Below are 55,221 nucleotides of genomic sequence, written 5' to 3'. Positions count from 1 at the left end.
ACGGCGCATCTCGAGCGCATGGGGGACTTCGCCCTCGGCACCGGCGTCTTCGAGGACGGCCCGGGCGGGCGCGTCGACTACTACAACCCGTTCGCCTTCCACACGTACGCGCTCCTGCACTACAAGCTCACCGGCGACGACCGGTACGTGCCGAACGCCTCCGCGTTCGCCCGCAAGTTCCGCTCCTGGTTCGCCGCCGACGGCGCGGCCGTCCCGTACGGGCGCAGCCTCGGGTACCGGTTCGCGCAAGGGTGCCTGTGGGGCGCGCTGGCGGCCGCGGACGTGGAGGCGGTGCCGTGGGCGGAGGCGGCCGGGTTCAGCCGCCGCCACCTCGAATGGTGGTGGGACAAGCCGATCCTCGACCCCGAGGGGCGGTTGACGGTGGGGTACGCGTACCCGAACAACGCCGTCGCCGAGCAGTACCTGACCGCCGGTTCCCCGTGGTGGGCGACGAAGGTCTTCGCGGGCCTGCTGGCGCCGGCCGACCACCCCTTCTGGACGGTGGAGGCGGCCGTGCCGGGCCCGGGCGTGGAGCCGCACAAGGCCGCGCGGGCGGTGCACGTCCGGGACCGCGCCGGCAACGTGACGCGGCTGAACGGCCAGGCGTGGGTGCCGTGGGCGCGCACGGGCGAGGCGGCGTACGGGAAGCTCGCGTACTCGACGCTGGCGGGGTTCTCGCACGCGACGGGCGGTCCGGGCCTGGAGTCGGCGGTGCCCGACGGGGCGCTGCTGCTCTCCGAGGACGGGCGGCACTGGCGCGGCCGCGAGGACTCCGACGAGGGCGCGATCGACGAGAGCGGCGTGCTCACCGTGAACTGGCAGCCGTGGGAGGACGTGACGATCACGACCTCGCTCGAGGCGGCCGTGGACGGGTGGCACGCCCGGGTGCACGTGATCGAGACGGGGCGGGTGCTGCACACGGGGGAGGGCGGCTGGTGCGTCCCGAAGGACGGCCACGTCTCGGAGGTGGACGGCGCGCGGGCGGTGGTCTCGAGCCAGGGTCTGCGCTCGGAGCTGATCGACAGCACGGGGGACCGGGAGGCGGCGGTGATCGAGCCGATGCCGGGCACGCACTTGTACTGGCCCGCAACGGCACTCCCGGTGCTCAGAGGCGTCCTCGAACCGGGCAAGCATGTCCTGAAATCTCTGATATATATCGGCTCCGAGGTTTAGAACCTCTCTTAGAAAAACAGACAAAAAGACTGAAACGTGCGCGGCTTCGCCGCGCTCTCATCAAGAGAACGACTGCGAGCCCGGTCACGATCGCGATCCGGGTGTCACATTCGGCGGCCCTGTTCGGCTCTTGGAGTGCGACCGAGAAACGAGGAGGGCCGCCGTGAACGCAGTACCCGCTCCGCCCGCCGTGGTGTTCGCCGAGCACCGCGAGCTGCTGTTCGGCATCGTCTACGGGATGCTGGGCACCGTCGCCGACACCGAGGACGTGCTCCAGGACGTCTGGCTCGCCTGGGAGCGCCGTTCGCACGGCGCGCCGATCGAGCATGCCCGCGCCTATCTGGTGCGGGTGGCGATCAACGCCGCGATCGCGCGGCAGGAGGCGGTGAAGCGCCGCCGCGAGACGTACATCGGGCCTTGGCTGCCCGAGCCGGTGATGCGGGAGACCGCGCCGGACGCGGCCGAGCCCGCGCTGCGGGCCGAGTCGGTGTCGTTGGCGCTCATGGTGGTCCTGGAGTCGCTGACGCCGGCCGAGCGGGCGGTGTTCGTGCTCGCTGACGTCTTCGGCTACGCGCACACGGAGATCGCCGAGCTGCTGGGCCGCTCGCCGGCGTCGGTGCGGCAGCTCGCGCACCGCGCCCGGTCCCATGTGCACGCGCGGCGGCCGCGGTTCGCGGTGGATCCGGCGGTGCACCGGCAGGTCACCGAGCGGTTCATGGCGGCGGTGTCGGGCGGCGACCTCGATGCGCTGCTGGGCCTCATGGCGCCTGACGTGGTGCTCACCTGCGACGGCGGGGGCCTGGCGCCCGCGGCCGGGCCGCGGCCGCTGCGCGACCCCGAGCGGATCGCCGAGCTGCTGGTGAGCCGCAGGTTCCGCCGCTCGGAAGGGCTCGAGATCGAGTTCCGTCCCGTGAACGGCTCGCCGGCGGCGCTGATGCTCCGCGAGGGCCGCGTCGTCGGCGTCCTCATGCTCGACCTCACCCCGGCTCTCGACCGGGTCGCCGCGGTCTACGCGGTCACGAACCCAGAGAAGCTCACCACGCTGCACTGATTCCCGCGCAAGGGAACGCGCCGATGCCGCCGTCGCGGCATGGGTCGGCCGTGCCCTGCCTTCGCAAGCCACCACACCCACCACAACAAAGGAGTCCTCCCATGTCCACCCTGTATCTCGTCCTCGCGATCACGTTCGGCGTCCTCAACCTCGGTTCGGGGATCGGCGCGATGGTCCGGCTGAAGGTGATCCTGCCGTTGATGGACGGCGCGCACGTGTCGCATTCGATGCTGGTCTTCCCGATCGGGGTCCTCAAGGTCCTCGGCGGGCTCGGGCTGCTCGCCGGCCTGGCGTACCCGCCGGTCGGCACGGCCGCCGCGGCGGGACTCGTGCTGTTCTGGACGTGCGCGGTCCACACGCACGTCCTGGCGAACTTCTGGCCGAAGGAGACGGTCGGGACCTTCACGTTCCTCGCCTCGTCGATCGCGCTCCTGGCCCTCGGTCTCGCCATGTGAGCGAGGCGTTCACCGCCCGGCGGGGCGCGGTTCTCCCGGCAGTCTTGAACATTTCGCATTATTCGGGCAATCTGATTGCGCCATAACCGAAGCCGAGCCCACTCTCGGCCGCGAGACCTCTGGAGCCACATGCACCTCCCGCCCCGCCTGGCGGCGCTCACCGCGCTGACCTCGCTCGCCGCCCTCGCCTTCACGGCCTCGCCCGACCCGGCCGAGGCCCAGGAGGCCGCGCAGAGCGGCGACCTCTCCGTCCTCTCCTACAACGTCGCGGGCCTGCCGCTCGGGCTCGGCGACGGCGACCCCGAGACGAACACGCCGATCATCGGCTCCCGCCTCGGCTCGTACGACATCGTGCACGTCCAGGAGGACTTCAACTACCACGCGGCGCTGTACGCGGCGGACGACCACCCGCACCGGACGGCCACCAGCGGCGGCGTGCCCTTCGGCGACGGCCTCAACACCTTGTCGGACATGCCGTTCGAGGACTTCGAGCGCGTCAAGTGGGACGACTGCGCCTCGGGCTCGGGCGACTGCCTGACCCCCAAGGGGTTCACGTTCATGCGCGCCCGCCTCGCCGAGGGCGTGTGGGTCGACCTGTACAACCTCCACACCGACGCCGGGAGCGACGCGGCCGACATCGCGGCGCGGGCGAAGAACCTCGCGCAGGTATCGGCGTTCATGGCCGAGCGCTCGGCCGGGAACGCGGTGATCGTGTACGGCGACACCAACACCCGCTACACGCGCACCGGTGACGGCATCGCCGCGTTCGCGGCGGGCAACGGCCTCACGGACGCGTGGGTGGAGCTCGTGCGCGGCGGCGATGCCCCGGACGAGGGCGACGAGGCGCTCGTGTGCGAGGACGCGACGGTCGACGCGACCTGCGAGGTCGTCGACAAGGTCCTGTACCGCTCCGGCGACCACGTGAAGCTCGACGCCGGCCAGTACCGCAACGACCACGCCGCCTTCCGGGACGGCAGCGGCAAGAACCTCTCCGACCACTACCCGATCGCGGTCGACTTCTCCTGGTCGACGGGCGGGGACTTCACGTTGAGCGACCAGTTCGGCGGCCCGCACGGCGACTTCTTCACCGATGTGGACGACCTCGACGCCGGCGACGCGGCCCGTGTGCTGCGCCTGCGCTCCGGCGAGCGGATCGACCGGATCGGCGTCACCCTCGCGGACGGCACCGTCCTCGACCACGGCGGCAGCGGCGGCTCCCTGCGCGAGCTCACGCTGGCGGCGGGGGAGTACCCGACGGCCCTGCGCGTCTGCCAGGCCCAGCACGACGGCCACACGCGGATCTTCTACGCCCGCTTCACCACCAGCACCGGCCGCACGCTCGAAGGCGGGACCGCGACGGGCGACTGCGCGACGTTCACCGCCCCGTCGGGCTGGCAGATCGCGGGCTTCCACGGCCGCGCCGCCGCTGCGGTCGACAAGATCGGCGTCGTCTATACCCGCCGCTGACGCGTCAGGGCCCCGCTCAGCCGTACTCGTCGTGGACGAAGTAGCCGAGCGGGGCGCTGATGACGGTGAGCGCGATGAACCAGCCGAGGTAGCCGGGGTCGGCGCCGTGGAGCAGGAAGCCCATGGCGACGACCACGCCCAGGAGGATCACCGCGAGCGCCCATTGGAAGAACGCCAGGACAATGTAGATCCAGTACTGGGCGGCGGCGATGAGCGCGCCCGCCGCCCCGGCAAGGAGCATCGAGACGCCGAACGCGACGATCCCCCACAGCAGGTTGTCGAACGTCCGCTCGGACCAGGCGCTGACGCTCGCCCATGCTGACGCGACTCCGTCGGCCTCCTGGGTCCCGGTGTCGACGGGTTCCGGTTCGGCCGCTTCGGTCTCCTCGGCTTCAGTGGTTTCGGTGGTGGCGTCCGGGGTCGGGTCGGTGGCCTGCTCGGTGACGCTGGTATCCGGGGCGGTGCTCGGGGCGAGGGTCCAGCCCTGCTGCTCGAGCCACTGCTGGCCGCCGAACAGCGCGAAGATGGTCGCCACTCCGGAGAGGAACGCGACGGTCCAGGCGAGGCCCTTCACGAACGTCGACACAGGGCTCCGAACCTCCAAAAGCGGGACGCGCGACCGTCCCTCGCGGGCACAAGGTGGGTGGGGAAGACCGACGCCGATCCTATTGCCACGACGCCACTCGCGCGGTACACGCCCGGCGCGCTCCCTTTGGGGTTGGGGCCGTCTCAGCAGAGTCGCTGCTCGCCTGCAATCGAGTATCGAAGGGGGCGAATAGGATCGGTGCCTGGCGCAACCGGGTGGTGAGGGTGGCGCGTGGAGTAGCCGTACGCGAAGGCAGTGGGCCCGTGAGGTTGGCGGGAATCGACGAGAACGCGGAAGGACCATGCGATGGGCGCTTCAAGACAGACCACCGATGAGCGGTTCCAGAAGGTCGACAACTACCGGAGCGACGACGGCCTCGCGGCCCGGCAGCGGCTCTTCCAGTACAAGACCCCCGACCACGATCTCCCCGGTGTGGTCATCGGCGCGGTCTCCGGGCGGCCGCAGCGGGTCCTCGATGTCGGCTGCGGCAACGGCCGGTATACGAGTCGTCTTCGTGAGGCCTTTCCTGACGCCGAGGTGATCGGGGTCGACCTGGCCTCGGGTGTCCTCGAGAGCGTTCCGGAGCCGACGGTGGTCGCTGACGTGGCCGATCTGCCGTTCGAGGACGGTTCGGCGGATGTGGTGCTCGCGATGCACATGCTCTACCACGTGCCGGACATTCCGGCGGCGCTCGATGAGTTGCGGCGGGTGCTGGCGCCGGGCGGGGTCCTGTTCGTGTCGACACTCGGTGCCGATGACAAGCAGGAGTACCTGCCGATCTGGCGAGACGCCTCGACGTCCGCGCTGGGGACCGAGGTGCGGCAGGCTCTCTCAGTGGTGATCGAGCGGTTCTCGCTGGAGGCGGCCGAGTCGATGCTGGCCGAGCGGTTCGCGTCGGTGGTGCTGCACGATCTGCCGGGTGTGATCGCGCTGCCTGAGCCGGGGCCGCTGGTGGCTGCGTTCCGGTCTGAACAGGACTTCACGGCCCTGCCCCCGGAGGACTTCGAGCGGTTGATGGTCGCGATCGAGCGGCAGCTCGACGAGCATTTCGTCGAGCACGACCTCCTGCGCATCACCACCCATTCGGGCATCCTCGAATGCCGGGACGCCAAGGGTTAGCGTCGGCGACGCCCGTGGTGGGGCTCGGGGACGATACGGCGTCGGAGGTTCGGGCGTTCTGGGCGCTTCGAGGGCGCGACATCGGGGTTTGAAGTCGATACGATCGCAGGTGGCCTGGCGGTTTGACGGCTCTTGGAGGCAGTGATGCGCAATGCCGAGATGGCGAAGCTCAGTGGGCTCGTGGGGACGTGGCGGTTGACGATTGCCGATGCGTGGTTCCTGGAGCCGGCGGGGACGACGGTGCCGGGGGAGGCGGTCGTCGAGTGGGTCGGGGAGTCGCTGCTGATGATGCGGTTGAGTTTCGATGAGGGGCATGCGCATTCGCGGGGGGCGTACGTGTTCGGGCGCAGTGACGCGAACGATCGGTTCGTGGCGCTCTATGAGGACGATCGCGGGGTGTGCCGGGAGTTCGCGATGACGTTCGGGGCGGGGGAGTGGACCTTGCTGCGGGAGGATCCCGATTTCCATCAGCGGTTCATCGGTGAGGTCGGGGACGACGTGATCCGGGGGCGCTGGGAGGCGTCGGAGGATGCGGGTCTGCACTGGCGCAAGGATTTCGACTTGGTCTTCGAGCGCGTCTAGGCGGGTGCGTTCGGTTCGGCGGTGTGAGCCTCGCTTCAGATCGTTCGTGGGACTAACGAATATGTTATCGTTAGTGTCATGAACGTTAGTCGCTCGAACAATTGAGCGGCGCATGCGAACCCCGGGAGAGAACCCATGAGCACCAACGGCACCGCCATCACGCCCTTCCGCATCGACGTCCCGCAAGCCGACCTCGACGACCTGAACGACCGGCTCGCGCGCACGCGCTGGCCCAACGAAGTCGCCGACGCCGGGACCGACTACGGGTTCCCGCTCGCGCGGCTCAAGGCGCTCGCCGAGTACTGGCGCACCGGCTACGACTGGCGCGAGCACGAGGCGAAGCTCAACGAGCTGCCGCACTTCACCACCGAGATCGAAGGCCAGAACATCCACTTCGTCCACGTCAGGTCCGCGAACCCCGAGGCGGTCGCGCTCGTCCTCACGCACGGGTGGCCCGGTTCGTTCCTGGAGTTCCTCGACGTGATCGAGCCGCTCTCGCGCGACTTCCACCTCGTGATCCCCTCGATCCCCGGCTACGGGTTCTCCGGGCCGACCCACGAGCGCGACTGGGGCGTCCCGCGTGTCGCCCGGGCCTGGGCCGAGCTCATGCGCCGCCTCGGGTACGAACGCTATGGGGCGCAAGGCGGCGACTTCGGCGCCGGCGTCTCGACCGCGCTCGGCGCCTGCGCGCCGGAGCACGTGATCGGCGTGCACGTCAACTACCTGCCGACCCGCCCCGACCCCGACGCCGGGGTCGAATTGTCCGCATCGGACGAGGCCCGGCTCGACACCGTCCGGAGCCTCGTGGCCAACCGCCCGCCCTACCAGGCCCTGCAGGCCCTCACCCCGCAGACCATCGGGTACGCGCTCACCGACTCTCCCGTGGGCCAGCTCGCGTGGATCGCCGAGCGGTTCGCGCAGTGGACGGACCCGGCCACGCCGGTCAGCGATGACCGGATGCTCACCGACATCTCCCTGTACTGGCTCACCGCGACCGCCGCCTCCTCGGCGCGCCTGCACCGCGACACGCCGCGCGGCGCCCCCGGGGATCCGTGCCGGGTGCCGCTCGGGGTGGCGGTGTTCGCGCACGACATCACGCTGGCCGTGCGGCCCCTCGCCGAGCGGCTCTACGACATCCGGCACTGGTCGGAGTTCGAGCGCGGCGGCCACTTCGCCGCGATGGAGGTCCCCGAACTGCTGGCCGAGGACGTGCGAGAGTTCTTCCTCGCACGACTCAAAAACTAAGGGGCGCTAGGCGAGTCGGGGGGGGGGGGGGGGGGGGCGGCCCCCCCCCCCCGCCCCCCCCCCCGCCCCCCCCCCCCCCCCCCCCGCCGCCCGGCCCCCCCCCCCCCGCCCCCCCCCCCCCCCGCGGCGGGGGCGCACGGCTTGCGGCCCAAGGCTGAACAACCGGTGGGAGGCCCCGGCCGCAGGGGTGCTGGGGCCTCGTCATCGGGCTAGCCGCAGGCGACGGTCGGCCAGTTCCAGTTGCCGTTGGCCTGGATGGTGAGGCCGAAGGTGTTGCCGCTGCCGTTCGGGGTGGCGACGAGCTGCTGCGCGGTCGGGTAGGAGGCGTTGCAGTTCCAGGTCGCGATGACCTTCGCGGGCGAGGGGATGTTCAGCGTGGTGCGCCAGTCGCTCTTCCCCGAGACGGTCACGTTGAGGTTGTAGCGGTCGCTCCAGCGCTGGCCGGCCGAGAGCGTCGCGGTGCAGGTGCCGCCGCCCCCGCCGCCGCCGCCGGTGGTGCCGATCGTGATGTTGGAGCTGCCGCTGGACTGGTAGCCCTCGGTCGCCAGGACCATGTAGTAGTTGAAGGACCCGAGGTTCAGGCCCGCGCGCGCCCACGCGTCGAAGTGGGTGCCGGTGTTGATGGTGCCGCCGGTGCGCTTGGACTGGCGGACGCTCCAGTACTGGTCGAAGGTCTTGGTGCCCTCCACGGACGGCTGGTTGTAGCGGGTGGTCTTGTAGATGTCGTACGTGCCGCCGTCGTCCGTGACGGTGCCGCGGCGGTCGTTCCCGCCGGGGCGGTAGGTGCCGTAGTTCTCGACGATGTAGTACTCGACGAGGGGGTTCGCGGTCCAGCCGTAGAGGGCGAGGTAGCCGTTGCCGGGGGAGTTGAAGCTGCCGGAGTACTGGACGGCGCGGCGGCCGCCGTTGGCCCAGCCCTTGCCGCCGACCCAGTTGTTGACGCCGTTCCAGGAACTGCTGTAGTTCCCGCCCGCGCCGAGGGTCATCGAGGCCGCGCCCTGGGTGTCGGTCCAGAACGAGTAGTAGTACCCGTCGTGCGTGCCGGTCTGGTTGGTGTTGACGACCTGCTGGGCCTGGGCCGTGCCGGGCAGGAACAGGCCGGTGGCGCCGATCGCGAGCGCGCTCGTGCCGCCGAGCAGGAGGTTGCGGCGGCTGAAGAGGCTGGGGGGCGGGTTGTGCTCGGACATCCGTACTCCTCGGAAGGGTTTGTCCGGCCTGCGGGAAGGACAGGTCGGATCGAGAGGCTTCTATCTCTCGATAGGGACCATCGTGGACCGCGCCCTGGAACGTGTCAATAAGTTTCGGAGAAGTATCGGAATATTTCGATCTTGAGAGCGGGCAATCGATCGCCATTTGCACTGCTGGGGAGCGATCTTCAACGAGAACCCTCGGAATCGGTCACCTGATCACCGTGAGTCGATTGAGGAGTGACTCCGAAACTTCCGGAAATTATCAAACGCGAATGTTCGCGTACAGCAGCATGTCCCGACGGACGCCGCCGATCGCCTGACGGCTCCGCAGCAGCCCCTCACGGGCGTAGCCGGCGCGCTCGGCGGTCCGGATCGACCCGGCGTTCCACGGCTCGATGTACAGCTCGATCCGGTGCAGGCCGGGCACGGTCCAGCCGAACGCCGTGAGCGCCACGAGCGCGTCCGCCGCGTACCCCCGCCCGCGCGCGGACGGCGCGACCGAGTACCCCGCCGAGGCCCGGCCCTCGCCGAGCTCGCGCAGCCACAGCCCGCACTGCCCCACGGCCGCATCCGTTTCCGCGTCCGCGATCGCGAACGAGAAGCCCGTACCCTCCTCGTAGCGGGCGTGCTGCCGGTGGATCCACGCCAGCGCCTCCGCCTCGTCCGCATGCGGCGGCAGCGTCCCGATCGTGGGCACGTACGGGTCGGTCGCGAGCTCCCGCGCCATCGCGAGGTCGCCCTCGCGGGCCTCGCGGAGCACGACGCCGCCGTGCGCGGGCGGCGAGAGCGGCCAAGGGGGCAGCGGCGGGTTCGAGGACATCGCGCCATTATCCACACCGCGCCCCGGCCCGCGCCGGACGCTCATTGGCCACATGGCCGAAGCGCCCGCGGGTCCACCGAGGACACGATGAATCCATGGAAACCTCCCTGCTCCGCCCCGAACCCCGACCCCGCCGCGAATGGCCGATCGCGGCCGGGCTCCTCCTCCTCGCCTTCGTGCCCGCCCTCGCCGGCGCCTTCCGCGTCACCGAGATCGCCTCCGGCGCAACACCAACCGCCGAGAACGCCCGGTTCATGCAGATGCCGCTGCCCGTGGTCGTGCACATCGTCGCCGCCCTCGTCTACGCCACGATCGGCGCGTTCCAGTTCCTGCCGCGTCTGCGCCGCAGGCACAACGCCTGGCACCGCTTCGCGGGCCGCTACCTCCTCGTCCCCGCCGGGCTCCTCGTCGCCGCCTCGGGCCTCTGGATGACCGCGTTCTACGACACCCCCGCCATCGACGACCGCGCGGTCGCCGCCTCCCGTTACCTCGTCGGCGGGCTCATGCTCGCGTTCCTCGTCCTCGGCGCGGCCGCGATCCGCCGCCGCGATTACGCCGCCCACGGCGCCTGGATGATGCGGGCCTACGCGCTGGCGCTCGGTGCGGGCACGCAGGTCCTCACCTCGGGCCCGCCCATGCTCCTCTTCGGCGAACCCAGCGAGCTCGCGCGGCTCCTCCAGATGGACGCGGCGTGGCTCATCAACGCGCTCGTGGCCGAACTGGTGATCGCCCGCAGGCGCGCCGCCTCGCGCAAGCCTGCGACGATGACCGCGTGATCGACATGGACGTGTCCCGTACGCTCCGCGGCGCGTGGGCCCGACCCCGCGCCGCCGGAGCCGACGGACCGAGACCGCGCGACCTGGTGCTCATCGCCGCCGTCGCGGCGGTGTGCGCCTTCGAAGGGGCCGTACGCCCCGACCTCGAATGGCGGGCCGCCACGGTCCTCGTCACGGTCGCGATCCTCGCCGTCCTGCCCTGGCGGCGCACCCGACCGCTCGCGACCGCGATCGCCCTCGCTGCCGCCACCTCGGCCTTCGCCCTCGCCCACACCCTCGCGGGCCTGGAACCGAACGCGCTCGTCGCCACCTTCGTGTTCCTCACCGTGCCCTACGCCCTGTTCCGCTGGGGCTCAGGCGGCGACCGCGTCATCGGCGGCACCGTGACCGCCGCCGGCCTGATCGTCTCGAGCGCGCTCGGCAGCGATCCGCTCGCGGATCTCGCCGCCGGGGTCGCGTTCATGGGCGGCGCGTGCCTCATCGGCGCGCTGCGCCGCGAGCGCCTGGAATCACGGGCGCGGCAGTTGGAATCGGTCCGGCTGCGCGAGCGCGAGGCGCTGGCCCGCGACCTCCACGACACCGTCGCGCACCACGTGTCGGCGATCGTGATCCGCGCCCAGGTGGCGGGCGCCGACCCCGCCCGAGTCGCCGAGTCCCTCACGGTGATCGAGCGCGAGGCGCAGGCGGTGCTGGGGGAGATGCGCTCGCTGGTGCGCACCTTGCGTGCGCCCGCCGATTTCGCGCCGACCGCGGGCCTGCCCGAGCTCGCCCGGCTCGCCGATCCGGGCCCGCCGCGGGTGGCCGTGCGTATCGAAGCCCCACAAGCACTCCCGGTCGTGGTCGCGTCGACCCTGTTCCGGATCGCGCAGGAGGGCGTCACGAACGCCCGCCGCCACGCCCGCGGCGCGTCCACTGTCGACATCGAGGTCGTCGCGGACCCGGACGCCGCGCGCATCGTCGTCCGCGACGACGGCGCCCCCGCCCGCTCAGATGCGAACGGCGGCCACGGCCTGCAGGGAATGGCCGAACGCGCGGCGCTCCTCGGCGGCGAGATGACCGCCGGCCCGGACCCGTCCGGCGGCTGGACCCTGCGGGCCGCACTTCCGTTGGGGGACCGGCGATGATCCGGGTGATCGTGGCCGACGACCAGGAGCCGGTCCGCACCGGCCTGCGCCTCCTCCTCGCCGCCCAGCCGGGCATCGAGGTCGTGGGCGAGGCCGCCGACGGCGTCGAAGCCGCCCGGCTCGCGCAGCGGGTCCGGCCCGATGTGGCGCTCGTGGACATCCGCATGCCGGGCCTCAACGGCATCGAGGTCACCTCGCTGCTCGCGGGGGACCGGGTCGCCGACCCGATCGCGGTCGTGGTCATCACGACCTTCGACCTCGACGAGTACGTGCACGGCGCGCTCCGCGCCGGCGCGAAGGGCTTCCTGCTCAAGGAGTCCGGCCCGCACCTGATCGCCGAAGCCGTGCGCGCGGCCGCCCACGGCGACGCGCTCATCGCCCCGCAGGTCACCCTCCGCCTCCTCGGCGAGTTCTCGCGCCCGAGCCGGAAGGTGCGCGAGCCGTCCGCGCCGCTCACCGCCCGCGAGGAGGACGTGCTCGCGCTCCTCGCCCTGGGCTTCACCAACACCGAGATCGGCGCGCGGCTCTTCCTCTCCCTCGGCACGGTCAAGGTCCACATCGCCGGGGTCCTCGCCAAGCTCGGCGTCCGCAACCGCGTGGAGGCCGCGATGTGGGCGTACGAGTCCGGCCGAGCCGGCGGGGACGTCAGTCGCGATCGCTGACCTGTTGGGGCGCAACGGGCCGGTACAGGCCGACGAGGACGCCGTAGCGTGCTTCGCCTTCCTCGTCGGGGAGTTCGTGCACCAGCGACTCCAGGGTCGCGCGCAGCCGCTGCGCCTGGGCCCCGCTCAAGCGGACGCCCCGCAGCAGCATGAGCGGGTCGTCGTCGGTGAGCATGCCATCGGCGACGGCCGCGAGGAGCGCTCTCGTGGTCTCTCCGCTGTCGAAGCGGAGCCGTGCGGCGGTGCGCTTGAAGCGCTGCTCGGTCCCGCCCCTGACCCGGCGGGTGCCGTCGAGCTGCACGAGCCCGGCCTCGCGCAGCACCTTCAGGTGGTGGCCGGCGCTGCCCTTGCTGATGCCGAGCTCGGTCGCGAGCCCGCTGAGCGTCGCGCTCTCCCGCCCGAGCGCGAAGAGGAGCCGGTGGCGCACGGGATGGCCGAGCGCCCGGTACTGCTGCGGGGTCGTGAGGGTCAGCTCCTCGGTCTCCGGTGCGTCCATGATTCAAGCGTCCAGAAAACTGGACGCTTTGTCAAATCGGTGGTCTACTTCTTGTGTCACCCAATCCCCTTGGAGGTCCCGATGTCCGCCGTCATCGCGCAGATCGTGAAACTGCTCGACGAGCACTACGTCTTCCCCGAGGTCGCCGCCGAGCTCGGCGCGATCCTCACCGCCGCGGCCGCCGAGGGCCGCTACGAGGGCGCCGACGAGGCCCGCCTCGCCGAACTCGTCACGACCGACCTGCAGTCGGTCAACGGCGACCTCCACCTGCGCCTCAAGTACAGCGAGGCCCTGCTGAGCGAGACCCACGACGACGAGGAGACCCAGCTCCGCCAGATGGCGGAGTGGGCCGACCTCACGTGCGGCGGCGTCGCGAACGCGCAGCGCCTGCCGGGCAACATCGGCCTGCTGGCGATCGCGCCGCTGTTCTTCCCGCCGTCGGTCGCGGAGGTCCGCCTCACCGCGGCGATGCACCTGCTCGCCGCCACGGACGCCCTCATCGTCGACCTGCGCGAATGCCTCGGCGGCGACCCGACCATGGTCGCCTGGGCCTACAGCTTCTTCACCGGCGTCGAGCCCGTGCAGCTCTCGGGCATGGCCCGGCGCGACCCCGACAAGTTCACGCAGCTCTGGACCTCGCACGTGCCCCTCCCGAAGTTCGGCGGCACCAAACCGATGTGGGTGCTCACGAGCGAGCGGACCTTCTCCGGCGGCGAGGCCCTGAGCTTCGACCTCCAGGAGCACGGCCGGGCGGTCGTCGTCGGCGAGCGGACCCGGGGCGGCGCGCACCCGCGCGACGGCTTCAAAGTGGACTCGCACCTCGAGGTCACGATCCCGATCGCCCGCTCGGTCAGCCCGATCTCGGGCGGCAACTGGGAGGGCACCGGCGTCGTCCCGGACGTGCCGACCGCCGCGGCCGAAGCCCTGACCGAAGCCCACCGCCTCGCTCTCGAAGCCGTGGGCTCCCTTGGCGCCGAAGGCTTCCGCGCCCAGGTCGCCGCCGAAGCCGCCCGCGCGCTGCGCGAGCTGGAGGGCGAAAACCGCAGCTGACGCCGTCGCGCCGCGCGATGGTGGGAGGATACTGCCCATGCTCGGGCTTGAACTCGTCGTCGTGATCGGCGCGGCGCTCGTCGCCTGCCGGATCGGCGCGCAGCGCACGGGGATCGCCGCCCCCGTCCTGCAACTCGGCGTCGGCGTCCTCCTCGGCCTCATCCCGGCCTTCGGGGCGCTGGAGCTGCCGTCCGAGGTGGTCCTGCTGCTGTTCCTGCCCGCGCTGCTGTGGTGGGAGGCGTTCAACACCTCGCTGCGCGAGATCCGCCGGTACCGGCGCGGCATCTTCCTCACCAGCACCATCCTCGTCGTGCTCACGGCGGGCGCGATCGCCGCGACCGCGCACGCGTTCGGGCTCCCCTGGGGCCCGGCGTGGGTGCTCGGCGCGGCGCTCGCGCCCACGGACGCCACCGCCGTGAACGTCGTTTCGCGCTACCTGCCCCGCCGCCAGCTCATGGTCCTGCGCGCCGAGAGCCTCGTCAACGACGGCACTGCGCTCGTCGTCTTCGGCCTCGCCGTCGGTGTGGTCGTGGGGGAGCAGCACCTGAGTGCCGTGCACGTCGGCTGGGAGTTCATCGTCTCCTACGCGGGCGGCATCGGCGCGGGCGTGCTCTCGGCCGTCCTCTGGGTCATGGTGCGCCGCAAGGTGACCGACACGATCACCGCGAGCACGATCTTCTTCCTCATCCCGTTCACCGGTTACCTCCTCGCCGAGCTCATCCACGCGTCCGGCGTGCTCGCAGCGGTCGCGGCCGGGCTCATCGTCAGCCAGACCAGCCCGGTCTACGGCAGCGCCCCGGCCCGGCGGCAGGTCTTCGCGACCTGGGGCTTCGCCACGTTCCTGCTCAACGGCGCCCTGTTCGTCCTCATCGGCATCGAGTCGCAGGCCGCCGTGCGCGGCATGGAAGGCGCGGACCTCCGCCAGGCCCTCGGCCTGGTCGTGGCGACCGCCCTCGTGATGGTCGCGGTGCGCCTCGCGTTCCTGTACATCTCCGCGTACCTGATCCGCCTGATCGACCGGCGCCCGAAGCAGCGGCTGCTGCGGGTGAGCAACCGGTCCCGCTTCGTCGCGGGCCTCTCGGGCTTCCGCGGCGCGATCTCGCTGGCGATCGCGATCGCGGTGCCGACCACGCTCGACTCCGGCGCGCCGTTCCCCGCCCGCGACACGATCGTGTTCGTGACCTTCGGCGTCATCGTCGTGATGCTCCTGCCCGCGATCTTCCTCCCGGCGGTCATCCGCTGGGCCCGGCTGCCCGCCGACACCGAGCCGGACGAGGAGCTGCACTACGCGCGGCTGCGGACCTCGAACGCCGCCGCCGAGGCCCTGCCGCGCCTCGCCGCCGAACTCGACGTGCACGCGGACGCCTTGTCCCGCTTGCAGACCGAGATGCGCGAGCACCTCGACCTCCTCGAGGCCGACCCCGACGAGGACGGGGACGGCACGGTGCCGCGGGTGCACGGCGACTACGACCGGCTGCGCCTCGCGGTCATCGCCGAGAAGCGCACGGTCCTGGTGCGGCTGCGCAACGAGCGGCGCATCGACGACGCCGTGCTGCGCCAGATGCAGTACAGACTCGACATCGAGGAGATGCGCCTGCTCGAAGACCCCGACCAGGACGACTAGGCGCGGCTCGAGGACCACCACGTCGACGGCGAGGCCGCCGTGAAGCCCAGCTTCTCGTACAGCGGCACGCCCAGTTTCGAGGCGGTGAGCGTGACCGGCACGCCCGCCAGCGGCTCCAGCGAACCGAGCATGACGGCCCGGCCGACGCCCCGCGAGCGCGCGGCCTCGGTCGTGCCGACCCAGTAGTGGCTCGCGAAACCGTTGGCCTCCACCGTGACGCACGCCCCGGCGACCTCGCCGTCCACATGCGCGACGAAGAGCGCGACGCCGGGCTCGTCGAGGATCGCCTTCGGGAACATCTCGCCGGGCCGGTACGGCTCGAAGCGGCCCAGGCCGAAGCTCTCGATCACGGCCCGCTCGGCCCCCAGCAGCTCCGCTTCCTCCCGGACCCGTTGCACCGCAACGGCGGGCGCGTCCACCGCGCCGGGCAGGCGCAGCATGATCGGCATCTGCCACGACCCCACGCCCAAGTGCCCGAGCGCGGTCGAGCTGAACGGGTCCTCCATGTCGACCGGCCCGGCCGCGCCGTGCACCAGCTCCGCGATCGCCTCCAGCTCGTCCCCAGTGAGGTCAGGTTCCTGAAGCAGCACACGCAGGCCCGCGCGCTCATCGCCGCGCACGGCCAGGAACGCGCGGTCGCGGATCACCTCGTGCCCGCGCGAGCGGCCGGTCGCGGCCCAGAACGCGGCGGAGTTGCGGGCTTGGAGCCGCGGCGCGTCCGCGAGCGCCGGCGACAGGGGAGCGGTAGTGGTCGGATTCGTCATGCCCGCAACGATGCCCTGAACGCCGGCGCTTCGCAACGCCTACCCCGGGACGACCAGTTGCAGGTGCTGATCGGCCAGTCCGATCGCGACCTGCTGGCCCCACGTGACCGTGAGGTGGTCGGACTCCACGCCGTCCGCGAAGACCACGAGCCGTTCGCTCTCGCAGACCAGCCGCAGCTCCTCCCCGGCGTGCAGCATGCCCGCCGTCAAGGTCGCGCCCGTCGACGGCGACGGCCAGGCCTCCCTGACGAACCACGAAAGCGACGGCGCCTCCGGTGTGGGCAGGCCCCGGCTCCAGCCGCGGTCGGCCGCGATCGACGCCGTCCAACCCGTCGCCCCGGTGCCCGTGCCGACCAGGACGCCCGAGGACGACTGCCGCTCCTCCCGACCGTCCGCCCCGATCAACCGGTAGCGCGCGGACTGGTGCGTGCCGTGGCCCGCGTACACCTCGTTGAGCCCGGCCAGCACCTGCCCGTCGTCGAGCCGCGCGGTGACCATCGACAACCGCTCCACGGTCGCCGCGTTCGCGGCCGCCGCCCGGAGCGCCGCGCCGATCGCCTTGGCGCGGAACCGGATCAGCACGCCCGGGTTCCGCCCCGGCTCAGGGTCCACCCCGATCACCGGCTGGCCCGAGAGGTATTTCGACAGGTTCGCCACGAGGCCGTCCTGCCCGACCGCGACCACGATGTCCTCGGGCCCGAACAGGAACCGCGGCAGGTCCTCCCGGTCCACCCGGCCCCGGCGCCAGTCGGCCGGGACCGCCGCGTCCACAGTGGTGAGCGCCGCCAGGAGCGCCTCGTGCCGCGCCGCGACCTCGTTCAGATCCCGGCCGCGCTGGCGCAGGAAGTGCTCGGCCGCGGCGCGGGTGCCGTGCCGCACGAGCAGTTCGTCCAGCTCGCTGCGGCGGCTCACGACCACCACCCGGGGTGCCAGGGTCGCGCTCATCGCGGCCCGTCGGCGAGGCGCGAGAGCGTCCCGGTCAGCAGGTCCGGGGTGATCGTGATCTGCCCGATCTCCGGCAGCTGGCCCGCGAGCTCCCGCAGCGCCAGACCCTGCAGGACCGAGGCCGGCAGGTCCCGGTACGCGGCGAGGCGGGCCGCCTCCGCTTCGGCCTCGGCCGCGCCCACGACCCGAACCTTGTCGGCTTGAGCCGAGGCGAGCGTGCGCTCCCGCTCGGCCTCGCCTTGGGCCGCAGCGAGTCCGGCGGCGGCGGACAGCTCGGCCTGCCGTCTCGCGTTGGCGCCCTTCTGTTCGACGAGCTGCTGCTCGCGCCGGGCCAGCTCGATCTTGTTCTGCAGCTCGTTCTCGGCGATCGCGCGCTCCTGTTCGACGGCCTGGGCCCGCCGCGAGTAGGTGGCCTTGTCCGCGTCTTGCTGCACCGCTTCACGGGTCGGGGTCTGCAGCGAGCGCTCCAGCTCCGGTTCGGGCCGCACGGCGACGACGCGGGCGCTGACGACGGCCACGCCGATGTCGGCCAGCCGGGCGTCCTCGGCGAGTGCCGCGGCGACGTCCTCGCGCAGTTGCGGCACGGCGCTGGTGAGCGCCTCGGCCAGCGGCAGCCGGGCGAGCAGGTCGATCGCGGGCTGCTGCGCGAGCTCGGTGAGCAGGGTCGCGACCTGGTCGAGCGGCCGGGCGCGGGCCTGGCCGCGGTACGGGTCGACGGAGAAGTCGAGCCGCGTGGCGGCCAGCGCCGGGTCGTCGATCCGGTAGGTGACGGTCGCCTGGACGGTCACGTCGGCGAAGTCGGCGGTGCGGGCGTGGAACATCAGGGGCAGTTCGCGGTCGTCGACGGGCACTTCGGACAGTACGGCGACCAGCGGGCGGTACCAGAACGACTGGCTCGTGCCCTCGCGCACGGTGCGGCCGCGCTTCTGGCACCGGACCCAGACGGTGGGGGTGCCGCGCAGGTGGCGCAGGAACAGGAGCTTCGTGACATCGGCCATCGGGGTGGGCCTCCTTTTTTCTCGTCATTCTGACGATAATCCATATGATACCTTATCGTCAAGGTGGTGATAATGAGTTATCCGGTGTTCGCCGTCACTGTCGACCTCGTGGTCCTCACGGTCCGCGATGGCGAGTTGAACGTGCTTCTGGTGCAACGGGGCATCGAGCCCCACCTCGGCCGCTGGGCGCTGCCCGGCGGCTTCGTCCTCGCCGACGAGGACCTCGACGCGGCCGCGAAACGCGAGCTCGCCGAGGAGACGGGCCTCGACGGCCCGGCCGGCCACCTCGAACAGCTCGGGAGCTACGGCGCCCCCGACCGCGACCCGCGCGGCCGCGTCGTCACCGTCGCCTACCTCGCGCTCCTGCCCGACCTCCCCACGCCCACAGCGGGAACCGATGCGGCAGCGGCGGCCTGGACGCCGATCGGCAAGCTCGGCCTCGCCTTCGACCACGACCGCATTCTCGCCGACGGCATCGAACGCGCCCGCTCCAAACTCGAGTACACGCCCCTCGCGGCGGCGTTCTGCCCGCCCGAGTTCACCATCGCCGCCCTGCGGCAGGTCTACGAAGCGGTCTGGGGCGAGGAACTCGACCCGCGCAACTTCCACCGCAAGGCCACTTCTACGCCCGGCTTCGTGGAATCGACCGGCCATTCGACGGAGGGCGAACCCGGCCGCCCCGCCCGCCTCTACCGCCGCGGCGACGCCGTCCTCCTCAACCCCCCGATCCTCCGCCGCAAACCCAATGGCTGAGCGGCCCGCTCCGGAGCTACTGTCCACGAGTGACCCCACCGGACCCTGCGCAGCGGCTGTCCGCCGCCCTCAACCGCCTCTACGCGGCCTTCGCCCACATTCCGCGGCCGACCGCGATCGAGGCCTGCCCGCACTGCTGGACCAACCGCGACACGGCGGCGCTGCTCGCACCGGTGCCGTTGCGCGACATGACGGCTGACATGTTGCGGCGGTACGCTGCGAAAGCACTGACGACGGTCGGCACTGAAGCCGACTTCCGCTACTTCGTACCGCGACTCCTGGACATCGCCTGTACGACCGGCTTCGACCACCCGAATCTCGAGATCCTGCTCGACCGACTGCGGCTGGCGGAGTGGACCCGCTGGGGACCCGCCGGGCAGGACGCGATCCGTGATCTGCTGCAGGTCCGCAGGGCTGCGGCGCTGTCAGAGTCGCAGAACGATGTTGAAGACATGTTCGGCCAAGAAGAAGCGCGAGCGATGATCGACGTGATCGACGACTTCCTGGGGCCGCGCGGAACGCCGACGGATGCTTAGTCCAGGCGGAGTTTCTCGACCATTCTCGGGTAGTCGCCGAAGGCGTCCTCCACCTGCTGCGGGGTGAGGCCGTAGCGGCCGAGCTCGTATTCGTGCTGGCGGCCGATGCCGGGGCGGGCGAGGACGGAGTCGAGGGTGCGGGCGTCGGCCTCGGTCCACTTGGCGCCCAGGCGTTCGTAGAGGAGCGGGACCTTGTCGTGCGGCTCGGCGGCGAGCCACGGGTAGGGCACGTCCACGAAGGAGGAGCGCGGCCAGTCGACGCGGGCCTTGCGGGCGCGGTCGATCGCGGTGGCCTGGATGCGCAGCCAGGTCGCGCCGATCGCATGCAGGTCGGGATTGCGCTCATGCATGACCTGCGAGGACTCCACGAGCGAGCACAGCGACCCGAGCACCGTGATCGGGTCGCGATGGGTCCACACGATGGTCGCGTCCGGGAAGACCTTGCGGATCTCCGGCAGGTGGTCGAGGTGCATGGGGGACTTGAGGATCCAGCGCTTGCGCTCGCGCCCGTACTGGAGCACCTGCAGCGCGACCTTCAGATACTCGTAGTCGGGCAGGGTGTCGCGCTGCTCGATCCACTCGTAGTACTTCGGCATGTGGACCCGCGCGATGTGCTGGGTGCCGTGCGGCAGCAGGTAGTTGCACTCGTCAGGCTTCTCGGCGTTGAGCGGGTGGATCACCTTGAACGCCGGGGCGAGGCGCATGAAGGTGCCGACCAGGCGCTCGGTCTGCTTGATGCGGCGCCGCCTCGCCTCCTCGCCGCGGTCGATGTCCGTGAACATCCACTCCCACAGCGCGGGGCCGCGGTGGTCGGCGGACTTGGCGATGATGTTGTGCGCCAGGGTCGTCGCGGTGCGGGGGAGTCCGACGATGAAGACCGGCTTCTCGATCGGCTCGGCCGCGATCTCGGGGTGCTCGGTGACGAGGCGCTGCACGCGGAGGCGGTTCTCGATGCGCAGGCGCAGGTCGCCCTGGACGCTCTGCCAGCCCATCGGGCTCAGCCGCGGGCTCTCGGCGAAGCGGCGGTTGAGGACGCGCATGCCGTCGAGGAACTCCTTGACGGCGGCGCGGTCGCCTCCGGTGGACCGCTCGGCCTTGGCGACGATGCCGTCGAAGACCTTGTCGGGACTGCGGCGGCCGGCCATGGTGGGCTGCAGCAGCACGTTGAGGACGCTCGTGGTCATGGACTTGCGGCGCATAGGGGTTGCTTCCCGTCCGTGAGGGGTCGAATGCGCGCCATTCTCGCATAGCCGCCGGTCCGGGTCCAGTACTGCCGGATCGTCCGGCCCGTCGCACCTCTGTGGCGCATCGCCCGAATGTCTGGTCAATGATATTGCGCCCCTTGCGCTATAGCTCGTCAGTCTTTATGCTGAATCATCATATTGAAGGTGATCGATAACAGTATGTCGGTCACGCACGGATGGGAACACCGCATGACCCCCGCACCTCCCCACGCCCGCAACCGGTTCCGACTCCTCGCGCTCGCCGCGCTGGCCGCGCTCGCCCTGCTCCTCAACCCGTTCGCGGCCCCGGCCCAGGCCGATTCGCCGGCCGATGCCGTCGAGGCGCGCCAGAGCACCATCACCTGGACGCTCGTGCGCGCCCAGAACCCGACCGCCGACCAGCAGGACGCCTACAACCGCATCACGGCCGCGATGAACGCCGCCGTCGCCCGCTACAACAACCTGAGCGACCTCGGCAAGAACATCACCGTCCACTACGAGCCGAGCGTCCCCACCGCCGACGGGAACATCAACGGCACCATCCGTTTCGGCGCCAAGGCCTCCATGAACGAGCGCACCGCGCTCCACGAGATCTCCCACACCATCGGCGTCGGCACCAGCAGCCGCTGGGGCGCGCTCGGCTGCGGCGGCACCTACAACGGCGCCCAGGCCACCGCCCTCGTGCGGCAGTACGACGGCTCGAGCGCGGCCATCAAATGCGACGGCTCGCACTTCTGGCCCTACGGACTGAACTACGACAGCGAGTTCTCCCAGACCAACGCCGACCGGCACGTCGAGATCGTCGAGGCCATGGTCCGCGACGGGCTCTGACGGCGACAGTGCCCATGCGGTACGTTCCGTCGATGAGCACCACTTCCACCACCGAGGCGGCCCGCTGGTTCAGCGAGGCCGCCTCGATCACGGTCCTCACCGGCGCGGGCGTCTCCACCGACTCCGGCATCCCCGACTTCCGCGGCCCCCAAGGGGTCTGGACGAAGAACCCGGCCGCCGAGAAGCTCTTCACCATCGACAACTACCTCGCCGACCCCGAAGTCCGCCGCCAGGCCTGGGCCGCCCGCCTCAAGAGCCCGCTCTGGACCGCGGAGCCGAACACCGCGCACCGCGCCCTCGCCGACTTCGCCCGCACCGGACGACTGCGAGCCGTCATCACCCAGAACACCGACGGCCTCCACCAGGCCGCCGGCTCCGAGCAGGTGATCGAGCTCCACGGCACCGCCCGCGAAGCCGCCTGCCTCGATTGCGGCGCGCGCGGGCCGATGACCGACGTGCTGCCGAGAATCGAAGCGGGCGAGACCGATCCGCCCTGCCTCGTCTGCGGCGGCATCTTGAAGTCCGCGACCGTCTCCTTCGGCCAGCAGCTCGACGGCGAGGTCCTGGACGCCGCGATCGACGCGACCCGCGAAGCGGACCTGTTCGCCGCGATCGGCACGTCCCTCGGGGTCTATCCGGCCGCCGGACTCTGCGACTACGCGCAGGCGCACGGCGCGCGCCTGGTGATCCTCAACGCCGAGCCGACTCCGTACGACGAGGTCGCCGACGCGGTGCTGCGCGAGCCGATCGGTGAGGCACTGCCGCGGCTCCTCGGTGTCTGAGCCTGCCGCGCCACGCGTTGTGAGCCCGCGGCGCCTCGTGTCTTGCGCCTGCGGCGCTTCGTGTCTTGAGCCTCCGGATCAGCGCGATTCGAGCAGGCCGCGCACGTACATGGCCTGGCCCGTGTGCTGCTGATTGTCGTTGACGACGCTCACCAGCCGCACCCCGAGCGTCACCGCCGGGTCCCAGCGGGTGTCGACGATCCGGTCGAGATCGGCCGCCGCGAGCGTCGAGACGTAGCCGAGCGTCGCCTCGTGCACGGCGTCGTAGTACGCCAGCAGCTCGCTCGCCTTGATGCCGCTGACCTGCTCGACCTGCTCGCTCGTGTGCCCGTACCCGATGTCGCGGGGTTCGAGGCTGAGGGAGAACCGGTCGTGCCAGCCGTCGCCAGTCCAGGTCTGCTCGCGCCCGGCCACATCGGCGACGTGGTCGTCCTGGACCCGCGCGATGTGCCACACCAGCCACCCGATCGAGTTCGCCGCGGGTCCTGGCCGCGCGTCCAGGTCCTCCTGCGAGAGGCCGTCCAGGACCGCGTGCACTTCCTCCTGCACTCTCGAGAACGCGTCCGCGAAGACGTCGCTGACCTCCATGAGCTCTCCTCTTCCATAGCCGCCGTTGGTACCTCGTCCATCCTCGCACCGCCGTCCGGCCACGTCCGCGGAGCAGGGCGATCAGGGTCCGGCGATGCCGTCGGCGGCGGCGAGCACCCGCGCGGCCTGTTCGAGCACTGCGGTCCAGGACGCCGGGACGGCGTCCTCACCGCAGTAGGCGCCGCAGATCCCGGCGGTCATCGCGGCGATGGTGTCCGTGTCGCCGCCGAGGCCGATCGCCTCCTTGATCGCGGCCCTCGGATCGTCCGGATGGCGCAGGAACACCGCGATCGAAGCGGGCACGGCGCCGAGCGCGGTGGCGTCGCACCGGAACCGCTCGCCGATGGCGCTCGCGGGCCCGTCGATGAGGCTCGGGACGGCCTGCAGGTCGGCCGCGAACGCCGCGGTGGCAGTGCGGGCGGTGATCTGCTCGATGAACTCGTTCGCCTGCGGGCGTTCGGTTCCCGGCGTGTTCGCGGCGATGGCGACGGCCAGCGCCTGGGCGACCGCGCCGTCGATGCCTTCGGGGTGGACGTGTGAGACGAGGGCTGAGGTCACGGCCGCGGCTGCCACGTCGTCGAGGTTGCGGCCGGGGAGCAGTCCGATCGGCGCGACGCGCATGGCCGCACCGTTGCCGAGCGACCCGGCGCCGTCGAACACGGCCCTCGCTGCCGACTGCCAGGGCGTCCCTGCGGCGATCTGCGCGAGCATCGTCACCGCGCCGGGGCCGTACCCGCGGGACGGTTCGGCGGCCCAGGCCGCGCCGAACGCGGCGGCGAGCGCGTCCATGTCGATCCGGCCCTCTTGCGCGGCAAGGTGTTCGGCGAGGACCAGCATCTGCGCGGTGTCGTCCGTCCACTGCAGCGGCACCTTCGGTCGGTCGACGGCGGCGGCCACGGCCTCGGGGTCGAGGCCGCGGTGGCCTTCGAAGACGGAGCCGATCGCGTCCGCGCAGGCGGCGAGCAGCAGCGACCCGCGCGCCCGGGACCGCCAGGACAACGATGCGGCCATGCCGTTCCTCTTCTCAGTCATGGTGCGCCGACTGTATCGCTGCGGGGCAAGCGGACTAGCCGCGTTTGAGGACCGCCGCGCCGGTCGCCCAGAGGGCCGCGGCGGAGCCGAAGCCGGCCACCGCCCCGGCGAGCACGACCCCGCCGGGACCGGCGGCGATGCCGGCGATGCCCGCGATGATCATCGCGTACCCGGTCCAGCGGTACTTCGGTTCGTCGAAGGCCGGGGCGAGCGGGATGAAGTGCGCGCCGACGATGGCCGCGATGGTGCCGGGAAGGAACGCGGTGAGGTCCAGGGCGCGGAGGACGAGGATGGCGGCGACGATGAGGACGACCTCGAAGCCGATCCAGATCCCGTACCGCCGCGCCCAGTCCTTCGGCAGCTCGCGCGGCCGCTCCCGGGCCGATTCGACGCGGGGGACCGCGACGACGAGCCCGATGCTGACGGCCGCGGCGAGCGCGAGCCCGATCCAGTAGGGCGCGCCGTCGCCGAGCTGGCCGGCGCCGCCGATGAACCAGCCGAGTCCGAAGAACGCGCAGATCGTGACGCCGTTGCGGCGCATGTCGCGGCTCATCTTCTCGGGGGCGGTGAAGGTCTCCATGGTCCTATTGTGGCGGAACGTGACCGCTGTTCGCATTGAGGAGGCTCTTGAGTGCTTCGGCGAACTGCGTCGGGCGATCGACCGAGCCGAGGTGGCCTCCGGGCAGTTCGGCCACGGGGAGGCCGAGCCGGGACGCCAGGGCCGCCGTGGTCTGGAACGGCAGGTCCTTGTGGGAGTCGACGCCCACGGCGAGGACGAGCCGTTCGGCTTGGGCCGCAAGGGCGGGCAGGTCCGGTTCGTAGCCGGTGAACGGGACCAGCATGTGCCCCAAGAAGACCGGCTGCAGCTCGCCGAGGCGGCCGAGGAGTTCCAGCAGTTCCGGGTTGGGCGGTTCGGGTGCGGTGTCGGCGTAGCCGTCGGCCCAGGTGCCGAAGCGCCGCAAGGCTGGAGCCTCGAATCGGATGTCGGTGTCGACCATCGTGGCGGTAATGGTCACCGCCGCCTCGGCGAAGTCCTCCGCGCGAGCCGATGCGCGCACCGATGCCATCTCGGCCCGCAGGCGCTCGGCCTCCGGCAGCAGGTTCATCAGCGGCGGCTCGTGGACGACGGCGAGCCGTACGTGTCCAGGGTGGTGCGCGAGCAGTTCGAGCGTGGTGATGGCGCCGGAGCTGAAGCCGACGACTATCGGTGCTTCCTCGAAGAGCGCGTCGATGACGGCGACGGCGTCTTCGGCGTGGACCTTCGGATGCTGCTCGCCGAGCACGGTGCCTGGCTTCTGCTGCGAGGCAACGCGGCTGCACATGGTGACCACGTCGTAGGTGTCCGCGAGCCGGGTGGTGAGTCGTTCGAGGACCCCGCCGTGCCCGGAGCCGCCGGGGATGAACAGCAGCGGCGGGCCTTCGCCTTTCCGCTCATAGTCCACAGTGGCGTCATTGAGTTCGATGGTGCCGTTCGGCATGGGGTTGCTCCTGTCTGGGTTCATATCCGCGACCATTCGGTCAGGGTGTGGTGGAGCGCGTCGACCGCGCGCCGCCACGACGCGTCCAGGGACCGGTCGGCGGTGAACCCGCCGGTGGCCTCCAGATCGCTGAAACCGTGGAAGGTGCTGCGCAGCAGGCGAACCGCGTCCGTCGCGTCCGGTTCGGGCAGGTCGTAGCCGCGCAGCAGCGCGTAGCAGGCCTCGATGATCCGCGCGACCCCGGTCGAGGCCGCGAGCCGGTCCGGCGCGATCGGGTGCCGGGTGGCGGCGTAGCGCCCCGGATGCCCGGTCGCGAACGAGCGGTACGCGTCCGCGAACGCGGTCAGGGCCGCGTGCCCCGAGCGCCCGGCCACGGCCGAGCCGAGGACCTCGCCCCACTCGTCGTGCGCGAGCAGCGCCACGCCCTCCATGAGGTCGGAGAGCCCGCGCACGTGGGTGTACAGGCTCGCGTCGCGCACCCCGAACCGCTTGGCCAGCACCGCGAGTGTGAGGTGCTCGAAGCCGATCTCGTCGGCGACGTCCGCGGCGGCGGCGATCAAGGCGTCACGGGTGAGTCCTACACGCGGCATGGTTTCCTAACCTTCCTAGGTTTTATCCTAAGATACCTAGGATGCGCCGCGCCGCCAACCCGTTTTCGACTCGCTCGGTTCAGCCCTGCTCCGCCAGCGCCTCCTGCAGGAGCCGGGCCGCCTCCGGGAACCGGTCCGGGGCCGGGCCCGAGAAGTTGGCCCGCACGTACGGCCCGGCCGGCTCGGCCGGGAACCACTCCGTCCCCGGCGCGATGAGCAGCCCCCGCGACTCGCAGTCCCGCACCAGCCGTTCGGCATCGGTGCCGTCGGGCAACCGCAGCCACAGGTTGAACCCGCCCGCGGGAACATGTTCGAGCCGCACCCCCGGCGCGTGCTCCAGCAACGCGTCCACCAGCAGATCCCGGCGCAGCCGCACCTGGTTCCTGAAGCCGCGCAGATGGTTCCGCCACCCCGGCTGCGTGACCACGTCCAGCGCCGCGGTCTGCAGCACGCCGCTCACGTACATCGCCTCCGAGCCCTGGTCGGCCGCGATCCGGTCCCGCACCGGCCCGCGCGCGACGACCGCCGCCACCCGCAGCGCGGGGGAGACGCTCTTCGTCAACGACCGCAGGTAGATCACATGCCCGCTGTCGTCAAGGGCCGCAAGCGGAGCCGGATCGGCGTCGATCGCCAGGTCATACGCCCAGTCGTCCTCCACCAGGAACGCCCCGTGCGCCCGCACGACCTCCAGCAGCTCCCGCCCGCGCGAAGGCGACCACTGCACGCCGGTCGGATTCGCGAACGTCGGCTGCGCGTAGAACGCCCGCGCCCCCGACTGCCGGAACGCCCGGTCCACCTCCTCCGGGGCCGGACCCTCAGGGCCGCTCGGGACCGGCACCAGCGTGAGCCCCGCCTGCTCCGCGCCGAGGATCGCGCCCCAGTACGTGGGCGACTCGATGAGCAGTGGCCGCCCTGGACCCACCACCGCCCGGAACACCGAACCGAGCCCGCTCTGACTGCCCGACACGATCATCACGTCACGGCCCGTCGGCGCGGCCACCCCGGCCGGCGTCATCGCCCCCAGCTCCGCCGCGAACCACGCCTGCAGCTCCGACAGCCCCCGCACCGGCGAGCGCGTCAACGCCGCCTCCGACTTCGCCGCCCGCGCCAGTGCCCCCCGCACCATCCGCTCCGGCAGCAGATCCCGGTCCGGGTAACCCGAATGCAGACTGATCGCGTCCGGCGCCGCCGACCGCTGCGTCGAGGACACCACCGGCAGCCGCGCGTGCGGCGACCCCAGTGCCGCCGTCTGCCACCCGAAGTCGACCGTGCGCGGCGCCCGCACCGCCCGCACGAACGTGCCCACCCCCGGCCGACTCTCCACCAGCCCAAGGGCATTGAGCGCGTGCATCGCCTTCTGCACCGTCACCGGGCTCGCCCCGTACTCGGCCATCAGCTCCCGGTTCGTCGGGACCTTCGCCCCCGCCGGGGCGGCCGCGATCCACGCGCGCAGGCCGTCCACGATCCGCTGAGTGCTACCATTCGACATGAGTACAGAGAGTAGCACTATCGTCGGTGCGCGGCCCGCGCTATCGCAGCGCGCGGGCCTGTGGTGGGGCCTCCTCGGCGTCCTGGCGTTCTCCTTCACCCTCCCGTTCACCCGCGTCGCCGTCGAAGGCCTCTCGCCCCTGTTCATCGGCGCGGGCCGGGCCGTCATCGCCGCGATGCTCGCGGCGGTCGCGCTGGCCGCGACCCGCCAGCGCCTTCCCACTGCGGCCCAATGGGGTCGGCTCGCACTCGTGGCGGGCGGCGTGGTCGTGGGCTTCCCGATGCTCACCTCGTACGCGCTCACCACCTCGTCCGCCGGGCACGGCGCGGTCGTGGTCGCGCTGCTCCCGGCGGCGACGGCGATCATGGCGGTGCTGCGGGTCAAGGAGCGCCCGGCGGCCTCGTTCTGGACGTTCGCCGGCCTCGGCGCGGCCGCCGCGATCGGCTTCGCGGCCTTGCAGAACGGCGGCCTCGGCTCCCTCGGCGTCGCGGACCTGCTCTTCTTCGGCGCGGTCGCCGCCGCCGCTGTCGGCTATGCGGAGGGCGGCCTGCTCGCGCGCGAACTCGGGTCCTGGCAGACCGTCTCGTGGACGCTCGTCCTCGCCGCTCCGGTCATGATCGCCTTGGGCGGCATCGCGATAGCGCAGGAGCCGCCGTCGGCGACGCCCGTGCAGTGGCTCGCGTTCGCGTACCTCGCGGCCGTGAGCATGTACCTCGGGTTCTTCGCCTGGTACCGCGGTCTCGCGATCGGGCCGATGGCGCAGGTCAGCCAGGTGCAGCTCACGCAGCCGGTGATGACCATCGCCTGGGCCGCGCTGCTGCTCGGCGAACCGCTGACCTGGTCCACTGTGGCGGGCGGGCTGGCCGTGATCGCTTGCGCCGGTTTGGCCGTGCGCGCCCGCCTCGCAGGGGTCAGGCCGAGGACGGCCGCCCGTACGCCTCGAGCAGCCGCAGCCAGATCTCACTGACCGTCGGATAGGACGGCACGGCGTGCCAGAGCCGGTCGAGCGGGACCTCGCCCACGATCGCCGTCGTCGCCGCGTGCAGGAGCTCGGCCACGTCCGGGCCGACGAAGGTCACCCCGATCATCACGCCGCGGTCCTCGTCCACGATCATCCGCGCCGCGCCCTGGTAACCGTCGCGGGTCAGGCCCGCGCCCGCGACCCCGCCGAGGTCGTAGTCGACCACGCGGATCGACTTGCCTTGCGCGCGAGCCTGATCGGCGGTCGGGCCGACGGCCGCGACCTCCGGGTCGGTGAACACGACCTGCGGTACGGCGTCGTGGTCGGCGGTGGCCGCGTGCGCGCCCCACGGCGCGTCGTCGACCGGCCGGCCCGCAGCGCGGGCCGCGATCACGTCGCCCGCCGCGCGCGCCTGGTACTTGCCCTGGTGCGTCAGAAGGACCCGCCCGTTGACGTCGCCCACCGCGTACAGCCAGTCGAACCCGTCGACCCGCAGCGTGTCGTCGGTGGCGAGCCGCCTGCCCGGTTCGAGCCCGACCGTCTCCAGGCCGAGGTCGGCCGTCGCGGGCGTGCGCCCGGTCGCGACCAGGACTTCGTCGGCGGTGATCGGCCCGGCGGTGGTCTCGATCCGCACGCCGTCGCCGGTGCGGTCGACGCGCGATGTCTCGGTGTCCGTGAAGATCTCGACGCCCTGGGACCGCAGCGACTGGGCCACGCGCTCGGCCGCGAAGGGCTCGACGCTGCCGAGCAGCCCGCCCTTGGCGATGACCTTGACCGTTGCGCCGAACCCGGCGTAGGCGGTCGCCATCTCCAGCGCGACCACGCCGCCGCCGATGATCGCGAGGCTGTCGGGGATCTCGGTCGCGCTCGTCGCCTCGCGGCTCGACCACGGTTTCGCCTCGTACAGGCCGGGAATGTCCGGCAGGTTCGGCACCGAGCCGGTGGCGACGGCGACCGCGTGCCGGGCCCGCAGCACCGTGGTGCTCCCGTCCTCGGCCGTCACGGTGACCTCGCGTTCGCCGCTCAGCCGGCCGCGCCCGCGCACGAGACCGATGCCGGCGCTCTCGAGCCAGCTCACCTGGCCGTCGTCGGACCAGTCGCTCGTGAAGGAGTCCCGCCTGCGGAGCACCGCGGCGACATCGAGGTCCCCGGTCACGGCCTCGGCCACGCCGGGCAGCGCGCGGGCCGCGCTCAGGACCTGGACCGGGCGCAGCAGTGCCTTCGAGGGCATGCACGCCCAGTACGAGCATTCGCCGCCCACGAGCTCGTTCTCGACGATCACCGTCTCGAGCCCGCCCTTGACCGCTCGGTCGGCGACGTTCTCGCCCACCGGCCCGGCCCCGATCACGACCAGGTCGACCTCACGTACCTCGGCTGCCATCCGCCCGCCCCTTCCGATGCGTCCCAAAGGCGAAGCCTACGCGCCTCGCGATCCGCGCGATGCCCTTCCCGCCGGAGGCCTCGCTTACCATGTGGACGGCCGCCCCCGCACCCCTTGGAGCCCTTCATGACCCGTCCTCAGCGCCGGAGACGCCGCCTGCCGTGGCTCGCCGGCGGCGCGATCGTCCTCTCCCTGGCCGTGATCCTCGGGACCGCGCTGTACCTCGTCCGCACCGATGAACACACAGAGCGGGCCGATCGTGAAGCGGCCGAGGAGCAAGCTGAAGTCGCGCCGGCCGAGGTCACCACGGAGCTGTGCGGTGCCTTCGACGCCAGCGGCATCCGCGACGTCGTCCCCGAGACCGACACCGGCCGGACCGACGCCGACATCGGCCCCGACCCGGACAACGCCGAGATCGAGACCACCCTGACCTGCTGGTGGGGCGACCAGGAGCAGTGGACCGGGTGGGTGCTGGCCCGGTTCTGGCCCACCGAAGAAGCCGCCGCCGAAGCGGTCGACGACGACCGGGCCGGCACCGACGGGGCCGGATACGAGACCGGCGACTACACCGGCGGCTTCTCGGCCGTGATCCCCCAAGAGGACGGCCGGGAGCTGCTCGGCCTGATCACGGCGAACGGCAGGGTCGAGGCGCACGCGTACGCGTTCCTCGACCCCGCCGTTCACGACGAAGACGCCCTGTGGACCGCCCTGGACGACCTCCAGGGGCAGTGCAAGGACGTCTTCGCCCCGTTCGCCTACTAGGTGTCTAGGCCGCCGTCCAGTCCGCGTGAGCGGTGAACGGCACCAGCTCCGGACGCTCGATGGCGGTCCGGATGTCAAGCCGCCCACCGGTCTCGGCCGAGCGCAGCAGCGAGGTCATGACCTCGAGGACGTGCAGCGCCAGCGCACCGTCCGCCCGCGGTGCCCGCTCCCCGGTCGCGCGGGCCATGTCGAGCAGGCCCACGCCCCGGCCCGACTCCGCGAACCCCGCGCTGGGGTCGAGCACGTGGCGCTCCCCGTCGATCCGGTGCAGCGTCACCTCGCCGTCGAAGTGGTTGGGGTCGGGCACGCCCACGTTGCCCTCGGTCCCGTGCACCTCGATGTTCGGCGCCTTGGTCGCGTGCCCGTCGAAGCTCATCACGAGGGTGCTCAGCGCGCCGCTCGCATGCTCGAGGATGCCCGTGACGTGCGTGTCGATCGAGACCGGGACCTGTTCGCCCGCACGCGGACCGGAGCCGATCAGGCGCTGGTCGCGCGAGCGGCTGGAGGCGCCCGTGACCGAGACGACCGGTCCGAGCAGGTGCACGAGCGCGGTCACGTAGTACGGGCCCATATCGAGCAGCGGCCCGCCGCCCTCGGTGTAGTAGAAGTCCGGGTTCGGGTGCCACACCTCGTGGCCGCGCGCGATCATCGTGGCGGTCGCGAACGTGGGAGTCCCGATGTCGCCCTTGTCGATCGCGGCCCGCGCGGTCTGGATCCCGGTGCCCAGCACCGTGTCCGGCGCGCAGCCGACCCGCACGCCCGCCGCGTCCCCGGCCTCGACCACACGCTGGGCGTCCTCGAAGACGGCCGCGAGCGGCTTCTCGCCGTACACGTTCTTGCCCGCCGCGATCGCCCGCAGCGCGATGTCCGCATGGGCCACGGGGATCGTCAGGTTGAGGACCGTGTCCACCTCCGGGTGCGCCATGAGCTCGTCGACGCCCAGCGCCACGGCGCCGGTCTCCTCGGCGACCTCGGCCGCGCGCGCGGCGTTCAGGTCCGCGACGGCCGCGATCCGGATCCCCGGGCAGGCCGAGAACGTGTTGAGGTACTGGCCGGAGATCGCTCCCAGGCCGACTATGCCGATACCGTGCGGGTCGCCCACAGCATGCCCCTCTCCATGATCGTGCGGACGTTGGCGTCTTCGAGGATGTCGACGCTGTGGCCGGGGGTGGCGACCATGATGCGGCCCTCGCCCCACAGGCGCGTCCACACGGCCGGGGAGGTGATCGGCCGGTGCCACGGGTGGTACGGCTGCACGGGGTGCGTGGTCGTGGCGAGCACGTCGATGAGGTCGTCGTGCAGGACCCAGTACTGCTCGGTGTCGAGCTCGAAGTCCTCGAGGCCCTCGGTGACCGGGTGCTTCCGGCCGAGGTCGGTGATCTCGACCGTGTACTTCAGGTAGTTGTCCTCCTGGGCGCCGCAGCAGAGGCTCGGCTCCTTGGAGGGGTGGGTCGCGAACTGGCCGCCGATGAGCTGCAGGTAGTCCGAGTTGTTCCGGTAGGAGTCGGCGATGCCGCCGTGCCAGCCCGCCATGCCGGTGCCGGCCGCGATCGCCGCGCGCAGGCCCTTCAACTGGTCGTGGCTGATCTCCGACATCGTCACGCTCTGGACGATGAGGTCGGTCGCGCCGAGGACCTCGGCGTCGGCGTACACCTCGGGGGACTCCTCCACGCGCACTTCGTAACCGTTGTCGCGCAGGAAAGGGAGAAACAGTTCAGTCGCCTCGACCGGCGCGTGCCCCTCCCATCCGCCTCGGACGACCAGCGCTCTTCGCTCGCTCATATGGTTCCTTCGCCGGTGCTCTACACCGCTTGTCGTTTCGCTTTTGATGCCTCGCCGATCGACCGTAGCCGATGCGGGGAGCGACCGCAACGGCCTTCCCGGTCGCAATCGCTTTACCGAGACATATAAAAAGTTTCCGACCCTTGACGCGGTGTCGGAACGACCGCGGAACGCACGCGAAACGGGGCCTCGGACCGGTGCGGGATCCGAGGCCCCGAGCTCGCACACCCGCCTAACGCGGGTCCGCCACGGTCCACGCGTGCTCGCCCGAACCGACCTCCTCCGGCTCACGCCCCGGCAGCACCACCCGCGCACTCGTATTGGGCGGCACCGTGACCCGCACGGCCAGCACGCCGTCACCCGCCTCCCAGCGCACCGTCGCCCGCCCGTACGGCGTCTCATGCTCCGTCGCCGCCCAGTCGATCCCCGCGAGCGGCACCGGCGCCACCAGCATCCGCCGGTACCCCGGCTCCAGCGGCGCCAGCCCCGCCAGCGTGCGGTGCATCCAGTCCGCGATCGCCCCGAACGCGTAGTGGTTGAACGAGGTCATCTGCCCCGGGTTGATCGTGCCGTCCTCCAGCATCGAGTCCCAGCGCTCCCAGATCGTCGTGGCGCCCATCGTCACCGGGTACAGCCACGACGGCACCCCCGTCTGCAGCAGCAGCGCCCGCGCCGTCGCCGCGTGGCCCGTGCGCACCAGCGCGTCCTGGATCAGCGGCGTGCCCACGAAGCCCGTCCCGATCCGGTGGTCCGCCTTCGCGACCAGCGCCGCCAACCGCTCCCCGAGCCGCGCCAGCAGCTCCGGCTCCGTCGCCAGCTCGAACATGATCGCCAGCGCGTACGCCGTCTGCGCGTCCGAGACGATCCGGCCCGCCGGGGTCACGTACTCGCGCAGCCACGCCGCCCGCACCTCCTCGGCATAAGCCTCGTAGCGCTTCGCGTCCTCGTCCAGGCCGAGCAGCCGCGCCGCGGCCGTGACGAGCCGGGCAGAGCGGAAGAGGTAGGCGCTGGCGACGATGTCGTGATCGGTCTTGGCCTGGCCGGGCTCGTCCGGCGGGGCGTTCGGATCGAGCCAGTCGCCGAACTGGAAGCCGCCCTCCCAGAGCCGGCGCTCGCCCGCGAGCGCGGCGACCTGGTCGACCCAGCCCTTCATGCTCGGGTACTGGCGTTCGAGCACGCCGCGGTCGGCGTACCGCTCGAAGAGCACGGAGGGCACGACCGCGGCGGCGTCCGCCCAGGCCGCGGCCGGGGTCTTGGCCCATTCGAGCACGCTCGGCACGATGAACGGGACTCCGCCGATGGCCTCCTGCTCGAGCGCGAGGTCTTCGAGCCACGAGGCGAGGAACCCGTCCGCGTCGAACAGGTAGGACGCGGTCGGCGTGAAGACCTGGATGTCGCCGGTCCAGCCGAGGCGCTCGTCGCGCTGCGGGCAGTCCGTGGGGATGGACAGGAAGTTGCCTCGCATGCCCCAGACGACGTTCTCGTGCAGGCGGTTGAGCTGCGGGTGCGAGGAGTCGAACCAGCCGGTGCGGTCCATGTCCGAGTGCACGACGACGGCGGTGACGTCGGCCGGGTCGAACTCGCCGGGCCAGCCCTGGATCTCGGCATACCGGAACCCGTGGAACGTGAACGCGGGCTCCCAGGTCTCGACTCCATTGCCCGCCAACGTGTACCGGTCGGTGGCCTTGGCGTGGCGGAGCGGGCGCACGCCGAGTTCCCCGTGCTCGAGGACTTCGGCGTGGCGCAGCACGACGGTGTCGCCTTCGCGGCCGGAGACGCGGATGCGCAAGTGGCCCACGAGGTTCTGCCCGAAGTCGAGCACCGTCCGTCCACTGGGAGTGGTGATGACCTCCGCGACCGGCAGCTCCTTGGTGGCCCGCACGGGCGGTGCGGTGCGCGGCACGGGCGTGATCGCCTTGGCGGTGTCGGTGCGGGCGTCGAGCCAGGCCGCGCTCGCGAAAGCACTGTCGTCGAACCCGGGCGTCGACCAGCCGGGCATCGCGCGCCGCGCGTCGTAGTCCTCGCCCGCGTAGATCCCGCTCGCGGTGACCGGCCCGTCGGCGGTCGCCCGCCAGCCGCCGTCGCCCGTGGCGATGACTTCCGTCGCGCCGTCATCGTATTCGAGCACGAGCTGCGCCGCGAAGCTCGGGTATTTGCCGTAGAACGGCTTGGCCTCGCCGTGGAAGCCGAAGCCCTCGGTGTACCAGCCGCCCGCGAGCGCGGCGCCCATCGCGTTCGGGCCCACCGTGAGCAGTGCGGTGACGTCGTTGGTCTCGTGCACGAGCCGGCTCTTGTACGCGGTCCAGCCGGGCTTGAACCGCTCGTCGTCGACGGCGACGCCGCCGATCTCGACCTGGAACAGCCCGCGCGCGGTGCTGTACAGCGTCGCGGCCTGGAGTCCTTGGCGGACTTCGAACTCGCGGCGCAGCAGCACGGGCTGCCCGATGTCGGCGGGCTCGGGCACGGTGAGGAACTTGGCCCGCCATTCGCCCTCGGCGAGGAATCCGGCGCGGATCTCGAGCGGGGTGCTCCAGTCCGAGGCCTGGCCGTCCGCGCCGTGGACCCGCACGCGCAGGCTCCCGCGCTCGCGGGGGAGCAGTGACTCGAACGGCCACTCGACGAACACGGACTCGGGCCCTTCGACGCGGGCGACGGCGGCGGCCTCGCCTCGCCGCCATTCGATGTCGGCGCCCGCCTGCGTCCAGCCCCGCGCGGTCGTCTCGGTCTTCCATGAGAGGCGCGGGCGGCTCGTGCCGGTGAACGGGGAGTCCGTGCGGTACTCGGCGCGGACACTGTGGACTGATGGGTGCATTCGGTGTCTCTCCTGGTTCCTAGCCGGTTTCGGCGATGCTTGCGAGCTGTCAGTCAGCCCTTGACCGCGCCGGAGGTGAGTCCGGCGACGATCTGGCGGTTGAAGAAGGCGTACATGATGAGCGGCGGGACGGTGATGAGCAGGATGTCCATGAACAGCAGGTTCCACTGGGTCGTGTACTGGCTGCGGAAGTTGTAGAGCGTCAGCTGCACGGTGGCGTGGTCGTCGCCGGGCAGGAAGTACAGCGGGTTCTGGAAGTCGTTGAAGACCGCCACGGCCTGCACGATCACCACGGTCCAGATCACCGACCGGAGCAGCGGCAGGATGACCTGGAAGAACAGGCGCACCGGCCCGGCCCCGTCGATCACGGCGGCCTCGTCGACCTCGCGCGGGATCGTGGCCACGAACGCCCGGAAGAGCAGGACGCAGAACGAGAGTCCGTACGCCACTTCGATGAGCACGAGTCCCGGCAGGGTCCGGAACAGTCCGAGCCCCTGCAGCACCCAGATCGTGGGCACCACCGCGGGCGGGATGATGAGCCCGGCGAGCACGAGCGCGTTCGCCAGCGGCGTCCACCGGTTGGGCCGGCGCTGCATCACGTACCCGACCATGGCCGCGAGCACGACCATGAGCACGATGCTCGCGACGGTGAGGATGGTGCTGTTCACGAACGCGGCGAGCAGCATGTAGTCGCGGGCCTGCACGACGGCGAGGAAGTTCTCCCAGATCGCCCACTCGCTCGGCAGCGAGAACTCGCGCAGCGCCGCCTCGCCGCGGGTCTTGGAGGCGGTCAGGACGATGAACGCGAACGGCACGAGGAAGACCACGGCCGAGAGGACGATGGCGATCAGGCCCGAGGCGACGCCTTTGGTGCGCTTCACCGCTCGACCTCCTTGCGGCCCATGAGCCAGTAGAGCGGCACCATCACGGCGCTCACGAGCAGGAACAGCACCACGTTCCCGGCGCTGGAGAGGCCCCAGAACCCGGCCTGGTACTGCTTGAAGATCACCGAGGCCACCACGTCCGAGGTGAACCCGGGGCCGCCCTGCGTCATGGTCCAGATCAGGTCGAAGGACCTGAGCCCGCCGATGAGGGACAGCACGATCACGGTGGAGGTGGCGGGCCACAGCAGCGGCAGGATCACGAACCGCAGGTTCTGGCACGAGCTCGCGCCGTCCACTTTGGCGGCTTCGAAGTACTCCTGCGGGATCGCCACGATCCCGGCGATGTAGATGAGCGTCGCCAGGCCCACGCCCTTCCAGACGTCCACGAGGGCGACGGAGACGAGCGCGAGGTTCGGGTCGGTGAGCCACCCGGGCCCGTCCACGCCGATGACCGCGAGGGCCCGGTTGATGAGGCCGTCCGAGGGGTCCATGAGCACGGCGAAGGTGACGCCGATGCCGACGGTGCTCACCAGGACGGGGAAGAACACCACGGACCGCAGGTACCCGCGGGCGATGATCTGCGAGGTGAGGAACACCCCGAGCAGGAGCCCGAGCACCACTTTCAGGCCGGAGGTCAACGCGCCGTAGATCAGCGTGTTGACGAGGCCTTGGAAGAGGTAGGGCTCGCGGAAGAACAGCGCGAAGTTCTCGAAGCCGATGAACTCGGCGCCGGAGAGGTTCCAGCGGGTGAACGCGAAGTAGAGCGAGGCGACGGTGGGGACGATGAACAGGACGCCGTACACGGCGGCGGCGGGCAGGTAGAACCACATCGGATAGTGGCGGCGGGGGTCGCGCCGGCGTTCGCGCGGCGCGCTCAGGGCGGTCGTGGTCATGGTGAGGCTCCTTGGGAAGCACCGCGCCCGGTCTCCCGGGCGCGGCCGTCGAATGGTCCAGCGTTTACTCCGGTTCGGGGAAGCGAGCGGAGCGAGCGGCTGGGTGGGGCGACGGGCGTGGGGCGTTACCAGCCTTCGAGGCCCAGTTGCTGGGCCTGCTTCTTGACGTCCTCGTCGTAGAGGGCGGCGGCGTCGGCGGCCGAGCGGATGCCCGAGCCGACCTCCACGGTGATCTGCTCCAGCGCCGGGCCCTTGACCGGCGACAGGAACTCCAGGGCCGGCGCGGTGAGCCCCGCGTCGAAGTACGCCTGCAGCTGGGCGACGGCGGGCGGCACGTCCGAGGGCACGGTGCAGCCGTCGATGAAGTACGGGCCGATGACGCTCACGCCGGCGGTCTGCGCGTCGCAGCCCTCGGTGCTGGCGACGAACGCGAGGAAGTCCTGCGCCGGGCCCGGGTCCTCGTTGGTCTGCGGCAGGTAGAGCGCTCCGGGGAGCCAGGTCGTCACGCCCGCTTCGGCGGGCGCGTCCCCGGGCAGGCCGAAGAACCCGAGCTGGTCGACGCCTTCGGGGTCGACCGCCTCGATCTCGGTGAGCGCGTTGGTGAGGATCGGGTAGTGGACGCCTTCCCCGGCGACGAGCGCCGCGAGCCCTTCGTTGTAGGTGAGGGACGCGAAGTCCTCGTTGAGGTACCCGGCCTCGGCCACCTCCTGCAGGTGCTCGAACCCGGCCAGGGCCGCCGGGGTGTCGGCGAAGTGGGCCTCGTTCGCGGTGTACGCGTCGGCCCAGTCGGGTTCGGCGGCGAGCACGTTGTAGTTGTCCGCCAGGACGAACAGCTGCGAGGTCCACGCGGACTCGGTGCCGTAGGTCTGGATCACGGGCGCGGCCGTCCCCGCGTCGAGGATGGCCTGGTTGTTGGCCATGAACTCGTCCCAGGTGGTCGGCACCTCGAGGCCCAGCTCCTCGTACGCGGCGAGGTTGTAGAGCACGCCGCCGCCGATGGCCTGGCCCACGGGCACGCCGTGGACCGCGTCGCCGGAGGTCACGCCGTCCTTGAACGTGTCGGTCACCGAGTCCAGGTAGGTCTCGCCGCTGAGGTCGGTGAGCATCTGGGACGGGTTGAGCGCCTGGAGGAGCGAGCCGGAGTTGTAGAAGAACAGGTCGGGCATGTCGCCGGTCTGGAGGCGGGTCTTGACGATGTTGTCGCCCTCGGTGCCGCCGGGGCGGATCTCGAGCTCGATCTCGACGTCGGGGTGGGCCTCGGTGTACGCGTCCACGAGGGCCTGCATGAGGCTGCCGGTGGCCTCGGAGTTGTCGATGAGGATGTTCAGCGTGCCGTCGTCGTCGCCCCCGGTGGAGCAGGCGGCGAGGCCGGCGGCGAGCACGGCGGCCGCCGCCCCGGCGGCCGCACGGGGGAGGAGGGGTCGGTGGGTCGAGTGCATGGTCGTGACCTCCATTGGTAACGCCCGATCGTCCCGATTGGAACGATTCATTTTCGTGAGGGATCGCGTATGCGGTTGTGCTCGTAGGGCTTCGGGCTCAGTGGTCGCCGAGCGCGCCGAGGCGCGTGGCGGCGCCGCGCGGGCGCGGCGGCCGGGTGCTGGAGCGGACGACGAGGTCGGGTTCGACCACCTCGTGCCGTGCTTCGGTGCGCCCGGCGATGCGTTCGAGCAGCAGCTCGACGGCGAGGCGGCCCATCCGCTCGCCGTCCTGGTGCACGGTGGTGAGCGAGATGCCTGGGTGGGCGGCGATCTCGATCCCGTCGTAGCCCGCGACGGCGACGTCGTCGGCGGTGAGCCCCGCGTCGGCGACGGCGCGCAGCACGCCGAGCGCCGGCTCGTCGTGGCAGGCGAAGATCGCCGTGGGCCGCTCCGCGCCGGAGAGCAGCCGGAGGGCGGTGCGGTGCGCGTCGGCGGTGACGTCCGCGGCGCGGGCGATGCTGATCCGGTCGCCGAGACCGGCCTCCTGCATCGCCGTCCGGTACGCCTCCAGGCGGATCGCCTGCGGCACACCGGAACCGGGCCTGGTGCGGGCGCCCTCGCCGGTGAGGTGGGCGATGTCGCGGTGCCCGAGCTCGAAGAGGTGCCGCATCACCTGGCGGGCGCCGGCCTCGTCGTCGCTCACCACCGTGTCGTACCCCTCGGCCCGGTCGTGGCGGCCGATCATCACCACCGGCACGGTGGCCGAGAGCTCGGAGAGCCAGGCGGGTTCGACCAGCGGCGAGACCGCGATGACTCCGTCCACCTGCCGGTCGACGAGGGCTTGGATGGCCCGGTAGCCCTCGCTGTGCGCGGGGTCGGCCGGGGCGATGATGAGCTGGTACGGCGAGCCGGAGAGGGCCGCCGTCGCCCCGGTGAGCAGCATCGGGAAGAACGGGTTCGAGAGCTCCGGGATCTCGATGCCGAGCGTGAAGGTCTTGCCGCGCATGCCCCTCGCCGAGACGCTGGGCCGGTAGCCGAGCGCCTCGATCGCGGCGGTCACGCGCTCGCGCATCGCCGGGCTCACGCCGTAGGCGTTGCGGATGACCTTGGAGACCGCGGCCCGCGAGACGCCCGCCGCGCGGGCGACGTCCTCGATCGTGACCGAACCGGCCGGGCCGCGAGCCGCCATGGAAACACCTCCCCGTCGAGCGATGGAGATCAATCTACACAGCATGTAGAGCGATCTACAAGAGGGAGATCCGAGAAAAGATCCGGGGCCGCCCGCCGCAGCGGACGGCCCCGGGCCGGTTCAGTTGCGCCGCTGGATTATTCGGCGGTCAGGTGGATCATGACGGCGTGCACGGGCCACAGGCCCGGCAGTTGCAGGCCGACCTCGGTGAGCACGCGGCCGGGGACGTGGACCGGGTCCTTGCCGAGCCACGGCGGGGTCGTCCAGCCATGCCTCGACGCGCCGATCTCGTCGCGGACCCGCAGCGTGTACCGCCGTTCGGGGTCGAGCCCGTCGAGCCGGAGCCGCTCGGGCAGCGCGTCCTCGATCGATGCCACGGTGGCGACCGTGAACACCGCCTCGGAGCGGTCGGCCGCGACGACGCCGCGAACGCGCAGCGCAGGGTCCACCACGTCCGGGTGCACCACGTTCCCGGTGTGCAGCAGCCCGCGCAGTTCCTTGTAGAGCGCGCCGAACGCCTTGATCTGTTCGGTCTCTTCCTCGTTGCAGGACATGATGTCCCACTCGAACCCGGCCGAGCCCTGCAGCGAGGTCGCGATCCGGTAGGCGAGGCCGGTGGCCCGCCCGGACGAGTGGGCCGGGGACGGCCCGACGTGCGCGCCGATCATCTCGGGCGGCAGCACCAGCTCGGTCCAGCGCTGGATCTCCTGGCGCTCGACGGGGTCGTTCGAGTCCGAGGCCCACACCCGGTCGGTGCGGGCGAGGATGCCGAGGTCCGTGCGGGCGCCGCCGGAGGAGCACGACTCGATCTCCAGGCCCGGGTGGTCGGCCTTGAGCCGGTCGATGAGCCGGTAGGTCGCGAGGGTCTGCAGGTGCGTGCCCGGCCGCCCCTCGTGCACGGCTTCGACGAGGTCGCGGTTGTGGTCCCACTTGATGAACGCGATCCCCAGCCGCTCCACCAGGGTCGACATCTGCGACCGGAGGTGCTCGAACGCTTCCGGATTGGCCAGATCCAGCACGTACTGCGTGCGGTACGACAATCCCTCGGGCGACGGCACGGACGCGGGGTTGGCGAGCAGCCAGTCGGGATGGTTGCGGGCGAGGTCGGAGTCGAGGTTGACCATCTCGGGCTCGAACCACAGCCCGAACTGCATGCCCAGAGCACGCACGAGCTCGGCGAGGGGTTCGAGGCCCTCGGGCCACACGGCCGGGTCGACCTCCCAGTCGCCGAGTCCGGCGCGGTCGTGGCGGCGGGCCATGAACCAGCCGTCGTCGAGGACGAACCGCTCGACGCCGATCGCGGCCGCCTTGCGCGCCAAGGCCTCCACGCGCGCGGGGTCGTGGTCGAAGTACACGGCCTCCCAGGTGTTGAGCACGAGCGGCCGCGCGGACTTCGGGTGCTGCGGGCGGGCGCGCATCCAGGTGTGGAACCGGTCCGCGATGCCGTCGAGGCCGGTGTCCGACCACGAGAAGTACGCGGTCGGCGTGCGGTAGGACTCGCCGGTCTCGAGCCGGATCTCGCTGGGGCGCAGCAGCTCACCAGCGCCGAGGAGCGTCACGTGGTCGGTGTGGCGGTCGGTGCGGTGGCGCACGTCGGCGCTCCAGCCGAGGTGCACGGCCCACACATCGCCGGTCCGGTTGCGCGGTGTTCCATTGGAGGCCAAGGTGACCCACGGCGAGTCGTGGCCGCCGCGCCCGCGCCGTGATTCGCGCACCGTGGTGCCGCGCGGGATCGCGCTCGTCGCCGGGGCCTTCTCGCGGGCCCACCGGCCGGTGAAGGAGGTCAGGTGGTCGGCGGTCTTCGGCACCGGCAGCGTCGCCTCCAGCCAGGCGACCTCCACGGTCCCACCGCCGTCGTTGCGCAGCTCGTGGTCGACCAGGACGAGTCCGCCCGCGCCGATCTCGAGCCGGGTCCGCAGCGTCAGGCCCGCTTCGGCGTCCACCGCCGTGACCTGAACGGCCGCTTCGCCTTCCTGGTCCACCGTCGCGTCCCAGCGCGGGAAGAGCGGCCGCCCGTCGCGGGTGGCCAGCAGCGCCGGCCGGCCGGCCCAGCCCTCGGACTCCTGCGGCGCCAACGAGAGCCGCCATGCGGCGTCGAGGGTCCCGGGCGCGGTCTGGCGGCCGGTGAGGCGGTCGAGCCCGTCGAGGTCCCCGGCTTCGAGCGGGCCGAGGTCGGGGCCCCAGTGGAGCACGGCCGGCAGGCCGGCGGGGCCGCCCCCTTGCAGGATGAGGGCCACGCCGTCGCGGCGCAGGAGAGTCCAGGTTCCGTTGTTCACGATGCTCCTTCGAAGGGGCACAAGGCCTGTCGCGCCCGGGTCTCGGTCCCGCGGGCACCTCGGCGGATTTCGGCTTGTCGATGGGCACGCTACATGACTTAACCGGGTTAAGGAAAGCCGAATCTCACGCCATTCCAATGGTATGTGATATGTGATATGTTACTGCGAATCCGAAGGTGTTTGGCCGGTCAGAGGGTTCCAACGACGCGCACCCCCATGCCATCTGATGCGGCCGACCGGCGCGAACTAGCGATAGGAAATCCCCCCATGATCAGAAAAGCAACCCGCGCGGCGGCGGCCCTCGCGGCCGCGGCGCTGCTGCTCACCGCCTGTTCCGGCGGCGGCCAAGACGGTGGGGGCGGCGACGGCCCCGGCGGCACGCCCGAGCCCGGCGGCACCGTCCATATGCTCCAGAACGCCGACTTCTCGTACCTCGACCCCGCGCGCGGCTGGGACGGCGGCGTCAACGCCTTCTACCGCCTCATCTACCGCGGCCTCACCATGCAGGCCGCCGGTGACGCCGACGACCCGAACGCGGTCGTCCCCGACATGGCCGAAGGCCTCGGCACCCCTTCGGAAGACGGCCTCACCTGGACCTACACCCTCAAAGAGGGCCTCAAGTTCGACAACGGCGACCCCATCACCTCGGCCGAGCTGAAGTTCGGCATCTCCCGGGCCTGGGACCCGGAGATCGGCATCGGCTCGCCCTGGCTCAAGAACACGATCGACGCCCCCGAGGACTACAAGGGCCCGTACCAGTCCGGTGAGCACCCGGGCATCGAGACGCCCGACGCGCAGACCATCGTCTTCCACCTCAAGGCCCCGTTCCCCGAGTTCGACAACGTCGTGGCCCAGGTGAACGCCGTGCCGTTCCCGGTCGGCACCGGCGCGGGCGACGAGTTCATCAAGGACGTCATCGCCTCCGGCCCCTACACCCTCGACTCGTACACGCCCGGCAGCTCGATCAAGCTGGTGCGCAACGAGTACTGGGACCAGGCCACCGACGACGTGCGCAAGGCCTACCCGGACGCGTGGGAGTTCGAGATCGGCCTCGAAGGCGCCACGATCGACGAGCGCCTGCTCGCCGGCCAGGGCTCCGACGTCAACGCCATCTCCGGCAAGATCCAGCCGGCCACCCTCGCGCGGCTCCAGAGCCCCGAGCTGCAGGACCGCGTCATCAGCGCCGAGGCCTACTGCGTCACCTACATGGGCATGGACACCACCGCGGCCCCGTTCGACAAGCTCGAAGTGCGCCAGGCGATGAACTACGCCGTCGACCGCACCTCGCTCCAGACCGCCTCGGGCGGCAACCAGCTCGCCCTCCCGGCCACCACGATCATCCCGAACGCGGTGAACGGCCACAAGGACTTCGACCTCTACCCGAGCGAAGGCGACAACGGCGATCCGGAGAAGGCCAAGGAGCTGCTCGAGTCCGTAGGCCTCGGGGACGGCTTCTCGTTCACCCTCGACATCCGCTCCAACCCGATCATGCAGGCGCAGGCCGAGTCCATCCAGCAGGCCCTCGCCAAGATCGACGTGGACGTGCAGCTCAACGTCATCGACACCTCCACCTTCTACGAGACCATCGGCACGCCCTCGCAGATGCACGACGCCGCGATCACCGGCTGGTGCCCGGACTGGGCCTCCAGCTCGAGCACGATGGTCCCGCCGCTGGTCGACGGCCGCGTGATCACCGAGAAGGGCAACACCAACATCGCGCAGATCAACGACCCGGGCCTCAACGCCCGCATCGACGAGATCCGCGCGATGACCGACCTCGAGGCCGCCAACGTCGAGTGGGGCGAGTTCGACGAGGAGGTCATGGCGCTGGCCCCGATGGTGCCGCTGCTGCAGGAGCCGAGCGTGTTCCTGCCGGGCGAGAACATCGCCGGGTACATCCCGAACACGAGCATGACGGACCTGACGATCATCGGCCTGAGCGACCCGTCCCGGGGCTGATCACCGATGACCTTCACTCCGACCGAGCTCGAAGTCGAAGGCGCCGCGGGCGGCGAGGCGGGGCGCGACGGCGCTCCGGCCGCGCCGCCCGCCTCCGGGCGGCGCCTCGCCCGGGCCTTCCTCCGCGACCGCGCGGCCGTCGCCTGCGGCGTCTACATCCTGCTCATCATCCTGATGGCCGTCGCCGCGCCGCTGCTGGTCAAGATCAGCGGCTACGGCCCCCTCGAATTCGACCAGGACGCCGTCGACCCGAACCTGGGCGGCATCCCGCTCGGCGCGGCGGGAGGCATGGGCGCCGACCACTGGTTCGGCGTCGAGCCCGGGAACGGGCGGGACCTCTTCGCCCGGATCGTCTACGGCGCCAGGGTCTCGATGCTCATCGCGATCTCGGCGACGCTGCTGACGACCTTCCTCGGCGTGGTCTTCGGGCTCATCGCCGGGTACTTCGGCGGGCGCGTGGACATGGTGATCTCCCGCGTCATGGAGTTCCTCATGGCCTTCCCGGCGCTCATCTTCATGATCGCGGTGCTCTCGGCCCTGCCCGCCGAGAACCGCCAGTTCCTGCTGGTGCTGGTGATCTCGTTCTTCGGCTGGCCGTACCTCGCCCGCATCGTGCGGGGACAGACCATGTCGCTCAAGGAGAGGGAGTTCGTGGAGGCCGCGAAAGCCTCGGGCGCGACCAGCGCCCAGATCATCTTCAAGGAGATCCTGCCGAACCTCGCCTCCACGATCATCGTCATGACCACCCTCGCCGTGCCCGGCTACGTGGGCACCGAGGCGGGCCTGTCGTTCCTCGGCGTGGGCGTCGTCCCGCCGACCCCGTCGTGGGGCCAGATGATCGCGAGCTCCGTGCCCTGGTACGCCGTCGACCCGGCGTACTTCCTCATCCCGGGGGCCTTCCTGTTCCTGCTCGTGCTCTCGTTCACGGTGCTCGGCGACCGCATCCGCAGACTTTTGGGGGAGGGGATGGCATGATCCCGCTTCGCTTCGTCGCCAACCGGGTTCTCGGCATGATCATCGTGCTGTTCCTGGTGTGCCTGTTCACCTTCGTGATCTTCTTCGTGCTCTCGCCGGACCCGGCCGTGCAGATCTGCGGCAAGAACTGCACGCCGGAGGCGATCGACCAGATCCGCGCCAACCTCGGCATCGACCAGCCGTTCTGGACCCAGTTCGGGACGTTCCTGGCCGGGCTCTTCGCGGGCCGCACCTACGGTACGGGGCCGAACGCGATCGACTGCGCCGCACCGTGCCTCGGCTACTCGTTCCAGTCGAGCCAGGCCGTCACGGACATGATCGTGCAGCGCCTCCCGGTGTCCGCCACCGTCGCCGTGGGCGCGGCCGTCCTCTGGCTCCTCGCCGGCGTCGCGGGCGGCCTGCTCAGCGCCGTCAAGGAAGGCAGGTTCGCGGACCGCTTCATTGCGGGACTCACGCTCACCGGCATGTCGATCCCGAACTACGTGCTGGCGCTCTCGCTCCAGTTCCTGCTGGTCGTCACCCTCGGCTGGCTGCCGTTCCCGCAGGCCGTCGCCTTCTCGGACGACCCGTTCCAGTGGTTCCAGAACTTCCTGATGCCCTGGATCGTGCTCGCCATCGGCATGGCGGCCGTCTACACCAGACTCACGCGCGCGAACGTGATCGAGACGCTGCAGGAGAACTACGTGCGCACCGCCCGCGCCAAGGGCCTCAGCCCCGGCCTGGTGTGGCGGCGGCACGCGCTGCGGCCGGCGCTCACGCCGATCGTCACGATCTTCGGCATGGACTTCGCCGGCCTGCTCGGCGGCGCCCTCATCACCGAGACCGTGTTCGGGCTCAACGGCATCGGCAAGATGGCCGCGGACTCGATCACCAAGAACGACCAGCCGGTCATCATGGGCGTCACGCTGCTCGCGGCCTTCCTGGTCGTCATCGGCAACATGGTGGTCGACCTCCTGTACACGGCCATCGACCCGCGAGTGCGAGTGGGGAGCTCGGCATGACCATTTCGGACACACTGCTGCGGGTGCGGATGCTCACCGTCGGCTTTCCGAACATCCATGGCCCCAACGAGGTCGTCAAGTCCCTCGACTTCGACGTGGCCCGGGGCGGCGCGCTCGGCATCGTCGGCGAGTCCGGCTCCGGCAAGTCCATGACGAGCCTCGCCGTCATGGGCCTGCTCCCCAAGGGCGCCAAGCGCACCGGCTCCATCGAGTTCGACGGCACCGAGCTCACGGCCCTGCCCGAACGCGCCATGCGCTCGGTCCGGGGCGACCGGATCGCGATGATCTTCCAGGACCCGCTCTCCTCCCTGAACCCGTACTACACGGTCGGGACGCAGATCATGGAGGCCTACCGCTCGCACCGCACCGGCGTGACCCGCCGCCAGGCCCGCAATGTGGCGATCGAGGCGATGGAACGCGTCCACATCAGCGACGCCGCCCGAAGGGTCGACCACTACCCGCACCAGTTCTCCGGCGGCATGCGCCAGCGCGTCATGATCGCGATGACGCTGAGCATGGAGCCCGAGCTCATCATCGCGGACGAGCCCACCACCGCCCTCGATGTGACCGTGCAGGCCCAGATCCTCGACCTCCTGGCCGAGATCCGCGCGGACACCGGGGCCGGGCTCATCCTCATCACCCACGACCTCGCCGTCGTCAGCGAGGTCACCGACCACATCGTCGTCATGCGCGACGGCGACCTCGTCGAGCAGGGCCCGGCCGAGCGGATCTTCACGGACCCGCAGGAGCCGTACACGCGGATGCTGCTCGACGCGGTGCCGCGCATCGACGACGAGATCGGGCTGCTCCGCACCGTGTCCACCGAGGAGGGCCGATGACCGGCGAAACCCTGCTGCGCGCGCGGAACCTGGTCAAGGAGTTCACCGTCTCCGGCGGCGGCCTCCTGGGCCGCTCCGGCCGCTTCCGCGCCGTCGACGACGTCTCGCTCGAGGTCGCCAAGGGCGAGACGCTCGCACTCGTGGGCGAGTCCGGTTCGGGCAAGTCCACCACCGCGCGCCTGATCGCGCGGCTCATCGACACCACGAGCGGCACGATCGAGTTCGACGGCCGCGAGGTCCACGCGCTCTCCGGGAAGGCCCTGCACGCGTTCCGCAGTGAAGTGCAGATGGTCTTCCAGGACCCGTACTCGTCGCTGAACCCGAAGCACACGGTGGAGCGGATCGTCACCGCGCCGCTCGCCTACCAGCGCCGCCCGATCCCCGGCGGCGCGCGCGTCTTCACCGGCGCGCTCCTCGAGCGCGTCGGCCTGAACCCCGACCACGCGAACCGCTTCCCCGCCCAGTTCTCGGGCGGGCAGGCCCAGCGCATCGGCATCGCCCGCGCGCTCGCGGTGTCCCCCAAGCTGATCATCGCCGACGAGGCGGTCTCGGCCCTGGACGTCTCGGTGCAGGCGCAGGTCATCAACCTGCTGCGCCGCCTCCAGGACGAGGAGGGGTTCAGCTATCTGTTCATCGCGCACGACCTCGCGGTGGTCCGCCAGATCGCGACCCGGGTGGCGGTGATGAACGGCGGCCGCATCGTCGAGTCCGGCGACCGGGACGCGGTCTTCGGTGCGCCGCAGCACGAGTACACGAAGAAGCTCCTGGCCGCCGTGCCGCGCATCCGCCCCGAGTGGGACGCCGCGCGGCGGCGCAACGAGCAGGCCCGCCGCGAGCGAGAGGAAGCCTTGTGAGGGACCCCGGTGTCGAATACGTCGAATACCAACTGCCGGGCATGTGGGTGCGCGAGCGCCGCGTCCCGGTCCCGCTCGACTGGTGGCACCCCGAATCCGGCGCGATCGAGGTCTTCGTGCGCGAGCTCGTGGACCCGGACAAGCGCGGGGACGACCTGCCGCTCGTCACCTACCTCCAGGGCGGCCCAGGCGGGGCGAACCCCCGCCCGCTCGAACCGGGCGGCTGGATAGCGGAAGCGCTGCGGCACTACCGGATCGTCCTGGTCGACCAGCGAGGCACCGGCCGCAGCACCCCGCTCGACGCGCAAATCGTCTCCGAAATGGACGCCGAGACCGGAGCGGACCACTTGTCCCGCTTCAGGGCCGACTCGATCGTCCGCGACCTCGAGCACGTCCGCCAGACCGTCTACAGCGGACGGCGGTGGGCGACGCTCGCGCAGAGCTACGGCGGCTGGCTCACCCTCGCCTACCTCTCGCACGCGCCCGAAGCGCTCACCGCCGCGTACGTGTGCGGCGGCATCCCCGGCAACCCGATGAGTGCCGAGGAGGTCTACCGCCGCACCTTCGACCGCGTCGCCGCCAAGACCGCCGAGTACTACCGCCGCTACCCGCACGACGTGGAGCAGGTCGCCAGGATCGCCGACCGCCTTGCGGCCGAACCGGTCCTGCTCCCGGACGGCGACGTGCTCACCGTGCGCCGCTTCCAGTCCCTCGGCATCGACTTCGGCATGAAGCCCGGCTTCGAGCGGATGCACTGGCTCGTCGAGGACGCCTTCATCCGCGGCGACCGCCTCTCCGAGGGCTTCCTCGCCGGCGTCCTCGCCCGCACCTCCTCCGCCGGGAACCCCCTGTTCTGGACCCTGCAGGAGTCCATCTACGGCGACGGACCCAACGGTCCCACCGCCTGGGCCGCCCAACGGGAGCGCGACCGCCGCCCCGAGTTCGACGAGGAGGTCCGCCCCCTCCCGTTCACCGGCGAGATGGCGTTCCCGTGGATGTTCGAGGAGGTCCGGCTCCTGCGCGGCTTCGCGCCCGCCGTCCACGCCCTCGCCGCCCGCGCGGAGTGGAGCCCGATCCTCGACCCCGAACGCCTGGCCGCCAACGAGGTCCCCGTGGCCGCAGCCGTCTACTTCGACGACATGTTCGTCGACTCCGGGCTGCAGCTCGACACCCTGCGCGGCCTCGGCAACGCCCAGGCGTGGGTCACCAACGAGTACGAGCACGACGGCATCGGCGCCGAGCGGGTCTTCGCCCGCCTCCGGGAGCTGGTGCGCGACCGAGGAGGAGAACGGCGATGACCGACGCCAGGCCGCCCTACGCGGGCACCCGCTACCCGAAGATCAAGGACATCAAGGGCTTCACCGAGCACATCGCCTCCGGCTGGGGCACCGACCCCGTCCCGGCGCGGCCGGTCGAGGGCGCCGCGCAGGCCGCCGCCGAGCACCGCCGCCGCCTGAGCGAACGCCTCCCCGGCGCCACCGTCGTCGTCCACTCGGGCACCGCCCCGACCCGCAACGACGACAACACCTACCTCTTCCGCCCGGACAGCGACTTCGTGTGGCTCACCGGCTGCCACGCCGAGGACGCCGTCCTCGTCATGACCCCGCGCCCCGGCGGCCACGACGCCCGCCTCTACCTGCCCCCGCCCTTCCGCCCCGGCGACACCGGCTTCTTCGGCGACGCCAACCACGGCGAACTGTGGGTCGGCGCCTCGCCCGGCCTCCCCGAATGGGCCGAAGCCCTCCAGCTCGACGTCGCACCGCTCAACGCCGTCGACGACCACGGGTTGAAAGGCGCGAGTCTCAAGGGCGCGTTGACGATCCAGACCACGAGCGAGACCTTCGCCGCCGACCACGGCCTGGACCCCTCCGCGCTCCTCGACCGCCACCTCTCCGTCCTCCGCATGGTCAAGGACGCCTGGGAGATCGAGCAGATGCGCCTCGCCGTCGACGCCACCGTCACGGGCTTCGCCGCCGTCGCCCGCGAGATCCCGCGCGCCATCGGCAGCGGCGCTGTCGAAGGCCTCGGCGAGCGCTGGCTCCAGGGCACCTTCGACCGCCACGCCCGCACCCACGGCAACGGCACCGGCTACACCACGATCGTCGGTTCCGGCCCCAACGCGCCCGTCCTCCACTGGGTCCGCTGCGACGGCCCCGTCCTCCCCGACGCGGCGCTCCTGCTCGACATGGGTGTGGAGGCCGAGAGCCTCTACACCGCCGACGTCACCCGCACCCTCCCGGCGAGCGGCACCTTCAGCCCGCAGCAGCGCGAGGTCCACGACCTCGTCGAGAAGGCCCACCGCGCCGGCATGGCCCAGGTCCGCCCCGGCGTCCAGTACCTCGACTTCCATTTCGCCGCAATGGAAGTGATCGCCCAAGGCCTCCACGACTGGGGCCTCCTGCCCGTCTCGGTCGACGAGGCCCTCTCGCCGGAGGGCCAGCAGCACCGCCGCTACCTCGCCTGCGGCATCGGCCACCACCTCGGCCTCGACACGCACGACTGCGGCCACGCCGAATACGAGGAGTACATGGGCGCCGACCTCGAACCCGGCGTCGTCATGACCGTCGAACCCGGCCTCTACTTCCACGCCCACGACCTCACCGTGCCGCCGGAGCTGCGCGGCATCGGCGTGCGCCTCGAAGACGACCTCCTCGTCACCGAGGACGGCGCCGAAGTCCTCTCCGCCGCCCTCCCGATCGACGCCGCCGGGGTCGAAGCCTGGACCCGGGCCCGCCTCGAGGAGACCCCATGACGGCGCCCTCCTTGCGGCCCTTCCCGCTCGGCGCCGTCCGCATCGACGGTGCGAGCGTCTTCGCGCGCGCCCGCGACGAGATGCTGCACCTCGCCCGCGTCTACCCCGTCGACCGCCTGCTCGCCGTCTTCCGCCGCAACGCCGGCCTCGACACGCGCGGCGCGCTCCCGCCCGGCAACTGGGAGGACTTCGGCCACCCCGACGAGCAGGCCTGGGGCGAGGCCGACTATCCCGGCCGCGAGCACGCCCCCACCGCCAACCTCCTGCGCGGCCACTACGCCGGGCACTTCCTCTCCATGCTCGCCCTCGCGGCCGCGGGGGAGCACGACCCCGTCCTGAAGGCCAAAGTGGACGGCTTCGTGATGGGCCTCGGCGAGGTCCAGGCCGCCCTGGCGGCGACCGGTCGCTACTCGCACCCTGGTTTCCTTGCGGCCTACGGCGAATGGCAGTTCTCGCGGCTCGAGGACTTCGCCCCGTACGGTGAGATCTGGGCGCCCTACTACACCTGCCACAAGCTCATGGCCGGGCTGCTCGACGCCCACGAGCTCACCGGGAACAAGCAGGCGCTGCCGATCGCCGTCGCCATGGGCCACTGGGTCCATCAGCGCCTCTCCCGCCTCGATCCCGAACGCCGCCAGCGCATGTGGTCGCTCTACATCGCGGGGGAGTTCGGCGGCATGAACGAGACCATGGCCCGCCTCGCCGCCGCCGCGCGCAAGCCCGTGTTCCTGGAGACCGCCGCGTTCTTCGACCAGGAGAACGTCCTCGAAGCGGGCGCCTCGCGCACGGACGTCCTCACGGACATGCACGCCAACCAGCACCTGCCCCAGCTCATCGGCTACGTGGAGGAGCACGAGCAGACCGGTGAGCCCCGCTACCTCGAAGCGGCGCAGGGCATCTGGGACCAGGTCGTGCCCGGCCGCATGTACGCCCACGGCGGCACCGGCGAGAGCGAGCTGTGGGGCCCGCCGGACACCGTGGCCGGGGACGTGGGCCACCGCAACGCCGAGACCTGCGCGGCTTACAACCTGCTGAAACTCGCCCGCCGGCTCTTCGCGCACACGCACGATCCGGCCTATATGGACTACTACGAGCGCACGGTCCTCAACCACGTCCTGGGCTCGCGCCGCGCCGTCCGATCGGACACCAGTCCCGAGGTCACGTACATGTTCCCGGTGCACCCGGGCGCGTTCCGCGAGTACGGCAACGTGGGCACGTGCTGCGGCGGCACGGGCCTGGAGAACCACGTCAAGTACCAGGACACGATCTACTTCCACAGCCCCGACGGCCTCTACGTGAACCTCCCGATCGACTCGGACCTCCACTGGGCCGAGGCCGGGCTGCGCGTGCGGCTCCGCTCGGGTTTCCCTCTGGGCGAAGGCATCACGCTCGCCTTCGAAGGCGAGACCGCCGAGGAGCGCACCGTCCACCTCCGCGTCCCGACCTGGGCCGCGGGCGACCTCGAACTGCGCCTCAACGGCGAACCGGCCGAAGCGACTCCCGTTCCAGGCCGGTACGTGTCCCTCACGCGCGCTTGGCGATCCGGCGACGAACTCCACCTCACCACTCCCGCGCGCCTGCGCGCCGAACCGGCGATCGACGACGAACGCCAATGCGCGCTCTTCCTCGGCCCGACGCTCCTCCTCGCCCGCTCGGAGCTGACCACCTCCCTGGCGTTCCCGCTCGCGGGCCGCCGCGAGGACGGCGACGTCATCACCGAGCAGACCGGGCCCGAACTCCTCGCCGAGCTCGCCGCGAAGGGCACAGTGCGACTCGACGGCGTCGAGTTCGAACCCTGCTGGTCCGGCCTGGACACCAAGTACCACATGTACGTCCGCAGCCGCGAGCCCGAGTTCGCGTTCGACCCTGTCCCGCCCGGCATGCCGGCCGTCGCCATCGAGGTCATGGAGGAGCCGGCCCCGTCCGGCTGGTACACGACCGCGCCCACGATCCGACTTCACACGCTCGAAGCCGAAGCGGAAGCCGTGCGCCTCGAACTCCGTGTCGGCCAAGGCGACTGGCAGCCCTATACGGCCCCCGTCACGCTCGACACCGAAGGCGTGCAGTACCTCGAGGCCCGCGTCCACGACAGCGAGGGCCGCACTGCGACCACCGTTCGCGAGCTCAGCGTCGACACGGCCCCGCCGGTCTCCCGCGCCACCGTGAAGGACCTCGGCTCGAGCTGGGAGATCACCCTCCACGCCGCGGACGAGGTCTCCGGGGTGGAGCGGATCCAGTGGGAGGGCCCGGGCACGTTCTGGGGCACCTTCCAGGAGGCGTTCGTGCGCGCGATCGGCCCCGAATCCCAGGTCATCGAGTACGCCGCGACGGACCGCGCGGGCAACGAGGAGCCTCGGCGGCGGCTCGTGATCCCCGGGAAGAACGGCCCGCGATGAGCGACCGGCGCCTGGAACCGGGCGAGAGCCTGCGCGTGCGCGTGGCCCGGATGCTCTCGCTCGCGATCATCTCCGGCGAGCTCGCGCCCGGCACGCTGCTCACCGTCCCGCGCGTCGCCGAGCGGTTCGCGGTCTCGGCCACCCCAGTCCGCGAGGCGATGCTCGACCTCGAGAAGCGCGGCTTCGTGGAGACGGTGCGCAACAAGGGCTTCCGGGTGACGGCCGTGAGCGACGAGCTCCTGCAGGACATCGTGGAGATCCGGCTGCTCCTCGAACCGCCCGCGATGGCCCGGGTCGCCGGGGCCTTCCCGGCCGGGCGCCTCGCGGACTTCCGCGCCCAGGCGGACGCGATCGTCGCCGGGGCCCGCTCGGGCGACCTCCCGGCCTACCTCCTCGCCGACCAGGCCTTCCACCTCGAACTCACCGCGCTGCTCGGCAACGACGTGCTCGTGGAGACGATCGCGGACCTGCGGGAGCGCACCCGCCTTGTCGGGCTCGTCTCGATGGTCGAGTCGAGCCGCCTCCACGTCTCGGCCGACGAGCACCACCGCCTCCTCGACCACCTCGCCGCCGGGGACGCCGACGCCGCCGAGGCCCTGATGCGCCAGCACATCCGCCACGCGATCGGCTGGTGGGCGGGCCGGGCCGAAGATCCGCGCCCGCGCGGCTGAACATTCATATCCGGCCTCCTGTCACAAACCATGCGGCAGCCTTGTCCTAGCTCGTGACGGGGCGGCGAACCGCCCCCGCGAAGAGGAGGAAGTCATGAAGATCGCTGTCTTCGGCGGTACGGGTCGCATCGGATCGCAGGTCGTGGACCTGCTGAACGGGCACGGTCACGAGGCGGTGCCGCACTCGCCGTCCACCGGGCTCGACGTGCTGACCGGGAAGGGCATGGCGGAGGCGCTGGAGGGCGCGGACGTCGTGGTCAACCTGACGAACTCGCCCACGTTCGACGAGGCGTCGTTCGAGTTCTTCCAGAAGAGCATGGACAACATGATCGAGGCCGCGGAAGCGGCCGGGGTCGGCCACGCGGTGATCCTCTCGATCGTCGGCGCGGACCTCGTGCCCGAGCTCGACTACTACCGGGCCAAGGTGCTCCAGGAAGACCTGCTCAAGGCCGGTCCCGTGCCTTACACGATCGTGCGGTCCACACAGTTCTTCGAGTTCATGGACGCGACCATGTCCTGGACCTCGGACGACACCACCGTGCGCCTGCCCGCCACCCCGATGCAGCCGATCGCGGCGGCGGAGATCGCCCAGGCGGTCGCCAAGGCGTCAGCGGGCGCGCCGCTCCAGGGCACGCGCGACGTGGCCGGGCCCGAGGTGTTCACGCTCGACGAGCTCGGGCGGATCACCCTGGAGGCCCGCGGCGACTCGCGGAAGGTCGTCACCGACGACACGGCCGGGCTGTTCGCCGCGGTCAAGGGCGACGCCCTGGTGCCCAAGGGGGACGCCGTGATCGGGAAGATCACCTACCGCGAATGGCTCGCGCGTTAGCCGGTCGGGCCCGCGCCCGGACCCGTCCCGCGGATCGATCCGATCGTCATACGGACCGCGGGACAGTGCCGGGCGCGGGCCCGGCTTCACCCCCGCTGCGGCAGCGCCGTCAGCTTCTCGGGGTTCACGATCCACAGCACCTGGTCGATGCCCTCCTCGGTGGCGCCCACGGTGATCACGCCGTACACCCCGCCGTCGCGGCGCAGCACCGCGGCGGTCTGGCCGTTGACCTCGACCAGATCGATCTCGAGGTCCTCCCAGAACCAGTCCGCGATGGCCGCGAGGAACTTCGCGACCCGGCCCGCGCCGACCACCGGGCGCCGCGAGACCTGATGCGCGCCATTGCCGTCGGACAGGCTCGTCACGTCCGCCGCGAACAGCTTCTCGAGCTCGCCCATGTCGCCGTGCTTCGCCGCCGCCAGGAACGCGGACAGGAGCCGGCGCTGCGCGTCCGGCCGCACCGCCGCCCGCCGCCCGACCGACATGTGCTTGCGCGCCCGGCTCACCAACTGCCGCACGGACGCTTCGCTCGTCCCCAGGATCTCCGCGATCTGCCCGTACGGGTAGTCGAAGGCCACCCGCAGCACGTACGCGGCGCGCTCGTTGGGGGAGAGGCGCTCCATGAGCAGCAGCGCCGCGAACTCCAGGGCCTCGCCGCGCTCTGCGCCCAGGTAAGGGTCGGCCTCGGTGTCGACCGGTTCGGGCAGCCACGGCCCGATGTAGGTCTCGCGGCGGGCGCGGGCGGACTTGAGGGCGTTGACGGCGAGCCGCGTGGTCGTGGTCGCGAGGAACGCGGCGGGGTGCTCGACCCGCGCGCGGTCGTACGCCTGCCAGCGCAGCCACACCTCCTGCACCAGGTCCTCGGCTTCGGCGGCGCTGGCGAGCATCCGGTACGCGATGCCGAACAGGCGCGGGCGCACCGCCGTGAACGTCGCGGCGGCCTCATCGAGACCGTGCTGTTCAGGACCGTGCTCCGGAACGCTTTCCGTACCAGTCGCCACGCCCCGCCCCTTCCGTCGCCCGCTTCGGAGCGTACCCCCGGGATCCGACGAAGGCCCGTGCGAGACCATGGCATTCATATACTTGACTACGTAAATTAAACCTCGCTACGATGCTTCGGGAGCGCTCCCGAAAGGACGTTGCGATATGCGAAACACC

The 55,221-nt window shown here is 71.3% G+C and carries 53 protein-coding genes (2 of these 53 only partly in view); 29 read left to right on the top strand and 24 right to left on the bottom strand.

Annotation, left to right across the window (positions count from 1 at the left end; all coding sequences use genetic code 11):
• From O2L01_RS00785 to O2L01_RS00770, 4 genes are all read left to right on the top strand, one after another.
• A protein-coding gene (locus O2L01_RS00785; RefSeq protein WP_270119556.1) for a DUF2264 domain-containing protein crosses the window boundary here: on the top strand, nucleotides 1-1,173 show its 3' portion. Its footprint begins 516 nt before the window's first position; the window shows 1,173 of its 1,689 coding nt (coding positions 517-1,689); its start codon lies off the left edge, out of view; its stop codon occupies nucleotides 1,171-1,173.
• Between the two features lie 163 nt (nucleotides 1,174-1,336).
• Entirely contained in the window at nucleotides 1,337-2,224 is an 888-nt protein-coding gene (locus tag O2L01_RS00780) for a sigma-70 family RNA polymerase sigma factor (RefSeq protein ID WP_270119555.1), read from the top strand.
• Between the two features lie 101 nt (nucleotides 2,225-2,325).
• A complete protein-coding gene (locus tag O2L01_RS00775) occupies nucleotides 2,326-2,679 on the top strand; it encodes a DoxX family protein (RefSeq protein WP_270119554.1) in 354 nt (117 codons plus the stop codon).
• Nucleotides 2,680-2,808: 129 nt separating this feature from the next.
• A complete protein-coding gene (locus O2L01_RS00770) occupies nucleotides 2,809-4,146 on the top strand; it encodes a jacalin-like lectin (RefSeq protein ID WP_270119553.1) in 1,338 nt (445 codons plus the stop codon).
• Between the two features lie 16 nt (nucleotides 4,147-4,162).
• On the opposite strand, the gene O2L01_RS00765 is transcribed toward O2L01_RS00770, so the two are convergent.
• Entirely contained in the window at nucleotides 4,163-4,732 is a 570-nt protein-coding gene (locus O2L01_RS00765; protein WP_270119551.1) for a hypothetical protein, read from the bottom strand.
• A gap of 306 nt (nucleotides 4,733-5,038) precedes the next feature.
• Between O2L01_RS00765 and O2L01_RS00760 the strand changes: the two genes are divergently transcribed.
• The 3 genes from O2L01_RS00760 (at nucleotide 5,039) to O2L01_RS00750 (ending at nucleotide 7,678) form a co-directional block, all read left to right on the top strand.
• Nucleotides 5,039-5,851, top strand: coding sequence for a class I SAM-dependent methyltransferase (locus O2L01_RS00760; protein ID WP_270119550.1), 813 nt, complete (start codon nucleotides 5,039-5,041; stop codon nucleotides 5,849-5,851).
• A 144-nt stretch (nucleotides 5,852-5,995) separates the two neighbouring features.
• Nucleotides 5,996-6,433 (top strand): hypothetical protein, encoded by a 438-nt coding sequence (locus tag O2L01_RS00755; protein WP_270119549.1) that lies wholly within the window; start codon nucleotides 5,996-5,998, stop codon nucleotides 6,431-6,433.
• Between the two features lie 135 nt (nucleotides 6,434-6,568).
• A complete protein-coding gene (locus O2L01_RS00750) occupies nucleotides 6,569-7,678 on the top strand; it encodes an epoxide hydrolase family protein (protein ID WP_270119547.1) in 1,110 nt (369 codons plus the stop codon).
• 209 nt (nucleotides 7,679-7,887) lie between these two features.
• Here O2L01_RS00750 and O2L01_RS00745 read toward each other — a convergent pair whose 3' ends face one another.
• Both O2L01_RS00745 and O2L01_RS00740 read right to left on the bottom strand, forming a co-directional pair.
• Nucleotides 7,888-8,865: a glycoside hydrolase family 11 protein gene (locus O2L01_RS00745; protein ID WP_270119545.1), complete on the bottom strand. Its 978-nt coding sequence runs from the start codon at nucleotides 8,863-8,865 to the stop codon at nucleotides 7,888-7,890.
• A gap of 265 nt (nucleotides 8,866-9,130) precedes the next feature.
• Nucleotides 9,131-9,688, bottom strand: coding sequence for a GNAT family N-acetyltransferase (locus O2L01_RS00740; protein WP_270119543.1), 558 nt, complete (start codon nucleotides 9,686-9,688; stop codon nucleotides 9,131-9,133).
• A 95-nt stretch (nucleotides 9,689-9,783) separates the two neighbouring features.
• Here O2L01_RS00740 and O2L01_RS00735 point away from each other — a divergent pair, with 95 nt between their 5' ends.
• The 3 genes from O2L01_RS00735 to O2L01_RS00725 are packed head-to-tail and all read left to right on the top strand — an operon-like array spanning nucleotide 9,784 to nucleotide 12,250.
• Nucleotides 9,784-10,464, top strand: a complete 681-nt coding sequence (locus O2L01_RS00735; protein ID WP_270119541.1) for a DUF2306 domain-containing protein — start codon at nucleotides 9,784-9,786, stop codon at nucleotides 10,462-10,464.
• Nucleotides 10,465-10,469: 5 nt separating this feature from the next.
• Complete coding sequence (locus tag O2L01_RS00730; protein WP_270120471.1) at nucleotides 10,470-11,588, top strand: sensor histidine kinase; 1,119 nt, start codon at nucleotides 10,470-10,472, stop codon at nucleotides 11,586-11,588.
• The gene (locus O2L01_RS00725) at nucleotides 11,585-12,250 is read left to right on the top strand and encodes a response regulator (protein WP_270119540.1); all 666 of its coding nucleotides are present in this window, start codon (nucleotides 11,585-11,587) and stop codon (nucleotides 12,248-12,250) included. The genes O2L01_RS00730 and O2L01_RS00725 overlap by 4 nt, the downstream gene beginning before the upstream one ends.
• Here O2L01_RS00725 and O2L01_RS00720 read toward each other — a convergent pair.
• Nucleotides 12,234-12,746, bottom strand: a complete 513-nt coding sequence (locus O2L01_RS00720; RefSeq protein WP_270119537.1) for an ArsR/SmtB family transcription factor — start codon at nucleotides 12,744-12,746, stop codon at nucleotides 12,234-12,236. The two genes, O2L01_RS00725 and O2L01_RS00720, sit on opposite strands and share 17 nt — an antisense overlap.
• Before the next feature lie 81 nt (nucleotides 12,747-12,827).
• On the opposite strand from O2L01_RS00720, the gene O2L01_RS00715 reads away from it, so the two are divergent.
• The gene (locus O2L01_RS00715) at nucleotides 12,828-13,796 is read left to right on the top strand and encodes a S41 family peptidase (RefSeq protein ID WP_270119535.1); all 969 of its coding nucleotides are present in this window, start codon (nucleotides 12,828-12,830) and stop codon (nucleotides 13,794-13,796) included.
• A gap of 37 nt (nucleotides 13,797-13,833) precedes the next feature.
• Nucleotides 13,834-15,420, top strand: a complete 1,587-nt coding sequence (locus O2L01_RS00710) for a Na+/H+ antiporter (RefSeq protein ID WP_270119534.1) — start codon at nucleotides 13,834-13,836, stop codon at nucleotides 15,418-15,420.
• Here the strand turns inward: O2L01_RS00710 and O2L01_RS00705 are convergent.
• From O2L01_RS00705 to O2L01_RS00695, 3 genes are read right to left on the bottom strand one after another with little or no spacing between them, the layout of a single operon-like run.
• Nucleotides 15,417-16,184 carry a GNAT family N-acetyltransferase gene (locus tag O2L01_RS00705; RefSeq protein ID WP_270119532.1) on the bottom strand — a complete coding sequence of 256 codons (768 nt, stop codon included), beginning with the start codon at nucleotides 16,182-16,184 and terminating at the stop codon, nucleotides 15,417-15,419. The genes O2L01_RS00710 and O2L01_RS00705 overlap by 4 nt on opposite strands.
• A 39-nt stretch (nucleotides 16,185-16,223) precedes the next feature.
• A complete protein-coding gene (locus O2L01_RS00700) occupies nucleotides 16,224-17,129 on the bottom strand; it encodes a hypothetical protein (protein WP_270119530.1) in 906 nt (301 codons plus the stop codon).
• Complete coding sequence (locus O2L01_RS00695; protein ID WP_270119528.1) at nucleotides 17,126-18,127, bottom strand: SPFH domain-containing protein; 1,002 nt, start codon at nucleotides 18,125-18,127, stop codon at nucleotides 17,126-17,128. Before O2L01_RS00695 ends, O2L01_RS00700 begins: the two co-directional genes overlap by 4 nt.
• A 72-nt stretch (nucleotides 18,128-18,199) precedes the next feature.
• Between O2L01_RS00695 and O2L01_RS00690 the strand changes: the two genes are divergently transcribed.
• Both O2L01_RS00690 and O2L01_RS00685 read left to right on the top strand, forming a co-directional pair.
• Nucleotides 18,200-18,880, top strand: coding sequence for an NUDIX hydrolase (locus O2L01_RS00690; protein WP_270119526.1), 681 nt, complete (start codon nucleotides 18,200-18,202; stop codon nucleotides 18,878-18,880).
• 29 nt (nucleotides 18,881-18,909) lie between these two features.
• Complete coding sequence (locus tag O2L01_RS00685; RefSeq protein WP_270119525.1) at nucleotides 18,910-19,416, top strand: hypothetical protein; 507 nt, start codon at nucleotides 18,910-18,912, stop codon at nucleotides 19,414-19,416.
• On the opposite strand, the gene O2L01_RS00680 is transcribed toward O2L01_RS00685, so the two are convergent.
• Nucleotides 19,413-20,615, bottom strand: a complete 1,203-nt coding sequence (locus O2L01_RS00680; RefSeq protein ID WP_270119523.1) for a sulfotransferase family protein — start codon at nucleotides 20,613-20,615, stop codon at nucleotides 19,413-19,415. The two genes, O2L01_RS00685 and O2L01_RS00680, sit on opposite strands and share 4 nt — an antisense overlap.
• 234 nt (nucleotides 20,616-20,849) lie before the next feature.
• On the opposite strand from O2L01_RS00680, the gene O2L01_RS00675 reads away from it, so the two are divergent.
• Both O2L01_RS00675 and O2L01_RS00670 read left to right on the top strand, forming a co-directional pair.
• Entirely contained in the window at nucleotides 20,850-21,470 is a 621-nt protein-coding gene (locus tag O2L01_RS00675; RefSeq protein ID WP_270119522.1) for a hypothetical protein, read from the top strand.
• 32 nt (nucleotides 21,471-21,502) lie between these two features.
• Complete coding sequence (locus tag O2L01_RS00670; protein WP_270119521.1) at nucleotides 21,503-22,252, top strand: SIR2 family NAD-dependent protein deacylase; 750 nt, start codon at nucleotides 21,503-21,505, stop codon at nucleotides 22,250-22,252.
• Nucleotides 22,253-22,330: 78 nt separating this feature from the next.
• On the opposite strand, the gene O2L01_RS00665 is transcribed toward O2L01_RS00670, so the two are convergent.
• The 6 genes from O2L01_RS00665 to O2L01_RS00640 form a co-directional block, all read right to left on the bottom strand.
• Nucleotides 22,331-22,840, bottom strand: coding sequence for a mycothiol transferase (locus O2L01_RS00665; protein WP_270119519.1), 510 nt, complete (start codon nucleotides 22,838-22,840; stop codon nucleotides 22,331-22,333).
• An 81-nt stretch (nucleotides 22,841-22,921) separates the two neighbouring features.
• The gene (locus O2L01_RS00660) at nucleotides 22,922-23,872 is read right to left on the bottom strand and encodes an ADP-ribosylglycohydrolase family protein (RefSeq protein ID WP_270119518.1); all 951 of its coding nucleotides are present in this window, start codon (nucleotides 23,870-23,872) and stop codon (nucleotides 22,922-22,924) included.
• A 34-nt stretch (nucleotides 23,873-23,906) separates the two neighbouring features.
• Nucleotides 23,907-24,452 carry a hypothetical protein gene (locus O2L01_RS00655; protein WP_270119515.1) on the bottom strand — a complete coding sequence of 182 codons (546 nt, stop codon included), beginning with the start codon at nucleotides 24,450-24,452 and terminating at the stop codon, nucleotides 23,907-23,909.
• Between the two features lie 4 nt (nucleotides 24,453-24,456).
• Nucleotides 24,457-25,350: an alpha/beta fold hydrolase gene (locus O2L01_RS00650; protein ID WP_270119513.1), complete on the bottom strand. Its 894-nt coding sequence runs from the start codon at nucleotides 25,348-25,350 to the stop codon at nucleotides 24,457-24,459.
• A 20-nt stretch (nucleotides 25,351-25,370) separates the two neighbouring features.
• Entirely contained in the window at nucleotides 25,371-25,940 is a 570-nt protein-coding gene (locus O2L01_RS00645) for a TetR/AcrR family transcriptional regulator (protein ID WP_270119510.1), read from the bottom strand.
• 79 nt (nucleotides 25,941-26,019) lie between these two features.
• The gene (locus tag O2L01_RS00640; RefSeq protein WP_270119507.1) at nucleotides 26,020-27,429 is read right to left on the bottom strand and encodes an aminotransferase-like domain-containing protein; all 1,410 of its coding nucleotides are present in this window, start codon (nucleotides 27,427-27,429) and stop codon (nucleotides 26,020-26,022) included.
• Here O2L01_RS00640 and O2L01_RS00635 point away from each other — a divergent pair.
• Nucleotides 27,428-28,396 carry a DMT family transporter gene (locus tag O2L01_RS00635; RefSeq protein ID WP_270119505.1) on the top strand — a complete coding sequence of 323 codons (969 nt, stop codon included), beginning with the start codon at nucleotides 27,428-27,430 and terminating at the stop codon, nucleotides 28,394-28,396. The two genes, O2L01_RS00640 and O2L01_RS00635, sit on opposite strands and share 2 nt — an antisense overlap.
• Here O2L01_RS00635 and O2L01_RS00630 read toward each other — a convergent pair.
• Complete coding sequence (locus O2L01_RS00630) at nucleotides 28,341-29,771, bottom strand: dihydrolipoyl dehydrogenase family protein (protein WP_270119504.1); 1,431 nt, start codon at nucleotides 29,769-29,771, stop codon at nucleotides 28,341-28,343. The two genes, O2L01_RS00635 and O2L01_RS00630, sit on opposite strands and share 56 nt — an antisense overlap.
• A gap of 126 nt (nucleotides 29,772-29,897) precedes the next feature.
• On the opposite strand from O2L01_RS00630, the gene O2L01_RS00625 reads away from it, so the two are divergent.
• Nucleotides 29,898-30,533, top strand: a complete 636-nt coding sequence (locus tag O2L01_RS00625) for a hypothetical protein (protein ID WP_270119501.1) — start codon at nucleotides 29,898-29,900, stop codon at nucleotides 30,531-30,533.
• Between the two features lie 4 nt (nucleotides 30,534-30,537).
• Here the strand turns inward: O2L01_RS00625 and O2L01_RS00620 are convergent, their stop codons facing one another.
• The 8 genes from O2L01_RS00620 to O2L01_RS00585 form a co-directional block, all read right to left on the bottom strand.
• Nucleotides 30,538-31,635, bottom strand: a complete 1,098-nt coding sequence (locus O2L01_RS00620) for a Gfo/Idh/MocA family protein (RefSeq protein ID WP_270119499.1) — start codon at nucleotides 31,633-31,635, stop codon at nucleotides 30,538-30,540.
• The gene (locus O2L01_RS00615; RefSeq protein ID WP_270119498.1) at nucleotides 31,608-32,315 is read right to left on the bottom strand and encodes a ThuA domain-containing protein; all 708 of its coding nucleotides are present in this window, start codon (nucleotides 32,313-32,315) and stop codon (nucleotides 31,608-31,610) included. The genes O2L01_RS00620 and O2L01_RS00615 overlap by 28 nt, the downstream gene beginning before the upstream one ends.
• A 232-nt stretch (nucleotides 32,316-32,547) precedes the next feature.
• Entirely contained in the window at nucleotides 32,548-35,127 is a 2,580-nt protein-coding gene (locus tag O2L01_RS00610) for a family 78 glycoside hydrolase catalytic domain (protein ID WP_270119497.1), read from the bottom strand.
• Nucleotides 35,128-35,180: 53 nt separating this feature from the next.
• Nucleotides 35,181-36,008: a carbohydrate ABC transporter permease gene (locus O2L01_RS00605; protein WP_270119493.1), complete on the bottom strand. Its 828-nt coding sequence runs from the start codon at nucleotides 36,006-36,008 to the stop codon at nucleotides 35,181-35,183.
• On the bottom strand, nucleotides 36,005-36,904 hold the full coding sequence (locus O2L01_RS00600; protein ID WP_270119490.1) for a carbohydrate ABC transporter permease: 900 nt from the start codon (nucleotides 36,902-36,904) through the stop codon (nucleotides 36,005-36,007). The genes O2L01_RS00605 and O2L01_RS00600 overlap by 4 nt, the downstream gene beginning before the upstream one ends.
• Before the next feature lie 125 nt (nucleotides 36,905-37,029).
• Nucleotides 37,030-38,343, bottom strand: coding sequence for an ABC transporter substrate-binding protein (locus O2L01_RS00595; protein ID WP_270119487.1), 1,314 nt, complete (start codon nucleotides 38,341-38,343; stop codon nucleotides 37,030-37,032).
• Nucleotides 38,344-38,440: 97 nt separating this feature from the next.
• A complete protein-coding gene (locus O2L01_RS00590) occupies nucleotides 38,441-39,511 on the bottom strand; it encodes a LacI family DNA-binding transcriptional regulator (RefSeq protein ID WP_270119483.1) in 1,071 nt (356 codons plus the stop codon).
• A gap of 137 nt (nucleotides 39,512-39,648) precedes the next feature.
• Nucleotides 39,649-41,787 (bottom strand): alpha-galactosidase, encoded by a 2,139-nt coding sequence (locus tag O2L01_RS00585; RefSeq protein WP_270119480.1) that lies wholly within the window; start codon nucleotides 41,785-41,787, stop codon nucleotides 39,649-39,651.
• A gap of 267 nt (nucleotides 41,788-42,054) precedes the next feature.
• On the opposite strand from O2L01_RS00585, the gene O2L01_RS00580 reads away from it, so the two are divergent.
• The 10 genes from O2L01_RS00580 to O2L01_RS00535 all read left to right on the top strand — a co-directional run bounded on the left by O2L01_RS00580 (nucleotide 42,055) and on the right by O2L01_RS00535 (nucleotide 54,063).
• Nucleotides 42,055-43,746: an ABC transporter substrate-binding protein gene (locus O2L01_RS00580; protein WP_270119477.1), complete on the top strand. Its 1,692-nt coding sequence runs from the start codon at nucleotides 42,055-42,057 to the stop codon at nucleotides 43,744-43,746.
• Between the two features lie 6 nt (nucleotides 43,747-43,752).
• Complete coding sequence (locus O2L01_RS00575; RefSeq protein WP_270119473.1) at nucleotides 43,753-44,721, top strand: ABC transporter permease; 969 nt, start codon at nucleotides 43,753-43,755, stop codon at nucleotides 44,719-44,721.
• The gene (locus O2L01_RS00570; protein WP_270119470.1) at nucleotides 44,718-45,722 is read left to right on the top strand and encodes an ABC transporter permease; all 1,005 of its coding nucleotides are present in this window, start codon (nucleotides 44,718-44,720) and stop codon (nucleotides 45,720-45,722) included. The genes O2L01_RS00575 and O2L01_RS00570 overlap by 4 nt, the downstream gene beginning before the upstream one ends.
• Nucleotides 45,719-46,561, top strand: coding sequence for an ABC transporter ATP-binding protein (locus O2L01_RS00565; RefSeq protein WP_270119467.1), 843 nt, complete (start codon nucleotides 45,719-45,721; stop codon nucleotides 46,559-46,561). The genes O2L01_RS00570 and O2L01_RS00565 overlap by 4 nt, the downstream gene beginning before the upstream one ends.
• Nucleotides 46,558-47,415, top strand: a complete 858-nt coding sequence (locus O2L01_RS00560) for an ATP-binding cassette domain-containing protein (RefSeq protein WP_270119465.1) — start codon at nucleotides 46,558-46,560, stop codon at nucleotides 47,413-47,415. The genes O2L01_RS00565 and O2L01_RS00560 overlap by 4 nt, the downstream gene beginning before the upstream one ends.
• A 41-nt stretch (nucleotides 47,416-47,456) precedes the next feature.
• Nucleotides 47,457-48,713: an alpha/beta fold hydrolase gene (locus tag O2L01_RS00555; RefSeq protein WP_344469073.1), complete on the top strand. Its 1,257-nt coding sequence runs from the start codon at nucleotides 47,457-47,459 to the stop codon at nucleotides 48,711-48,713.
• A complete protein-coding gene (locus tag O2L01_RS00550) occupies nucleotides 48,710-50,167 on the top strand; it encodes an aminopeptidase P family protein (RefSeq protein ID WP_270119460.1) in 1,458 nt (485 codons plus the stop codon). The genes O2L01_RS00555 and O2L01_RS00550 overlap by 4 nt, the downstream gene beginning before the upstream one ends.
• A complete protein-coding gene (locus O2L01_RS00545; protein ID WP_270119459.1) occupies nucleotides 50,164-52,563 on the top strand; it encodes a glycoside hydrolase family 127 protein in 2,400 nt (799 codons plus the stop codon). The genes O2L01_RS00550 and O2L01_RS00545 overlap by 4 nt, the downstream gene beginning before the upstream one ends.
• A complete protein-coding gene (locus O2L01_RS00540) occupies nucleotides 52,560-53,234 on the top strand; it encodes a GntR family transcriptional regulator (RefSeq protein WP_270119457.1) in 675 nt (224 codons plus the stop codon). The genes O2L01_RS00545 and O2L01_RS00540 overlap by 4 nt, the downstream gene beginning before the upstream one ends.
• 94 nt (nucleotides 53,235-53,328) lie before the next feature.
• Nucleotides 53,329-54,063, top strand: coding sequence for an SDR family oxidoreductase (locus O2L01_RS00535; protein ID WP_270119455.1), 735 nt, complete (start codon nucleotides 53,329-53,331; stop codon nucleotides 54,061-54,063).
• A gap of 86 nt (nucleotides 54,064-54,149) precedes the next feature.
• On the opposite strand, the gene O2L01_RS00530 is transcribed toward O2L01_RS00535, so the two are convergent.
• Nucleotides 54,150-55,064 (bottom strand): RNA polymerase sigma-70 factor, encoded by a 915-nt coding sequence (locus O2L01_RS00530; protein ID WP_270119452.1) that lies wholly within the window; start codon nucleotides 55,062-55,064, stop codon nucleotides 54,150-54,152.
• Nucleotides 55,065-55,209: 145 nt separating this feature from the next.
• Between O2L01_RS00530 and O2L01_RS00525 the strand changes: the two genes are divergently transcribed.
• On the top strand, nucleotides 55,210-55,221 hold the beginning of the coding sequence (locus O2L01_RS00525; RefSeq protein ID WP_270119449.1) for a cellulose binding domain-containing protein. 1,083 nt of this gene lie beyond the right edge of the window; the window shows 12 of its 1,095 coding nt (coding positions 1-12); its start codon is at nucleotides 55,210-55,212; its stop codon lies beyond the right edge, outside the window.

Origin of the sequence: Glycomyces lechevalierae (assembly GCF_027622945.1) — a bacterium.
GTDB classification, from domain to species: Bacteria; Actinomycetota; Actinomycetes; order Mycobacteriales; family Micromonosporaceae; genus Glycomyces; species Glycomyces rutgersensis.
Note: the sequence above shows the minus strand (reverse complement) of the source record. Positions and strands in the feature narration are given on the sequence as shown.

Excerpts from the sequence above, each read along its gene's own strand:
- O2L01_RS00775 (WP_270119554.1), top strand. The coding sequence starts at position 2,326 with ATGTCCACCCTGTATCTCGTCCTCGCGATCACGTTCGGCGTCCTCAAC.
- O2L01_RS00770 (WP_270119553.1), top strand. The coding sequence starts at position 2,809 with ATGCACCTCCCGCCCCGCCTGGCGGCGCTCACCGCGCTGACCTCGCTC.
- O2L01_RS00760 (WP_270119550.1), top strand. The coding sequence starts at position 5,039 with ATGGGCGCTTCAAGACAGACCACCGATGAGCGGTTCCAGAAGGTCGAC.
- O2L01_RS00755 (WP_270119549.1), top strand. The coding sequence starts at position 5,996 with ATGCGCAATGCCGAGATGGCGAAGCTCAGTGGGCTCGTGGGGACGTGG.
- O2L01_RS00750 (WP_270119547.1), top strand. The coding sequence starts at position 6,569 with ATGAGCACCAACGGCACCGCCATCACGCCCTTCCGCATCGACGTCCCG.
- O2L01_RS00745 (WP_270119545.1), bottom strand. The coding sequence starts at position 8,865 with ATGTCCGAGCACAACCCGCCCCCCAGCCTCTTCAGCCGCCGCAACCTC.
- O2L01_RS00740 (WP_270119543.1), bottom strand. The coding sequence starts at position 9,688 with ATGTCCTCGAACCCGCCGCTGCCCCCTTGGCCGCTCTCGCCGCCCGCG.
- O2L01_RS00735 (WP_270119541.1), top strand. The coding sequence starts at position 9,784 with ATGGAAACCTCCCTGCTCCGCCCCGAACCCCGACCCCGCCGCGAATGG.
- O2L01_RS00730 (WP_270120471.1), top strand. The coding sequence starts at position 10,470 with ATGGACGTGTCCCGTACGCTCCGCGGCGCGTGGGCCCGACCCCGCGCC.
- O2L01_RS00725 (WP_270119540.1), top strand. The coding sequence starts at position 11,585 with ATGATCCGGGTGATCGTGGCCGACGACCAGGAGCCGGTCCGCACCGGC.
- O2L01_RS00720 (WP_270119537.1), bottom strand. The coding sequence starts at position 12,746 with ATGGACGCACCGGAGACCGAGGAGCTGACCCTCACGACCCCGCAGCAG.
- O2L01_RS00715 (WP_270119535.1), top strand. The coding sequence starts at position 12,828 with ATGTCCGCCGTCATCGCGCAGATCGTGAAACTGCTCGACGAGCACTAC.
- O2L01_RS00710 (WP_270119534.1), top strand. The coding sequence starts at position 13,834 with ATGCTCGGGCTTGAACTCGTCGTCGTGATCGGCGCGGCGCTCGTCGCC.
- O2L01_RS00705 (WP_270119532.1), bottom strand. The coding sequence starts at position 16,184 with ATGACGAATCCGACCACTACCGCTCCCCTGTCGCCGGCGCTCGCGGAC.
- O2L01_RS00700 (WP_270119530.1), bottom strand. The coding sequence starts at position 17,129 with ATGAGCGCGACCCTGGCACCCCGGGTGGTGGTCGTGAGCCGCCGCAGC.
- O2L01_RS00695 (WP_270119528.1), bottom strand. The coding sequence starts at position 18,127 with ATGGCCGATGTCACGAAGCTCCTGTTCCTGCGCCACCTGCGCGGCACC.
- O2L01_RS00690 (WP_270119526.1), top strand. The coding sequence starts at position 18,200 with ATGAGTTATCCGGTGTTCGCCGTCACTGTCGACCTCGTGGTCCTCACG.
- O2L01_RS00680 (WP_270119523.1), bottom strand. The coding sequence starts at position 20,615 with ATGCGCCGCAAGTCCATGACCACGAGCGTCCTCAACGTGCTGCTGCAG.
- O2L01_RS00675 (WP_270119522.1), top strand. The coding sequence starts at position 20,850 with ATGACCCCCGCACCTCCCCACGCCCGCAACCGGTTCCGACTCCTCGCG.
- O2L01_RS00670 (WP_270119521.1), top strand. The coding sequence starts at position 21,503 with ATGAGCACCACTTCCACCACCGAGGCGGCCCGCTGGTTCAGCGAGGCC.
- O2L01_RS00665 (WP_270119519.1), bottom strand. The coding sequence starts at position 22,840 with ATGGAGGTCAGCGACGTCTTCGCGGACGCGTTCTCGAGAGTGCAGGAG.
- O2L01_RS00660 (WP_270119518.1), bottom strand. The coding sequence starts at position 23,872 with ATGACTGAGAAGAGGAACGGCATGGCCGCATCGTTGTCCTGGCGGTCC.
- O2L01_RS00655 (WP_270119515.1), bottom strand. The coding sequence starts at position 24,452 with ATGGAGACCTTCACCGCCCCCGAGAAGATGAGCCGCGACATGCGCCGC.
- O2L01_RS00650 (WP_270119513.1), bottom strand. The coding sequence starts at position 25,350 with ATGCCGAACGGCACCATCGAACTCAATGACGCCACTGTGGACTATGAG.
- O2L01_RS00645 (WP_270119510.1), bottom strand. The coding sequence starts at position 25,940 with ATGCCGCGTGTAGGACTCACCCGTGACGCCTTGATCGCCGCCGCCGCG.
- O2L01_RS00635 (WP_270119505.1), top strand. The coding sequence starts at position 27,428 with ATGAGTACAGAGAGTAGCACTATCGTCGGTGCGCGGCCCGCGCTATCG.
- O2L01_RS00640 (WP_270119507.1), bottom strand. The coding sequence starts at position 27,429 with ATGTCGAATGGTAGCACTCAGCGGATCGTGGACGGCCTGCGCGCGTGG.
- O2L01_RS00630 (WP_270119504.1), bottom strand. The coding sequence starts at position 29,771 with ATGGCAGCCGAGGTACGTGAGGTCGACCTGGTCGTGATCGGGGCCGGG.
- O2L01_RS00625 (WP_270119501.1), top strand. The coding sequence starts at position 29,898 with ATGACCCGTCCTCAGCGCCGGAGACGCCGCCTGCCGTGGCTCGCCGGC.
- O2L01_RS00615 (WP_270119498.1), bottom strand. The coding sequence starts at position 32,315 with ATGAGCGAGCGAAGAGCGCTGGTCGTCCGAGGCGGATGGGAGGGGCAC.
- O2L01_RS00610 (WP_270119497.1), bottom strand. The coding sequence starts at position 35,127 with ATGCACCCATCAGTCCACAGTGTCCGCGCCGAGTACCGCACGGACTCC.
- O2L01_RS00600 (WP_270119490.1), bottom strand. The coding sequence starts at position 36,904 with ATGACCACGACCGCCCTGAGCGCGCCGCGCGAACGCCGGCGCGACCCC.
- O2L01_RS00595 (WP_270119487.1), bottom strand. The coding sequence starts at position 38,343 with ATGCACTCGACCCACCGACCCCTCCTCCCCCGTGCGGCCGCCGGGGCG.
- O2L01_RS00590 (WP_270119483.1), bottom strand. The coding sequence starts at position 39,511 with ATGGCGGCTCGCGGCCCGGCCGGTTCGGTCACGATCGAGGACGTCGCC.
- O2L01_RS00580 (WP_270119477.1), top strand. The coding sequence starts at position 42,055 with ATGATCAGAAAAGCAACCCGCGCGGCGGCGGCCCTCGCGGCCGCGGCG.
- O2L01_RS00575 (WP_270119473.1), top strand. The coding sequence starts at position 43,753 with ATGACCTTCACTCCGACCGAGCTCGAAGTCGAAGGCGCCGCGGGCGGC.
- O2L01_RS00570 (WP_270119470.1), top strand. The coding sequence starts at position 44,718 with ATGATCCCGCTTCGCTTCGTCGCCAACCGGGTTCTCGGCATGATCATC.
- O2L01_RS00565 (WP_270119467.1), top strand. The coding sequence starts at position 45,719 with ATGACCATTTCGGACACACTGCTGCGGGTGCGGATGCTCACCGTCGGC.
- O2L01_RS00560 (WP_270119465.1), top strand. The coding sequence starts at position 46,558 with ATGACCGGCGAAACCCTGCTGCGCGCGCGGAACCTGGTCAAGGAGTTC.
- O2L01_RS00555 (WP_344469073.1), top strand. The coding sequence starts at position 47,457 with ATGTGGGTGCGCGAGCGCCGCGTCCCGGTCCCGCTCGACTGGTGGCAC.
- O2L01_RS00550 (WP_270119460.1), top strand. The coding sequence starts at position 48,710 with ATGACCGACGCCAGGCCGCCCTACGCGGGCACCCGCTACCCGAAGATC.
- O2L01_RS00545 (WP_270119459.1), top strand. The coding sequence starts at position 50,164 with ATGACGGCGCCCTCCTTGCGGCCCTTCCCGCTCGGCGCCGTCCGCATC.
- O2L01_RS00540 (WP_270119457.1), top strand. The coding sequence starts at position 52,560 with ATGAGCGACCGGCGCCTGGAACCGGGCGAGAGCCTGCGCGTGCGCGTG.
- O2L01_RS00535 (WP_270119455.1), top strand. The coding sequence starts at position 53,329 with ATGAAGATCGCTGTCTTCGGCGGTACGGGTCGCATCGGATCGCAGGTC.